General features: G+C 66.2%; 53 protein-coding genes and 2 tRNA genes (1 of these 55 cut by a window edge). 9 read left to right on the top strand and 46 right to left on the bottom strand.

The window, feature by feature from the left end; all coding sequences use genetic code 11:
• Window positions 1–97 precede the first annotated feature (97 nt).
• Window positions 98–670, top strand: a complete 573-nt coding sequence (gene rsmD, locus ACX3PH_RS05850) for a 16S rRNA (guanine(966)-N(2))-methyltransferase RsmD (RefSeq protein ID WP_459090367.1) — start codon at window positions 98–100, stop codon at window positions 668–670.
• Window positions 671–751: 81 nt separating this feature from the next.
• On the opposite strand, the gene thiL is transcribed toward rsmD, so the two are convergent.
• Window positions 752–1720 carry a thiamine-phosphate kinase gene (gene thiL / locus ACX3PH_RS05845; RefSeq protein ID WP_459090365.1) on the bottom strand — a complete coding sequence of 323 codons (969 nt, stop codon included), beginning with the start codon at window positions 1718–1720 and terminating at the stop codon, window positions 752–754.
• Window positions 1721–1743: 23 nt separating this feature from the next.
• Between thiL and ACX3PH_RS05840 the strand changes: the two genes are divergently transcribed.
• Window positions 1744–2229: a DUF3515 domain-containing protein gene (locus ACX3PH_RS05840; RefSeq protein WP_459090363.1), complete on the top strand. Its 486-nt coding sequence runs from the start codon at window positions 1744–1746 to the stop codon at window positions 2227–2229.
• Here the strand turns inward: ACX3PH_RS05840 and ACX3PH_RS05835 are convergent, their stop codons facing one another.
• The 29 genes from ACX3PH_RS05835 to ACX3PH_RS05695 form a co-directional block, all read right to left on the bottom strand.
• Window positions 2230–3372: a D-alanine--D-alanine ligase family protein gene (locus ACX3PH_RS05835; RefSeq protein WP_459090361.1), complete on the bottom strand. Its 1143-nt coding sequence runs from the start codon at window positions 3370–3372 to the stop codon at window positions 2230–2232.
• Window positions 3373–3453: 81 nt separating this feature from the next.
• Window positions 3454–5022: a Mur ligase family protein gene (locus ACX3PH_RS05830; RefSeq protein WP_459090359.1), complete on the bottom strand. Its 1569-nt coding sequence runs from the start codon at window positions 5020–5022 to the stop codon at window positions 3454–3456.
• A complete protein-coding gene (locus tag ACX3PH_RS05825) occupies window positions 5019–5756 on the bottom strand; it encodes an alpha/beta fold hydrolase (RefSeq protein WP_459090357.1) in 738 nt (245 codons plus the stop codon). Before ACX3PH_RS05825 ends, ACX3PH_RS05830 begins: the two co-directional genes overlap by 4 nt.
• 97 nt (window positions 5757–5853) lie before the next feature.
• Window positions 5854–6891, bottom strand: coding sequence for an NAD(P)H-dependent glycerol-3-phosphate dehydrogenase (locus tag ACX3PH_RS05820; protein ID WP_459091434.1), 1038 nt, complete (start codon window positions 6889–6891; stop codon window positions 5854–5856).
• On the bottom strand, window positions 6891–7670 hold the full coding sequence (locus tag ACX3PH_RS05815) for a lysophospholipid acyltransferase family protein (RefSeq protein ID WP_459090355.1): 780 nt from the start codon (window positions 7668–7670) through the stop codon (window positions 6891–6893). The genes ACX3PH_RS05820 and ACX3PH_RS05815 overlap by 1 nt, the downstream gene beginning before the upstream one ends.
• Window positions 7671–7675: 5 nt before the next feature.
• Entirely contained in the window at window positions 7676–9046 is a 1371-nt protein-coding gene (gene murA / locus ACX3PH_RS05810; protein WP_459090353.1) for a UDP-N-acetylglucosamine 1-carboxyvinyltransferase, read from the bottom strand.
• A gap of 12 nt (window positions 9047–9058) precedes the next feature.
• The gene (leuD, locus tag ACX3PH_RS05805; protein ID WP_459090351.1) at window positions 9059–9655 is read right to left on the bottom strand and encodes a 3-isopropylmalate dehydratase small subunit; all 597 of its coding nucleotides are present in this window, start codon (window positions 9653–9655) and stop codon (window positions 9059–9061) included.
• Window positions 9655–11160: a 3-isopropylmalate dehydratase large subunit gene (gene leuC / locus ACX3PH_RS05800; protein ID WP_459090349.1), complete on the bottom strand. Its 1506-nt coding sequence runs from the start codon at window positions 11158–11160 to the stop codon at window positions 9655–9657. The genes leuD and leuC overlap by 1 nt, the downstream gene beginning before the upstream one ends.
• A gap of 46 nt (window positions 11161–11206) precedes the next feature.
• Entirely contained in the window at window positions 11207–11467 is a 261-nt protein-coding gene (locus tag ACX3PH_RS05795) for a hypothetical protein (RefSeq protein WP_459090347.1), read from the bottom strand.
• A gap of 164 nt (window positions 11468–11631) precedes the next feature.
• Window positions 11632–12291 carry an FHA domain-containing protein gene (locus tag ACX3PH_RS05790; RefSeq protein WP_459090345.1) on the bottom strand — a complete coding sequence of 220 codons (660 nt, stop codon included), beginning with the start codon at window positions 12289–12291 and terminating at the stop codon, window positions 11632–11634.
• Window positions 12278–12952: a hypothetical protein gene (locus ACX3PH_RS05785; RefSeq protein ID WP_459090343.1), complete on the bottom strand. Its 675-nt coding sequence runs from the start codon at window positions 12950–12952 to the stop codon at window positions 12278–12280. Before ACX3PH_RS05785 ends, ACX3PH_RS05790 begins: the two co-directional genes overlap by 14 nt.
• A complete protein-coding gene (locus ACX3PH_RS05780; protein WP_459090342.1) occupies window positions 12942–13436 on the bottom strand; it encodes a hypothetical protein in 495 nt (164 codons plus the stop codon). Before ACX3PH_RS05780 ends, ACX3PH_RS05785 begins: the two co-directional genes overlap by 11 nt.
• A gap of 2 nt (window positions 13437–13438) precedes the next feature.
• The gene (locus tag ACX3PH_RS05775) at window positions 13439–15025 is read right to left on the bottom strand and encodes a hypothetical protein (protein ID WP_459090341.1); all 1587 of its coding nucleotides are present in this window, start codon (window positions 15023–15025) and stop codon (window positions 13439–13441) included.
• Window positions 15015–15317, bottom strand: a complete 303-nt coding sequence (locus ACX3PH_RS05770; protein WP_459090339.1) for a hypothetical protein — start codon at window positions 15315–15317, stop codon at window positions 15015–15017. The genes ACX3PH_RS05775 and ACX3PH_RS05770 overlap by 11 nt, the downstream gene beginning before the upstream one ends.
• Before the next feature lie 72 nt (window positions 15318–15389).
• On the bottom strand, window positions 15390–15686 hold the full coding sequence (locus ACX3PH_RS05765; protein WP_459090337.1) for a WXG100 family type VII secretion target: 297 nt from the start codon (window positions 15684–15686) through the stop codon (window positions 15390–15392).
• A 109-nt stretch (window positions 15687–15795) separates the two neighbouring features.
• Window positions 15796–16368, bottom strand: a complete 573-nt coding sequence (locus ACX3PH_RS05760) for a hypothetical protein (protein WP_459090335.1) — start codon at window positions 16366–16368, stop codon at window positions 15796–15798.
• Complete coding sequence (locus tag ACX3PH_RS05755; protein ID WP_459090333.1) at window positions 16365–16964, bottom strand: hypothetical protein; 600 nt, start codon at window positions 16962–16964, stop codon at window positions 16365–16367. The genes ACX3PH_RS05760 and ACX3PH_RS05755 overlap by 4 nt, the downstream gene beginning before the upstream one ends.
• A gap of 19 nt (window positions 16965–16983) precedes the next feature.
• Window positions 16984–17865 carry a hypothetical protein gene (locus tag ACX3PH_RS05750; RefSeq protein ID WP_459090331.1) on the bottom strand — a complete coding sequence of 294 codons (882 nt, stop codon included), beginning with the start codon at window positions 17863–17865 and terminating at the stop codon, window positions 16984–16986.
• A 101-nt stretch (window positions 17866–17966) separates the two neighbouring features.
• Complete coding sequence (locus ACX3PH_RS05745) at window positions 17967–19217, bottom strand: hypothetical protein (RefSeq protein ID WP_459090329.1); 1251 nt, start codon at window positions 19215–19217, stop codon at window positions 17967–17969.
• Window positions 19217–19507 carry a type VII secretion target gene (locus ACX3PH_RS05740; protein ID WP_459090327.1) on the bottom strand — a complete coding sequence of 97 codons (291 nt, stop codon included), beginning with the start codon at window positions 19505–19507 and terminating at the stop codon, window positions 19217–19219. Before ACX3PH_RS05740 ends, ACX3PH_RS05745 begins: the two co-directional genes overlap by 1 nt.
• Window positions 19508–19594: 87 nt before the next feature.
• On the bottom strand, window positions 19595–24079 hold the full coding sequence (locus ACX3PH_RS05735; protein WP_459090325.1) for an FtsK/SpoIIIE domain-containing protein: 4485 nt from the start codon (window positions 24077–24079) through the stop codon (window positions 19595–19597).
• Window positions 24051–26420 (bottom strand): transglutaminase family protein, encoded by a 2370-nt coding sequence (locus ACX3PH_RS05730; protein WP_459090323.1) that lies wholly within the window; start codon window positions 26418–26420, stop codon window positions 24051–24053. Before ACX3PH_RS05730 ends, ACX3PH_RS05735 begins: the two co-directional genes overlap by 29 nt.
• Window positions 26417–27703 carry a DUF58 domain-containing protein gene (locus ACX3PH_RS05725; RefSeq protein WP_459090321.1) on the bottom strand — a complete coding sequence of 429 codons (1287 nt, stop codon included), beginning with the start codon at window positions 27701–27703 and terminating at the stop codon, window positions 26417–26419. Before ACX3PH_RS05725 ends, ACX3PH_RS05730 begins: the two co-directional genes overlap by 4 nt.
• Before the next feature lie 6 nt (window positions 27704–27709).
• A complete protein-coding gene (locus ACX3PH_RS05720) occupies window positions 27710–28678 on the bottom strand; it encodes an AAA family ATPase (protein ID WP_459090319.1) in 969 nt (322 codons plus the stop codon).
• Between the two features lie 12 nt (window positions 28679–28690).
• The gene (locus tag ACX3PH_RS05715) at window positions 28691–34201 is read right to left on the bottom strand and encodes an Ig-like domain-containing protein (RefSeq protein ID WP_459090316.1); all 5511 of its coding nucleotides are present in this window, start codon (window positions 34199–34201) and stop codon (window positions 28691–28693) included.
• Window positions 34202–34393: 192 nt separating this feature from the next.
• Window positions 34394–35101: a hypothetical protein gene (locus tag ACX3PH_RS05710; RefSeq protein WP_459090314.1), complete on the bottom strand. Its 708-nt coding sequence runs from the start codon at window positions 35099–35101 to the stop codon at window positions 34394–34396.
• Window positions 35098–36693 carry a serine/threonine-protein kinase gene (locus ACX3PH_RS05705; protein ID WP_459090312.1) on the bottom strand — a complete coding sequence of 532 codons (1596 nt, stop codon included), beginning with the start codon at window positions 36691–36693 and terminating at the stop codon, window positions 35098–35100. Before ACX3PH_RS05705 ends, ACX3PH_RS05710 begins: the two co-directional genes overlap by 4 nt.
• Window positions 36693–37901, bottom strand: coding sequence for an FHA domain-containing protein (locus tag ACX3PH_RS05700; protein WP_459090310.1), 1209 nt, complete (start codon window positions 37899–37901; stop codon window positions 36693–36695). The genes ACX3PH_RS05705 and ACX3PH_RS05700 overlap by 1 nt, the downstream gene beginning before the upstream one ends.
• A complete protein-coding gene (locus ACX3PH_RS05695) occupies window positions 37902–38756 on the bottom strand; it encodes a PP2C family protein-serine/threonine phosphatase (protein WP_459090308.1) in 855 nt (284 codons plus the stop codon).
• A gap of 172 nt (window positions 38757–38928) precedes the next feature.
• Here ACX3PH_RS05695 and ACX3PH_RS05690 point away from each other — a divergent pair, with 172 nt between their 5' ends.
• The gene (locus ACX3PH_RS05690; RefSeq protein ID WP_459090306.1) at window positions 38929–40017 is read left to right on the top strand and encodes a Glu/Leu/Phe/Val dehydrogenase family protein; all 1089 of its coding nucleotides are present in this window, start codon (window positions 38929–38931) and stop codon (window positions 40015–40017) included.
• Between the two features lie 5 nt (window positions 40018–40022).
• On the opposite strand, the gene ACX3PH_RS05685 is transcribed toward ACX3PH_RS05690, so the two are convergent.
• On the bottom strand, window positions 40023–41015 hold the full coding sequence (locus tag ACX3PH_RS05685; RefSeq protein WP_459090304.1) for a TerC family protein: 993 nt from the start codon (window positions 41013–41015) through the stop codon (window positions 40023–40025).
• A gap of 206 nt (window positions 41016–41221) precedes the next feature.
• Here ACX3PH_RS05685 and ACX3PH_RS05680 point away from each other — a divergent pair, with 206 nt between their 5' ends.
• A complete protein-coding gene (locus ACX3PH_RS05680) occupies window positions 41222–42277 on the top strand; it encodes an FUSC family protein (RefSeq protein ID WP_459090302.1) in 1056 nt (351 codons plus the stop codon).
• Here the strand turns inward: ACX3PH_RS05680 and ACX3PH_RS05675 are convergent.
• The 5 genes from ACX3PH_RS05675 to ACX3PH_RS05655 all read right to left on the bottom strand — a co-directional run bounded on the left by ACX3PH_RS05675 (window position 42274) and on the right by ACX3PH_RS05655 (window position 44980).
• Window positions 42274–42612, bottom strand: a complete 339-nt coding sequence (locus ACX3PH_RS05675; RefSeq protein WP_459090300.1) for a hypothetical protein — start codon at window positions 42610–42612, stop codon at window positions 42274–42276. The two genes, ACX3PH_RS05680 and ACX3PH_RS05675, sit on opposite strands and share 4 nt — an antisense overlap.
• Window positions 42600–43229 carry a hypothetical protein gene (locus tag ACX3PH_RS05670; RefSeq protein ID WP_459090298.1) on the bottom strand — a complete coding sequence of 210 codons (630 nt, stop codon included), beginning with the start codon at window positions 43227–43229 and terminating at the stop codon, window positions 42600–42602. The genes ACX3PH_RS05675 and ACX3PH_RS05670 overlap by 13 nt, the downstream gene beginning before the upstream one ends.
• An 85-nt stretch (window positions 43230–43314) precedes the next feature.
• Window positions 43315–43387: transfer RNA gene (locus ACX3PH_RS05665), tRNA-Glu, on the bottom strand.
• Between the two features lie 56 nt (window positions 43388–43443).
• On the bottom strand, window positions 43444–44361 hold the full coding sequence (locus tag ACX3PH_RS05660; RefSeq protein ID WP_459090296.1) for a YegS/Rv2252/BmrU family lipid kinase: 918 nt from the start codon (window positions 44359–44361) through the stop codon (window positions 43444–43446).
• A gap of 55 nt (window positions 44362–44416) precedes the next feature.
• Complete coding sequence (locus tag ACX3PH_RS05655) at window positions 44417–44980, bottom strand: dihydrofolate reductase family protein (RefSeq protein ID WP_459090294.1); 564 nt, start codon at window positions 44978–44980, stop codon at window positions 44417–44419.
• A gap of 102 nt (window positions 44981–45082) precedes the next feature.
• Here ACX3PH_RS05655 and ACX3PH_RS05650 point away from each other — a divergent pair, with 102 nt between their 5' ends.
• Complete coding sequence (locus ACX3PH_RS05650; protein WP_459090292.1) at window positions 45083–45721, top strand: TetR/AcrR family transcriptional regulator; 639 nt, start codon at window positions 45083–45085, stop codon at window positions 45719–45721.
• Between the two features lie 128 nt (window positions 45722–45849).
• On the opposite strand, the gene ACX3PH_RS05645 is transcribed toward ACX3PH_RS05650, so the two are convergent.
• Window positions 45850–47973, bottom strand: a complete 2124-nt coding sequence (locus tag ACX3PH_RS05645; RefSeq protein WP_459090290.1) for a copper-translocating P-type ATPase — start codon at window positions 47971–47973, stop codon at window positions 45850–45852.
• A 59-nt stretch (window positions 47974–48032) separates the two neighbouring features.
• Here ACX3PH_RS05645 and ACX3PH_RS05640 point away from each other — a divergent pair, with 59 nt between their 5' ends.
• Entirely contained in the window at window positions 48033–48668 is a 636-nt protein-coding gene (locus ACX3PH_RS05640) for an MBL fold metallo-hydrolase (protein ID WP_459090288.1), read from the top strand.
• A 6-nt stretch (window positions 48669–48674) separates the two neighbouring features.
• Here ACX3PH_RS05640 and ACX3PH_RS05635 read toward each other — a convergent pair whose 3' ends face one another.
• The 3 genes from ACX3PH_RS05635 to ACX3PH_RS05625 are packed head-to-tail and all read right to left on the bottom strand — an operon-like array spanning window position 48675 to window position 51591.
• Window positions 48675–49493 (bottom strand): ABC transporter ATP-binding protein, encoded by an 819-nt coding sequence (locus ACX3PH_RS05635; protein ID WP_459090286.1) that lies wholly within the window; start codon window positions 49491–49493, stop codon window positions 48675–48677.
• Window positions 49490–50572 carry a FecCD family ABC transporter permease gene (locus tag ACX3PH_RS05630; RefSeq protein WP_459090284.1) on the bottom strand — a complete coding sequence of 361 codons (1083 nt, stop codon included), beginning with the start codon at window positions 50570–50572 and terminating at the stop codon, window positions 49490–49492. Before ACX3PH_RS05630 ends, ACX3PH_RS05635 begins: the two co-directional genes overlap by 4 nt.
• Window positions 50569–51591, bottom strand: coding sequence for a FecCD family ABC transporter permease (locus tag ACX3PH_RS05625; RefSeq protein WP_459090282.1), 1023 nt, complete (start codon window positions 51589–51591; stop codon window positions 50569–50571). Before ACX3PH_RS05625 ends, ACX3PH_RS05630 begins: the two co-directional genes overlap by 4 nt.
• A gap of 115 nt (window positions 51592–51706) precedes the next feature.
• Between ACX3PH_RS05625 and ACX3PH_RS05620 the strand changes: the two genes are divergently transcribed.
• On the top strand, window positions 51707–52705 hold the full coding sequence (locus tag ACX3PH_RS05620) for an ABC transporter substrate-binding protein (RefSeq protein WP_459090280.1): 999 nt from the start codon (window positions 51707–51709) through the stop codon (window positions 52703–52705).
• 13 nt (window positions 52706–52718) lie between these two features.
• Here ACX3PH_RS05620 and ACX3PH_RS05615 read toward each other — a convergent pair whose 3' ends face one another.
• The 5 genes from ACX3PH_RS05615 to gltX form a co-directional block, all read right to left on the bottom strand.
• Complete coding sequence (locus ACX3PH_RS05615) at window positions 52719–53363, bottom strand: hypothetical protein (RefSeq protein ID WP_459090278.1); 645 nt, start codon at window positions 53361–53363, stop codon at window positions 52719–52721.
• A complete protein-coding gene (locus tag ACX3PH_RS05610; protein ID WP_459090276.1) occupies window positions 53360–53818 on the bottom strand; it encodes a MarR family winged helix-turn-helix transcriptional regulator in 459 nt (152 codons plus the stop codon). The genes ACX3PH_RS05615 and ACX3PH_RS05610 overlap by 4 nt, the downstream gene beginning before the upstream one ends.
• Before the next feature lie 84 nt (window positions 53819–53902).
• A tRNA-Gln gene (locus ACX3PH_RS05605) sits at window positions 53903–53974 on the bottom strand.
• A 66-nt stretch (window positions 53975–54040) separates the two neighbouring features.
• Entirely contained in the window at window positions 54041–55042 is a 1002-nt protein-coding gene (locus ACX3PH_RS05600; RefSeq protein WP_459090274.1) for an NAD(P)/FAD-dependent oxidoreductase, read from the bottom strand.
• A gap of 9 nt (window positions 55043–55051) precedes the next feature.
• Window positions 55052–56527, bottom strand: a complete 1476-nt coding sequence (gene gltX, locus ACX3PH_RS05595) for a glutamate--tRNA ligase (RefSeq protein ID WP_459090272.1) — start codon at window positions 56525–56527, stop codon at window positions 55052–55054.
• Between the two features lie 57 nt (window positions 56528–56584).
• On the opposite strand from gltX, the gene ACX3PH_RS05590 reads away from it, so the two are divergent.
• Window positions 56585–56833, top strand: coding sequence for a hypothetical protein (locus ACX3PH_RS05590; RefSeq protein ID WP_459090270.1), 249 nt, complete (start codon window positions 56585–56587; stop codon window positions 56831–56833).
• Entirely contained in the window at window positions 56830–57258 is a 429-nt protein-coding gene (locus ACX3PH_RS05585) for a TA system VapC family ribonuclease toxin (RefSeq protein ID WP_459090268.1), read from the top strand. Before ACX3PH_RS05590 ends, ACX3PH_RS05585 begins: the two co-directional genes overlap by 4 nt.
• 159 nt (window positions 57259–57417) lie before the next feature.
• Here ACX3PH_RS05585 and ACX3PH_RS05580 read toward each other — a convergent pair whose 3' ends face one another.
• A protein-coding gene (locus tag ACX3PH_RS05580) for a PadR family transcriptional regulator (protein WP_459090266.1) crosses the window boundary here: on the bottom strand, window positions 57418–57671 show its 3' portion. Its footprint extends 25 nt past the window's final position; 254 of the gene's 279 nt are visible here — the last part of the coding sequence; its start codon lies beyond the right edge, outside the window — the gene reads right to left on this strand; it ends in the stop codon at window positions 57418–57420.

The following is a 57671-nucleotide window of genomic DNA, read 5'->3' as shown; positions in this document are numbered from 1 at the left end:
ATGGGCCTACTCGTCAATAGACGTGTGACGAACCGTCGGATTTTCCTTCATTTGGGACTGAGCGCAGGGGTGCCGACTGGGCGGTAGCGTTGAGGCGATGACACGCATAATCTCCGGGTTCGCGGGATCGCTCGCGCTGGCGGTGCCGCCGAACGGCACCCGACCGACCAGCGACCGGGTGCGCGAAGCGATCTTCTCCGCGCTCGATGCGCGAGGCGTGATCCAGGATGCGCGAGTTCTCGACCTCTACGCCGGCTCTGGGGCGCTCGGACTCGAGGCCGCCAGCCGTGGTGCTCGGCGGGTCACGCTGGTCGAGCGCAATTACGGGGCGGTCCCATTCACCCGTAAGAACGCGGCCCGTATCAAGAAGGCCGCTCCCCGCTCCAGCGACCTGTCGATCGAGGTCAGCTCGTCGCCGGTGCACGCGTTCCTCACCGGCGCGGAGTCGACCTGGCAGATCGTCTTCCTCGACCCCCCATACGACCTCAGCAACACTGAGTTGGTGCACGCCCTCGAGGTACTGGTGCCGCGTCTGGAAACAGAGGCAACCGTCGTACTGGAACGCAGCTCGCGGATGCCGGTGCCCGCCTGGCCAGACGGGCTCACCCTCGACCGGCGCAAGGACTACGGCGACACGACCCTCTACTGGTTGAGCCCCACCGCCGAGTAGCTCACCCGTCAGGTGCGGACACCCGTGTACGCGCGCCGCATACGAGCGTGTCCGCAGGTGACGGGTTGGGCCTGCAGATGCTCAGCCTTGGGCGCCGTTCCAGTTGCGGTACGGATCCCAGCCCGACGTCGGCGCCGGGGCGCCGTCGACGCGGATGCCCTCCCCCGCGAAGACCACGCCAATGCGTCGGAACCCGCCCGGCAGGGCAGCGGATGCCGGGAAGCTCGCCAGCAGAGAATGGTCCTCCCCGCCGCCGAGAGCCAGCGCAACATCTGGCCCCAGGAGTGCAGACTCGAAGTCGACGCCGACACCGCTGGCGCGAGCCAGTCGACCGGCGTCGATAGCCAGGCCGTCGCTGAGGTCGAGCATGGCGGTCGCTCCCCCGACCGCAGCCAGCAGCCCGTCGCCGATGGGAGGGGTAGGGGCGAGTTGAGCAGCGGTGCTCTCACGTAACTCGGCGGCTCGCCGGGCATCCGGTTCGCCTGAATCGTCCACCGCCTCGGTGAACAGCAGCTGCAGCGCAGCAGCCGCCGCGCCGAGGGGGCCGGACACCGCGACCTGATCCCCGGGCTGAGCGCCCGAACGAAGAACCGGTTCGCGGCCGCCGAGGTCGCCGAACGCCGTCACCGCGATGGTCAGCGTTGGTGACACCGAGAGGTCGCCGCCGACGACGCCGCAGCCGGGCGCCATAGCGGCGCATCCGTCACGAAGGCCGTCGGCGATGCCCTCCAGGAGTCCGATCGGCGAGTCGGCCGGCGCGGCGATCGCGACCACCAGGGCGGTCGGCACCGCCCCCATTGCGGCAATGTCGGCAAGGTTGGATGCTGCCGCTTTCCACCCGAGGTCGTGGGGCCTCGACCAGGCCAGGCGAAAATCCGGGCCATGGATCATCATGTCGGTGGTGACGACGAAGCGACCGTCCGGCGCGGCAACCACCGCGGAGTCATCGCCAGGACCGAGCAGCTGCCAGTCGGCCGACGGGAGCCGCGGGAAGATGCGGCCCAGGGTCGCCGATTCGCCGAGCGAGGCGAGGGTGTCACTTTCGGTCATGCCTCAAACGGTAGCCTGTATGGGTGAGATCTCCGTTCCAGCTGGTGGCCATCACCGCTCTTGCGACAGTCGCCGTCAGCCTGCTCGGGGCCTGCTCGCAGATGGTCCCGCTGGAGCCGGCACCGGATGCCACGAATCCCGATTGCGCCGAAATCATCGTGCGGCTACCGGAAGGCATCGATGAGTTCGCCCAGCGGGAGACCAATGCACAGGCAACCGGCGCCTGGGGTGACCCGGCGGCGATCTTCCTCCGCTGCGGCGTCGAGGTGCCCGGCCCGTCGGCGCTCCCCTGCTTCACCGTGAAGGGTGTGGACTGGCTGCGGGACAGCAGCGAGGCGCCCGTCTACAAGTTCATCTCCTACGGGCGCGACCCGGCCGTGGAAGTGGTCATCGACGGTGACCGCGCCAGCAGCAGCGCACTCAGCGCACTCGGGAACGCCGTAGGGAGCCTGCCCGTCACAAAGGAGTGCCTGGCCGCGGAAGACGTCTTCGAGGAGAACGAAGAGTAACTAGGCCCGGGGTCCGTCCAGCCCGACCAGTTTGCCGGCGATACCGCCGGCGGCCTTCAACGCAGCACCTGAGCCGAATCCGGCGGTTGGCAATGCCGGCCGAGCGTCGCGCGCCTCGATGAGGGCGTCCTTCAGCACCTCAGCGGCGGATACCTGCGGCGCCCACAAGTACAGCGACATCGCCCCCGGAATCGAGTTGACCTCGTTCACGAACAGCTCGCCGGTCGCCTCGTCGAGCAGCAGGTCGACGCGAACCACGCCGGTCAGCCCGGTCACCTCGGCAACCCGCGCCGCGAGATCCGTGGCCTGCGCGGCGACCGCCTCCTCAACGTGCGCCGGAAACTGACGCGGCGCACTGGTGAGCCCGGCATCCGCCCCCGCCGAACCGGCGAGGTACTTCTCGGCGTACGAGTACAGGCCACCCTTCGCCTCGTCACGCAGCGGACGCTCGAGCTGGGTGATCTCCAGCGACGGATGCGTGCGGAATGAGATGTTGAGATCGGCCAGCTCCGGCCGGTACGGCTCCAGGACGGCCCCACCACGCAGGTGCACGCTCGACTTGCCGAGGGCACGCGCTGTGTCCACATCTTCGACTATCTCGATACCGATCGACGATCCGCCGTACCGCGGCTTGACGATGTACGGCCCGGCGAACGACGGTTCGCGCAGCGGCGACAACAGCTCGCGCGGCAACGACGGGATGCCTGCGGTGCCCATGAGCCCGCCGAACGCGAGCTTGTCCATGCCGACGGCACCCGCGAACAGGCTCGACCCGGTGGCCGGGATGCCCAGCAGGGTGAACACGGCAGCCGCGCCTCCGCCCTCGCCCAGCCCGCCGTGCAGGCAGACCAGCACGGCGCTCGGCTCCAGAGCGTCCTCGCCGAAACGCTTCTTCACGTAGAGGCCGGCGTTGTCGCCCAGGCGAACCTCGACCGGCTTCGAGTTCTTCGGAACGCCCTCGAGGTAGTCCTTCGCCTCGCTCTTCGACGGAACCAGGTACCAGCCGCCGGATGGCGCCCAGTAGATCGGCAGCACGCTCTCGCCCGCGGCGGTCAGCACCCGCTCAGACTGCAGCCCGGTGAGAATCGAGATCTCGTGCTCCGGGGAGGGTCCTCCGAACAATACGGCCCAGGTGTCGCTCATAACCATCCATCGCACTCGGCCCGCACCACGGCCTGGGTTGCCTGCGTGCCCGGTGCATCCGCATCCCGGTCGGTGACTGGATCAGGGGTAGTGGTCAGGCAGGTCGTTCTCATAGAGGATAACGCCTCGCTCGCCCGCGAGATCGAGAGCGGCCTTGACGGCCACGTCGCGACGGTCATAGACCAGCACCGGATGCTCGGAAAGCTCCGCCCCGGACCGCAGCGCCGCACGGTTGGTTCGCCCGACAGCCAGCAGGCGTCCGCCGTGAGCGGTGACGGATGCCGCGAACTCGGCGTTGCGCTGGCGCTGCATATTTCCCAGCTCCACCATGCCGGGCGTGACGACCACCAGCTGCCCGCCACGCTCTTCGGCGAGGGCGGCTGCGCCCTCGAGTGCCCGCTCGGCACCGACCGGGTTTGAGTTGTAGGTGTCGTCGATGACGATCACGCCTTGCGCAGTCTCCTGGATCTCAGCGCGGTGCTGTGCGCCGGGCAATGAGCCCAGCTTTCCCGCAATGCTCGCGGCCGGCACCTTCAGCGCGAAGGCGATTCCGGCGGCGACGGCGATGTTCACGGCGTGCCCGACGCTCGACACGGTCACCGGAAGCGTCGCCGGTCCGCCCGGCTCGTTCATCGTGAGCTGCCCGGAGGCGGCGTCCAGTACGACGTCCGCCGTGGCTCCCGGAGAGGTCGACACAGTGATCACGGTCTTGCCCTCTGTTCGGCATTTATCGGCGAGGGCGGCCAGCTCCGGCTGGTCGATCGGAAGTACGACGATTCGCGCCTTCTCGGTGATCTCGGCCTTGGCCGCGGCGATGACCTCGCGGCTGCCCATGCGCGCGAGATGCGCCTCGCCGATCGTGGTGATGGCGGCTACGTCCGGCGGGAAGCTCTTGCTCAGCTCGCGGATCTCCCCCGGCCCGTAGACGCCCATCTCCGCGATGAACACCTCGGTGCCAGGGATGACCCGATCGTTGACCGCGCGCGACAGGCCCATCAGGTTGTTGAAGCTGGCCGGTGAGGCGACGACCGAGAACGAACCGTCGAGCAGGTGTGCGACATACCCCTTGGTCGAGGTCTTCCCGTACGAGCCGGTGATGGCGACAACGGTGGGCTTCACCTGGTTCAGCCGCTTGCGTGCGCTCACCAGGTACTTGTTGGACAGCGCCTTCTCGAGGGCGTTCATCGGGATGAGGGCGAGATCCATGAGAAGCGGAGCCGCCAACAACACGAGAGCGACGCCAACAACGCCCACCAGCCACCAGAGGAGAGCGGATGCTGCGAGCAGGAGCACCGCGTAGGCGACGAGCAGCCTCCGGGCACGGGGCGTCCAGTTCATCGGCGAACTGGTGCCGCGGATGTCCAGGCCGAGCGGGAAGAATCCGGCGGCAATGATGGCGGCGGGGATGCCGAAGTAGGTGAGGATCGGGGCGTTCACCCCGGTGTTCGCCCAGACACCGACCGCGATCAGTGCCAGGGCAACCGGAACGAGGATCAGGTTGGCTGGCATCCGGACGAGCCAGAGTGCTGCGATGCGGCCGACCCAGCCGGCAATGTAGTGCTCCCGCTGGGCGACCCGCAGCCACTTGAGCGAGACGGCGACTGCCGCAAGGGCGGCGATCAGCAGGGTGATGGCCAGGATCCAGTTCACGCGTTCGTCTCCTCGATCAGCTTCAGCAGATCTTCGCGGACCGCCACGGGCAGGTCGCCCTCCAGCAGGTGCGCGGCCCCGGGAACAGAGCGGAAGGTCGCGGTGGCAACCAGTTTGCTCGCGGCGAGCCCGGCATCCGTCGGCGCAGCCGTGTCGTGCTCCCCCCAGACCATGCGCACCGGGACGGTGATCTTCGCCAGGTCGTCGCGGTAGTCCTCGCGCATGACTTTCACCAGCACGTCGCGCATCACGCCGCTCGCCGCACGGTAGTCCGGCGAGCCACGGCGCTGCTTCTCGGCCTCGAGTCGCGCCTGGGAGATGAGGCCGATCTTCGCCAGGAACCGCACGGCTCGGTAGCCGAGGGAAGGCTTCGGTGGCGGCGTGAGCCTCAGCAGCGGAACTCCGGTCAACACGATCCCCCGAACCAGGTGCGGATGCTGCGCGGCCAACCGCACGGCAACGCGCCCGCCGAAGGAGTGCCCGAGCAGGATCACCGGAGGCATGCCGCCCAAGGCATGCGCCACCTCTTCCGCGTAGCGGTCGGTCCCCCAGGCCTCTGACGGCTCCGGGGTGATGCCGAAACCCGGGAGGTGGATGGAAAGTGAGTCGAGCCCTTCGACGATGTCTCTGAAGTCGTGTCCGCTGCGACCCCAGCCGTGCATGGCAATCACCGTCGGTGGAATGGACCCGGTTTTCTCGGCCAGAAGCCGCCCATCCGCCAGTGCCGTGATCACCTAGCTAGAGTACCGTGCACTCCGCATAGTGCCCGTTCCGGAGGATAGTGCCCCGCGCAACGGTAACTATCCTCCGGAACGGGCACTTTCGCGAGGGCTACTCGCCCTGGGGGATGTCGGAGTCCGTGGTCAGGTGCGGCGCGATGTCACGCGGGTCCATGGTGCCGGCGAGCACTTCTGCGACCTGCGACACGATCGGCATGACGACACCTTTCTCGAGTGCGAGCTCCAGAATAGGGGTCACGGATGCGAGCCCCTCCGCCGTCTGGTTCATCTGCTTGATGACCTCGGAGAAGCTGTAGCCCTGCCCGAGCAGCCGCCCGGCGGTGTTGTTGCGCGACAGCGAGGACTCACAGGTGGCGATGAGGTCGCCCAGGCCTGCCAGTCCGGACAGTGTTTCCGGTTTCGCCCCGAACGCGACAGCGAAGTCGGTCATCTCGACGAGCCCGCGGGTGATGATCGACGCCTTCGTGTTCTCGCCGTAACCGACACCGTCGACGATGCCGATCGCCACCGCGATGAGGTTCTTGAGCACGCCGCCGAATTCGGTGCCGACGACATCGGTGTTCACGAATGCGCGGAAGTAGGGGTTGGTGGCAGCGATGGCCACTTCGGTCGCCGTGTCCAGGCTGGTGGAGGCCACGACGGCGGCGGTGGGCTGTTCCCGCGCGATCTCGAGTGCCAGGTTGGGGCCGGATGCCACGGCAATCCGGTCGGCGGAGATCTCCAGTTCCTGGCTGATCACCTCGCTCATCCGGAATTTGCTGCCCTTCTCGACACCTTTCATCAGGCTGACGACGGGAGATGCGGCAGGGATCAGCTGGCGAATGGTGCGCAGGTTCTCGCGCAGCGTCTGGCTGGGGACGGCGATGAACACCATCTGGGCGCCATCGAGTACCTCGTCGATCACGTGGCTGGCCCAGAGGCTTCGCGGCAGGTTGACTCCGGGCAGGTAGTCGCTGTTCCGCTTGCTCTCCGAGATCTCTTTGGCCACCTCGGGGCGCCGCGCCCACAGGGCGACGTCGGAGCCACCGTCGGCCAGGATCTTCGCGAACGTGGTTCCCCAGCTCCCGGAACCCAGAACGGCAACCCGGCGGGCGCCGGGGGTGATGACCCTGATCGGTTTGGTGTCAATCAAAAGCGGCCGGTCTCCTTCTGGTTGTTCTTCGCCGGGTCCCAGGGCTCTGCCGGTGGTGTCTCCCCGCGGAGGTCGGCCGTCAGCGCGGTGATGGCCACCATGACCTTGTTGGTGGCGGCAGCCAGCGTGCTGGAGTCGAGCGGGCGCCCGCGGAACTCGGAGAGGTCGACCGGGTCGCCGATCTTCACATGGACGGTCTTGCGTGGGAACAGGCTGATCTTCTTGCCGTAGCGGGGCATCACCTTCTGGGATCCCCAATGCGACAGCGGGATCAACGGGATGTCCGCCTCCAGCGCCATCCGCACGGCACCGGTCTTGCCGCGCATGGGCCACAGGTCGGGGTCACGGGTGAGGGACCCCTCCGGGTAGATCACCACGGCGAGACCCTGATCGGCGATGCGGGTGGCTGCGGCGAGCGGGTCGTTGTTCCTGGCGACTCCCGACCGTTCGACCGGGATCTGGCCGGAGATCTTCGCCAGGTACCCGAGCACCGGGATCTTGAAGATGGAGGCTTTTGCCATGAAGTGCGGCATCCGCCCCAGCTTCCACATGACGACGCCGACCACGAGCGGGTCGATCTCGCTGTAGTGGTTGGGCGACAGGATGAAGGCACCGCTCGTGGGAAGCTTGTCGCCGTCCTGAATGCGATAGCGCGCGACGACCGACATGAATGGGACCACCAGGAACGCCAGCAGCCGGAAGATGGGCGTCTTCTCGCTCTTCGCAGGCCGCTGTGGCGGCGTGCGGGGCGACACTGCCCCGTCGGTTTCCTTCACCCGGTCTACCCCTCGTAGACGAAGTCGGCGCCGAGCGTTGCGAGCTTCTCGATGATGTGCTCGTAACCGCGGCTGATGATCCCGACGTTGCTGATCTTCGACTGGCCTTCGGCGCTGAGCGCCGCGATGAGGTGGCTGAACCCTCCGCGCAGGTCGGGGACGCGGATGTCGGAACCGTGGAGCGCGGTAGGCCCGACGATGACGGCGGCCTGCTCGAAATCGCGTCGGGCGACACGGCGGGGGTGGTCAGGCAGCCCGTTCGGGTGCACCACGATGTTCGCGCCCATCTCGCGCAGCGCCTCGGTGAACCCGAAACGGTTCTCGTAGACGGTTTCGTGGACGATCGAGGTGCCCTGCGCCTGGGTCAACGCCACCATCAGCGGCTGCTGCCAGTCCGTCATGAAGCCGGGGTGGACATCCGTCTCGATGGTCACCGGCTTCAGGTCACCGCCCGGGTGCCAGAAGCGGATGCCGTCCTCCTGCACATCGAACGCCCCACCCACCTTGCGGTAGACGTTGAGGAAGGTCATCAACTCGGCCTGACGCGCGCCTTCGACGAAGATGTCGCCGTGGGTCACCAATGCGGCCGCGGCCCAGCTGGCCACCTCGTTGCGGTCGAACAGCGCGCGGTGCGTATAGCCCTCGAGGCGGTCGACGCCCTCGATCAGGATGACCCGGTTCGGCTCGACCGAGATGATGGCGCCCATCTTCTGGAGGATGGCGATGAGGTCCATGATCTCAGGTTCGATGGCCGCGTTAGTGAGTTCGGTGGTGCCCTTCGCCTTGACGGCGGTCAGCAGCACCTGCTCGGTGGCCCCGACGCTCGGGTATGGCAGCGTGATGGATGCGCCGGTGAGCCCGTTCGGCGCAGTCAGGCGGATGCCCTCATGGCTCTTGTCGACGACGGCACCGAACGCGCGGAGGGCGTCGAGGTGGAAGTCGATCGGGCGGTCGCCGATGCGGCATCCGCCAAGGTCGGGGATGCGTGCCTCGCCGAGCCGGTGAAGCAGGGGGCCGCAGAACAGGATGGGGATGCGGCTGGCGCCGGCGTGGGCGTCGATCTCGGCGAAATGGGCGGTCTCAACCCGGCTGGTGTCGAAGCGCAGTTCGCCGACGCTCGGGCTCATGACGCGAACGCCGTACACCTCGAGCAGTCCGCGCACGACCTTCACGTCGCTGATCTCGGGCACGTCTTTGAGCAGGCTCGGGGTCTCGCCGAGCAGCGCTGCAACCATCGCCTTGGTTGCGAGGTTCTTCGCACCCCTGACGGTGATGCGTCCGTTCAGCGGTGTTCCGCCGTTGATGACGATCTCGTCTGATCTCAGCCCGACGTGGAGTCCGGCCTTCTGTGCATCCTCTGTCAGGGAAAAGTTCATCGTGGCCTGTCGTTAGCGAGCGGGGAGGGTGAGGGGCAGCCAGCTCGCGCGGCCGTTCTCGAATTCTGTGATGTGGGCTTCGTCTCGCAGGGTGAGGGCGATGTCGTCCAGACCTTCGAGGAGCCGCCACCTAGTGTAATCATCGATCTCGAACGGGACTGTGAGGTCGCCCAGTGTCGCCGTCTTGGCCTGAAGGTCGACGGTTGCCTCGATCCCCGGGCTCTCCTCGATGATGGCCCAGAAGGCTTGCGCGTCTTCTTCGGTGATCTGCGCGGCCAGCAGGCCCTGCTTGCCGGAGTTGCCTCGGAAGATGTCGCCGAAGCGGGGGCTGAGCACGGCGGCGAACCCGTAGTCGCGCAGCGCCCAGACAGCGTGCTCGCGGCTGGAGCCGGTACCGAAGTCGGAGCCGGCGATCAGCACGCGCGGGTTCTGGAACTCCGGCTTGTTGAGAACGAACTCCGGGTCCTGGCGCCAGGCGTAGAAGAGGGCGTCGTCGAAGCCGGTCTTGGTGACTCGCTTGAGGAACACGGCCGGGATGATCTGGTCGGTGTCGACGTTCGACCGCTTCAGCGGCACGGCAACACCGGTGATGGTGGTGATCTTGTCCATTACGCGTTCGCTCCCATCTGGGCCGCAGCATCCGCTTCGGCATCTGCGGTGGCCTGGTTCGGCGTGTCACTGTGCCGACCGCCACCACCCAGGTCGTTGTCGGCGGCGATGTCCCACGGGCTGGACAGCGTGCCACGGATGGCGGTCGCTGCAGCGACGAGAGGCGACACCAGGTGGGTTCGCCCGCCCTTGCCCTGCCGGCCTTCGAAGTTGCGGTTGGAGGTGGATGCGCAACGCTCGCCCGGCGCCAGCTGGTCGGGGTTCATGCCCAGGCACATGGAGCATCCGGCGAACCGCCACTCTGCGCCGAAGTCGATGAAGACCTTGTCGAGGCCCTCGGCTTCGGCCTCCAGCCGCACCCGGGCTGAACCGGGAACGACCATCACACGAACGTGGTCGGCCTTCTTCTGGCCCTTCACGATGGAGGCGAATGCGCGCAGGTCTTCGATGCGGGAGTTGGTGCAGGAGCCCATGAACACGGCGTCGACCGGGATCTCCTTCATCGGCGTACCGGGCTTCAGGTCCATGTACTCGAGCGCGCGCTTGGCGGATGCCCGCTCATTGGGGTCTTCGAAACTCTCCGGGTCGGGGATCGAGTCGGACAGCAGCACGCCCTGGCCGGGGTTGGTGCCCCAGGTGACGAATGGCTCGAGCTCACCTGCGTCGAGGTAGACCTCGGCGTCGAACACGGCGTCGTCATCGGTCGGGAGCGTCTTCCAGTACTCGAGAGCGGCATCCCAGTCGGCACCCTGAGGCGCATGCGGACGACCCTCGAGATAGTCGAAGGTGGTCTGGTCCGGGGCGACCATGCCGGCGCGGGCACCGGCCTCGATCGACATGTTGCAGATGGTCATCCGCCCCTCCATCGAGAGGGCGCGGATGGCGCTTCCGCGGTATTCGAGCACGTAACCCTGGCCGCCGCCGGTGCCGATCTTGGCGATGATCGCAAGAATGACGTCCTTGGCCGTCACCCCGGGACGAAGCTCGCCCTCGACGGTGATCGCCATCGTCTTGAACGGCTTGAGCGGCAGCGTCTGCGTGGCCATGACGTGCTCGACCTCGCTGGTGCCGATGCCGAACGCCATCGCCCCGAACGCGCCGTGCGTCGAGGTGTGGCTGTCACCGCAGACAACGGTGATGCCTGGCATGGTCAGCCCGAGCTGGGGCCCAACCACGTGGACGATGCCCTGTTCGACGTCGCCGAGCGGGTGCAGTCGCACGCCGAACTCTGCGCAGTTCTTGCGGAGGGTCTCAATCTGGGTGCGACTGGTGACATCCTCGATCTGCTTGTCGATGTTCAGCGTCGGGGTGTTGTGGTCTTCCGTCGCGATCGTCAGGTCGGGGCGGCGCAGCGGTCGTCCGGCCATCCGCAGCCCGTCGAACGCTTGCGGGCTCGTCACCTCGTGAAGGAGGTGAAGGTCGATGTAGATGAGGTCGGGAGTGCCGTCAGCACCTTTGACGACCAAATGGTCGTCCCAAACTTTCTCAGCCAGTGTCCTGCCCATGGGGCCCGCCTTTCTCCACGAATCAAGCAGCCGAAACGTCGGCGACTCAATCTGAACAGTCTACTTCGGGGCGCGACAGGAACGCTGAGCTGCGCAAAGTGGTGCCGTTCGCCCCAGCGAATTTGCCCCAGGTGTCCGGTTTATCTGTCGGGTTGCCGACGCATTTCGAGAAAACCGATAGTTGCACAATGGTCGTTCCATCGGTGTCATTGCCACGGGACACGGTGAGTCCGTAGCCGTCCGGGCTCTTCAGCATGTGGCCATACGGGCCTTCAGGGTCCTGCTCCTTGCCCTGTTGCTCCTCCACGCCGGGTGCGCGTTGCCAACCTCGATCGACGGGTTCACAGCGCCTCCCAGGCATCCGCTCAGCACCGCCATCACGGCGATGGCGGATGTGGCTGTCGCAGCCGTTCGAATCATCGGCCCTGCCCCACTGTCGCCACAATTTGCCCGGTGATGATCTGCCTTCCGTCAGCTGCGTTCGACCGACACGGTGAACTCGCCGAAGCTCAACTCGGCGCCGTGTTCGACCAGTGCGGGCGTTCCAGGCTCAACGACGGCTCCGTTGCCACCCGCGTATTCGAGGAACACGCCATTCGTCGAGTTGAGGTCGTGCACGACGAGTTGCCCACTGGCAGTCAACTCGAGCGCCGCATGCGTTTTCGAGACGGTTTTGCCCGTGTCAGCGATGGGCAGCAGGAGCGCTTGGTGCCACTGTGGGCTGTGCGCTGGGTCACGACCGACGAGCGTCGTCTTCTCCACCAGCGCCTGCTGGCCGTCTGGGAGGGTGAGTCGCCACGCCGGTGCGCTCCGGCGACCGACGGATGCGCGAGTCGCGTCATCGACCGTCGGCACCTCTGGGGCCGGTGCCACCTGCTCGGCCAGGGTGGGCACCGGAAGCCCGGGCGCCCCTACCGGGAAGAACGCCGGCGCGTCATCGAGGGTGCTCGGCTTCGGGGCCCGTGTCGACGGCATCCGGTAGGTTCCGGAATCGACGATCCCCGGCGGAAGCGTGATCAGGCTGGCGGGGTCGACCGGATCCGGCTCCTGCGCCCCGGCAGCTCGCTGCACCGGCGCAATTCCGGGAGGCGGGGGTGGGATCAGAAACGGGTTGTCGTCACTCGTGCTCACTCGCGTATCCTCCCCCGGGCCATAGGGGTGCCATGCTATCGCAGTGATCGCGGTTGCTCGACTCAGCGGGAAGCCACTGCAGTGTGCTGACGATGGCCGTGAACAGGGGGACCAACGGCTCGGCCAGTTGCTCGAACGGGGTCGCGAACGTCAGCGGAAGCACGGTTTTCGTCGACGGTACCGTCACCCAGAATCGCACCGCCAGCGACTGGCCCTGCTTGGTCTCCACCGTCTCAGTCGTGCGGAGAACCTGACTCTCGCCGACCGCGAAACGCTCGGCCACTGAAGGCTCGTTCCCGGAGCGCCGCAGGCCATCCACAAACGCATCCATGACAGCGGATGCGTTGGTTCCGACCGCGACACTCAGTCGCGGCGTCGCGCTGTGCACGGACAGCATCGCCGACACCGGGATGCCGTCGGCCACCTGCTCGGCCAGGTACACCTCGGTTGCCCCCAACCGCCTCGCCTCTCCGACAGAATCGAGCAGCTCACGCCTAAGGCGCTCCCGCTCCGTGGCCCGCGAATCGTCGGAACCCACCAGGTCCCGCACCAAAGCCCGCACCGCTTTCGCGGTGGCAGCGTCGTCGGTCACCGGGATACGAGACCAAATACCGCTGAACGTGAACGCCGGCCGTGGCGCGTGTGACGCGTCAGCGGTCATCTGACCACTCGCCGTACCGGATCTCCAATGCGTGGCGTGAAACTGACGCGCTCAATCCGGCGGTTCCCTCCCCCACATACCCCTCGCCCCAGGAGAGCCCTGTCACGGCGTCACCGATCTCAACGCTGTTATTCAAGGTCTGAAGTCGTTCCGGTTCGGCTGGCCGCTCCCCCTCCGACACCTCGATCGAGATGCCGTTCGTCGGCTTGAACGCCGCATACTCCCAGGTCGCGCGCAGCGCATCATCGACCAGCCCGGTCAAGTCATCCCCCGGCTCCTGCGCCACATACAACCGGATCGCATACCCCCGGTTCGTCGGGAGCCCACTGGTGGTCGTCCACACGAACGCACCAGACACCCCGGGCAACTCAGACAACCGCGCCTCAATGTCAGTTTCACCCGCACTACACCCGACCAAAGCCGGCACCAACACGGCCAGCACCACCCCAGCCGCAAGCGCCCGCCTCACCGAACGATCAACCACACTCATCCCCTTCGAGCCTCGAATCGTTCCACAGTCTCAGTTCCGTAGAAGAACTGCTGCTGACGCTCACGGAACGCAACCACCTGCGGGTCGGTGGACCTGTCTATCTCGCGGACAGCTGATGCCGCGTAGTCCACGGTGTTGTGTCCATGAGCATCAGGATTCGGGTCAGCCGGTGTAGTCGAGATGGTCATCCAGTTGTCACGCGTCGGGTTGTCGGCGAAGAAATCGAGGTGTGGCACGACATCCGCCGTGTGCTCGATGGCCATGACTGAGACACTATCGGGGATCGGGACATCGCCGATCGGCGAACCGACCGTGAACACCGTGGTCACGTCGAACCGGCTGGTGAATGCGGGGTCGGCAGCAAGGTTCGCTGCTGCGATTCCTCCCTGGCTGAACCCGGACAGCATCACGTCGCTACCCGAGCCGGGAATGTAGCCGGCCTCGAGAAGCGCCAACTCCACTGCCTTCTCCAGCTCCGACCGCTGGTCGGGATAGAACTTGGCCCACAGGTTGCCGTCCAGGTCGTTCGGAGCACTTCCGCCGGCCGAGAACCACTGCTGCGTGCTCGGAATCTGCACGCGGTACCTGGTGATGCCGTCCTCGCCGACAACCGTGGTCACCTGGATCACTGCGCTATCCGCGCCCAGGACACCCGGGTCGCCTGCACTGTCGATGGCACGCTGATCTTCGACTGCGGAACCGAAAAGGTCGTCGCGACCCCCGCCTGGCACACGGATTCCTGCAGCGAGCCGGTCTTTCAACTCCACCGTCGGTGTCTCCCGCCCAGTCAGCCAGGCCGACAACAGCATCGGGGAGAGCGCGGCAACCAACAGCCCTATCGCCTCGTTCTTGAATCCCTCATCACCCGTCATCAGGTATGCGAGAGCGTCGAGGCCGACCACGAGCACCACAGCCAGCAGCAGCACAACGGCAACGACCAGCGCAAGCACCTGAACCACCCTGGCAAGCACCTCGAGCAGTACGTCGATCATCGGTCCGAAGATGTCAGCGAACCACTGGCCGATCTGGTCGCCTGCACCCACGATGTTGACCCAGAGGGAGTCGTTCAGGTCGCTCTGGTCCACGACGACACGGATGCGTTCGGCGGCAGCGTCCGAAGCATTCCGCAGGTCGGCCACCGCCGCGTAATACTCCTCGCGAGTGGTCGCCACCCGGTTCTCCGCCAGTTGCCACTGCCGCCGCGCTGTCTCGCGCCCAGCCTCCTCGCCGGCGTAGTAAAGGAAGTCGTCGTACGTCTCTCGTGCAGCGTTTGCCTGCGGGTAGTAGGCGTCGTAGGCGGTGTTCGCTCGCTGCTGGGCGCTTGCGAGCGCCGGGGCGAAATCGCTCAACACCAGCGCGGCCGTCTGGTAGCGGGAATGCGCGAGCAGAATCTCGTCGTGGACCTGCTCGGCAAGGCTGCGCACCTCGTCGACGGCGACACTGATGGTCTCCTGGCTGTTCGTTACTGCCAGCAGCTCAGAGGCCGCGGAGAGGATTGCCGCAGCAGTAGCAAGGAACTCCTCCGACCTGGCCGTGACCACACCCGAATCACCCTCGACCCGGATGAGGACCTCACCGTACATTCGGAGCCAATGCCTCGGCATGTGTGGCGAGTTGGGCGTCCAGGTCTTCGAAGGTCTGGCTGATCATCTCCAGGGATTCCGAGAGGGACGTCAGGTTCGCCTGGATGCCGCGTCGGGTGTCGTCCCAATTGCCGGCGAATGAGTACACCTGGGACTGCAGCGAACCGATTGAACCGACGGCGATCGCGACGTCATCCCCGACCCTGCCTGCGTTGCCGAATTGGGCAGCGATCAGGTCAAGATTGCCGCTCACCTCACGCAATAGGCCCAGGTCGAGACGCAGATCGGCCACGGCCCCCTCCTTGCTGAAAAGGCCGTGGCGGGGTTACCCGCCACGGCTCGGGCCTGTGGCCCACAGTTGTCCTTAGCCGCGAATGGCGTTGCCGAGCTCGGTGTCGACGTTGGAGAGGGCGTCTGCCGCCGCGGTGAGGAACTGGCTCATGCCGTCCAGTCCGGTGACCGCCTGGGTGGTTCCCTGAGTGAAGGCGTCGTAGGAGACCTGGAACGCGCCCGATGCGGAATCGGTGACGAAGCCGCTTTCTACGAGACCGTTCACGAGCGTCTGCAGCTCGGTCAGCTTCGTGATCAGGTCGTCTTTGCCCGAGATCAGGCGGCCGGCGGCATCCGTCATCTCCGAATAGGTCACGTTCATGTTGGCCATGGTTGCTCCTCAGTATCAGGTGGTCGGTGGGTCCGGTCGACCCGAGCCCCACAAAGACAGTATCGGTTCGCGGGGATGTCTCACATGGGTACCACTACCCATGCGCCACTCAGTCCTGGGAAACGGATGCCGCCAGCTCGGCGAAGCGCGGTCGGAACCGTTCGAAACCGGCCAGGTCGGTGGTGGCTGTGCTCAGCAGGAAGAAGCCACCGTCCACCTCGAAGGCGTAGGAGCCGCGCAGCGTCATCACCTGGCGCGCATCGTCGTCGAACGGAGCGTGGCGAACGCACAGCACGCCGGCCAGGCCGGAATCGGTGACCACCTCGGTGACGGTCGGCTCGCGCACGAGATCTGGCTCACGGATGCCGGCCACCTCTTCGACCGGCGCGTCGCCCACTTCGCCGCGGGCGATCATCCGCCCATCGACGATGTGGATCGGTCCGCGAAGGGATTCCAGGTAGACGTAACAACTCTGGGCGCCGCGCGTCTCGACCTCCCCGCCTACCAGCGCCAGCGACCCGGCGAGCGCGGCGGTCTCGTCATCGGTGAGGCGCATTGCCGTGACGTCCGCGAGTTCGGCAACCAGCGCATCCGCCCATTCGGGAGCCGTCTGGAACACCTCACCCTCACCAAACGGGGGCACGCCGATCCAGTCGTCCGGGTAGCGCACGAAAACGCTCATTCTGGGGCCTCCTCGCCGGGGAACGACACGCTCGCCATGAGGGCATCGAACAGGAACTCGAGCGCCTCGACGATCTGGGCGGAATCTTCGGTGTCTGGCACGAACAGGCTTGCCGTGAAGGTGATCCACTGCCGGCGCCCGGTCGTAGGGCTGACGATGTAGTTCACGATCCGCGCGGCGGGCGCGGTCACCTCGCCGGCGTCATCACGCTGCAGCGGCCGGTCGGCCACCGTGCGAACCGCCAGCGCCCCACCCACCGTCGTGGCGCGGGCGCCCGTCGTCGCCGCCGACATCGACAACAAGGTGTCTTGCACCGACAGCGCTCCGGACAGCTGGCGCGGGAGCGGCGCCACAGCGATCGACGCAGGGATGTGGATACCCGCGGTTGCCGCGATGGGCACCCAGACCTCCCACACGCCCGCCTCGCGAGACTGGTCGACCAGGTTCTGCAGCATCGAACGCAGCCGTGGCCGTGCCAGGTCTCGCTTGTCGGCGGCGACGGATGCCATCACCTGGGTGACAATGCGCCTCACCTCGTCCGTGGCGCGGTCATCGAGATGCAGCGCCACCCACCCCTGGGGAAGCAGTACAGACATGCGTGTCTGCGCCGTGTGCTCAGGCGTCATCGGCATCCCGCTTCGTGTTTTTCTTGGCCGGGCGCGGGTGCAGTTGGCGCTGCAGGGTCCCCCATCGCCGGTCGCCAACGCCGGAAAGTGCGCTGGCCGTCAGCATCAGCGACAGCTTGACGTCGAGCGGTGTTCTCATGCCGTACTTGCGCTTGCAGACCGAGGCCGCTGCTCCCACGGTGAGCGCTGCCAGGATCGCCCAAATGTAGTCGAGGGAGTACACGTCGTTACCGCGCTTGAAGATGCCGAACAGGCAGCCCACGGAAATCAGCGCAGCAACCAGCGAATGCCTCACGATCCAATCCGGCGAGGTATACGTTCGAACCTTGACGTGCCGGCGAGCCTCCGCATCCGGCAGCCACCACCGAGACGGCTTCCAGCAGATCACCAGAGCGGCGGCGATGATCGCGATCCAGATGAGCGCAATCCACGCCGGCAGCGCGTTCCCCGGGATCGTCGAAATGACGCACATCGGGTCGGCGGAGCATGCGTCACGCCGCTCTTTCGACCACGTCGCCGACGCGACAACGCCGGCCCCGATCGGGACCAGGGCGAGCACCAGTATGAATCCGAATAAAGACGCCACCAATACCCACCCGACGGCGCGGCCGATCCGCTGGCCCTCCCGGGTCCTCTGTGCGGCAAGTTTCCTGGCGACGCTCTTCGGAGTGCCGGGCACCTGCGGCAGGCGCACGCCGAACACCAGTACAGTCACGATCGCCACCAGCCACAGGAACCCGAGCCACACTGGGGCACCCTCAGTGAGAATCGCCGACAGCGCGCATCCAATGTCGGACGAGCACGCCGCAATCTGTTCCGCCGGCCAGGCACCCGCGCGCACAATGCCTTGCCACAATGACAAAATCAACATGACAATCCCGTAACCAGCTGCGGGCACAACCAGCGCGCTCAGAGCAATCGCAAGGACCAGCCAAGTTCGCCCGCGCCGATCGAACGTTCGCCACAATTTCCTCACCAGTTGCTGCCCAGCCTCCAGGTGGAGTCCCCCGTCAACGACCCGACCCTGTCGCCCACTTGCCCGAGCTCGATCGCGATTCCTCCGGCCGTTGAACTGGCGTTATAGGCGGACAGCCGGTTCAGGGCGGTGGCCGCGCCGGTGGCGTGGCTGCCGGAGAGAAGTTGCACATTCGCCATGGAATCGAGTTGTGCGATCACCCGGTAATCGGTACCGATGTTCTGCAGCTGCCTCATGAGTGACAGGTTGCGCACATCACCGAACGCCCCTGCCGTGTCCACGAGACCCAGGGCACGCTGCTGAGTCATCCCGGCGATGCCACTTCCGGCATAGCTGGTACGCACCGATGTCGCGACCGTGGTGCGGGTCGCGTTGGCAGCCATCGTCGTGGCCACCTTCCCGCCGACAAACGTCAGGGCGGCCAGCGCGACAGTGAAGATGGCCTCGGACGGCGACATCGTGCCTGCCAGGCCCTGCACGATCGCGTTGGCCACCTGGATGATGGTGGCGACGAGGAGGATCACTCCCACGATCGCGTTCAGGCCGGGAATGAACAGGGCGATCACCATTGCGGCCGTCGCGATCCAGCCGACGATTTCGACGATCCTGTCGATGATGTCCTTGTGCTCGTTGATGAACTGGACTGTGTTGTCCCACCAGCTGTCGTTCAGGTCACCGCTGTTCTCCACGTCCGAAATGGCCCCGATGGCCGTGGTCGCGGCAGTGTCACGGTGGGTGATGGCTGACTGAAGCAGCGCGACCGCCTGCTCAAGCGAGCCACCGTTGGTGCGCACGCTGGCCGACGCCGTTTCAAACTTCTGCTGGTAGTACGCCTCGAGCGTCGGCGACAGGTCGTCTTCCCGGAGCTTGGCCTGGTACAGGTCCGCCGTGTCCTGTGCTGTTGCGACAGCCGAATTCGCCGCGATCGCCGCGTCGAGGGCGTCGACGGACCATCGCTGGGCCTCAGCGAACGGCACTGCATAGGCGCTCAAGGCCTCCGCCACGCCGAAGTAGCGTTCGTGTGCCCTCTCGATGCGACCGGCGACTTCATCCGCCTGCTCCATGATGGCCGCCACCGCCTCACTCACCGACTCGTCGAGGCAGGCGAGCGCACGAAGGTTGCTCGCCGCCTCCTCAATCGCGGTGGCGACATTCGCATAGTCGGTGGCGGCAGAACTGACGACGGAAGCGTTGCCCGGCACTGGGTCGTGATCGTGGCCGATCGGTGCCCAATCATCCGGCCGCATTACTGGTCTCCCTCAATCGCCACAGCCAGCTCCGTGTCCGTGGCCTCAAAGCCGTCTGCCGCGTTCACCAGGTTGTCGTGCACGGTGGTGAGCTGCTCGACCAGCTCGCTGCGCCGGTGGTCCCAATTGCTCGCGAACCCACGCACCCGCTCGGCGAGCCCGGCGTGCCCGACCGCGGTCGCCACATCCTCGCTGTTGCCGTTCGCATTCTCGAACTCCGACTTCACCGTCGCAATGTGAGCCGCCGTATCGCGCAGGAACTCAGTGTCGACAATCAGCTGCTCAGCCACGATCGTGTGCCCCTCTCAACAGTGCCAGTACGACAGTAGTAGACAGCGCGCCGGCACCCCCATGGGGAGCACTACCCATGCACGCGATCACAGCAGCGGGAGTTGCACGCGCGACACCTTGCCGCGGGCGATGTACATGCCGCGACCTGGCGGGAACTCGCTGCGGCTGCCCCGAGGCAGCGGCGTCTTCAGCAGGATGTCACCTTCGATCGAATCCGGTTGCAGCAGCAGCCCACGCCTGGCGTTCTTGATCTCGGCGAACAACGGCCACGACGCGTTCCACGACGTTGTCTCCGCCTCGGCGACCAGCAGGTGCTCGCTGCGCTTCACCGCCTTCACCAGTTCGACGATGGCGGCATCCGCCGGGGTCTGCAGGAAATCGGGGATGTTCTCGACGAACACGGCGATCCTGCCCTCCGTCTCAGGATCGGCGACGGCAGCGGACAGGTCCTTGGCGAGCGCGGCCACCTGTTCGATCGTCGTGGCGGCGCCCGTCCATTCGAGCGCCCCGGCGAGCCCCGAACGCGCGTTGCCGAGATAGTAGCGGCGAGCCGGCGCGTCGGCGCGTGCAACCGACCTGGCGAGCCACTCCAATGCGTTGCTGCGACCGCTTGCCGGCGGACCAGACAGGAGGAAAGTGCCGCGCGGATCGAACCCGACCGCGGCCAGTTCCTCGTCACCGACACCCAACACCGGGAAGTCCGCCACCCCGTCGGGCAGGGTCGAGTGCGCGTACTCCTTCGGCAGCGCATCGATCGGGTCGACCGGCCTTGTCCCGGCCCGCAGCATCGACTCCGCCAGCTTCTGCACGGCCGCTGATTGCTCGGTCATCGACGGGGAACCACCGAGCACAGCGACCTGGGTCTCCAGGCCGTCGACGATCGCGCGTCCGGCCGGAGACGACGGGCTGAGAACATCGTTCGGGGCATCCAGCATGCTGTATCCGGTGTCGTCGGCCAGGCGGAGGATCACGCGACGCTGGATGCTGGAACTCACGGACGACGGAACGGCACCCGGCCGGTCAGCCGTGAACGCCGCGTGCATTCCGAGCTGGCGACCATCACTCAGGATGTCCTTGAACACGTCGTACCAGACCGCCCGGCCACTGGCCACCTCCCAGTCCTCACGGAACGATGGGAAGCCGTCGATCAGCAACAGGATGCGCCGTTCCAGCGGAGAGCCGGTCAGTGTGCGGTAGTCGGTGATGCTCGACGCATTGGCCGCGGCGAAGCGAGGACCCCGCGACTCGAGTTGGGTCTTCAGGTAGCGGAACAGCCGAACAACCCGCTCGGAGTCATCGCCACCGATGATGGAGCCCACGTGGGGGAACGCCTCGAGCATTCGCAGGCTGCCGGTGCCGAAGTCGAGACCGTACACCTCGACCGGGCCCCCGCGTGGGGTGATCGCCGCCGCGCTGGCGAGGGTGCGCAGCGCGGTGCTCTTACCCGAACCACCCGTGCCGTAAATCGCGATGTGACCGTCGACATCGGGCAGGAAATAGACCGGATGCTGCTGCTGCCTGGTGGGAACATCCGACACTCCGATCACCAACTCGCTGTCGGTGCGTTGGCGCAGGAGCGACAGGTCGTACACCGCGGCGATCTCGTCAAGCCACGGGCGGCGGGGAGCCGGAATCCGGGCAGCGGATGCCGCGGCCACGATCGAGGAGACCAACCGCTGCTGGTCGGTCGGGCCGAGATCCCTCGACTCCAGGGCAACCTCCGTGCGCGGCTCCTCCCAGGGTGCCTCGCCGCCGAAGCGCAGTTCGGCGATATCGATGCTCGGGCGTTCCAGCTCGCGCGAGGTCCAACCGCCCGCGTAGGCCGACTGGAACTGCTGCAGGCGCCCTGGGCCGGTCTTCGCGATTCCACGGCCGGGGATTGACGGGTCGAAGTGGGCGGCGTCTTTCGTGCCGATCACGTCGCTGCTGTCAGACTCGTCGGCCATCCGCAACGCAACGCGCAGGTTGGTGTTTGCGCGCAGGTTGTCCTTGATCACGCCAGCCGGCCGCTGAGTCGCCATGATCAGGTGGATGCCGAGCGACCGACCGCGCTGTGCGATGTCGACGACACCGTCGACGAACTCCGGAACCTCCCCCACCAGGGCAGCGAACTCGTCGATCACCAGCACCAGTGCCGCCGGGCTCTCCGGGTCGCCTCGCTTCTCCAGCTCCAGCAGGTCCTTCGCTTTCTTACGCACAAGCAGGTGCTCCCGGAAGTGCAGCTCGGCCCGCAGGCTGGTCAGGGCACGACGAACCAAGTGAGGGCTCAGGTCGGTGACCAGTCCGACGCAATGCGGCAGGCTCACGCAGTCCGCAAAGGCCGAGCCGCCCTTGTAGTCGACGAAGAGGAAGGTCACCCGATCCGGGCTGTACTCCGCGGCCATTCCGAGCACCCAGGCCTGCAGGAACTCGCTCTTGCCGGAGCCGGTCGTTCCGCCGACCAGGGCGTGTGGGCCCTGGGTGCGAAGGTCCAGGTGCATGGAGTCGATACCGGCGCTGCCGACCGCCGCGCGGAGCTTGCCCGGGCGGCGCTTGGCGGGTGTTGCCCCGGGAGTGCGATCGTGGATCGACTCGTTCTGCCGCCACCGGTCCACCACCGCATCGCTGGCCTCCACCAGTTCATGGCCAAGCACTGTCACCAACGAAATGGAGCGCGGCAGGTCACTGTCGTCGGCGACGACCGCCCCAGCATCGACCACCGGTGCCATCCGGCGCGCGAACGCCAGTGCAGAATCGGGATCGATCAGCTCCACCTCCACATCGGTGATCACCTCGCCGAGGCGCACCAGTCCCACCGTTGCCTGAGGCGCATCCGCCGTGATGTGCAGATAGGTGCGGCAGACCGCAGGGAGTTGCTCGACTTCCGACGCCATCCAGATCGGGTAGACACCCGCATCGGCACCGCGCTCGGCCAGTTGCACCAGCCGTGCCCGGTCGACGGCCACATCGTCCGAGATGAGCACCACGATCGCCGGAATTGGTGACTGGGTGCCGTCCGCAGTCTCCCGCTCACCGGCATCCGCACCCCGCTCGAGCGCCGAGCGGCGCTGCTCCATCGCGCCGCGGCGACGCGCCTCCGCCTCCTTCGTGCGCTTCAACACCACTTCTTCGAGGGCCGACAGCAGTACGGATGCACTCGACGAGCTGTCCGCGAGATGGCTCCCGCCCAGCGGGCTCTGCGGGGAGGAGGTGTGCGGCATCCACTTCAGCCAGCCCAGTTCGCGCGACCACTGGGGGGTGACCAACGATGCGACAACCAGCTCGGCCGGTGAATGCAGGGCAGTCAGCTGCACCAGGATCGCATTGACGGCACCGACCGTATCGGCTGCCTGACCCGCGACACCGATCGCACCCGAGTCGTACAGGTTGTCGACAATGGGAACACCGGAAACCTTCTCGTGCTCGGTGATCACCACGTCCAGGCGCTCCTGGAACTCGGGCAGCAGGTCACCGCGGGATGCCGAGTCGATCACGTTCCGGGACTTCATCGTTCCGATACCCAACTGCACGTTGAGGAACGACCAGTGCTCTGCTCGCCGGGTCCAGGTGAGCGGGCCGCGGCGCATCGCCTGGTCGAGGGCATCCGCTGTCGATGGAGACTCCGCCAGCCGGGCTTCGCGCTCCACCACCACCTCAGACGCCAGCTGCTTCGACAGGGACGCCAGGTGCAGGTCGAACTTGGAAATCGCCTTCTTCAGATTGCGCTTGTTCTTGGACTTGTTCATGAAGAAGTTGCCGATGAGCATCAGCGGTGACATCAGCACGAACAGGAGGGCGGCTGGACGGTTGAAGATCATCCACATGCTCACTCCGAGCAGCACGGGTGCGACCATGGCGAGCCACGGGAACGGATCGTCGTCCTTCTCCGACGGTACTTCCGGCGCCGAGAACGTTCGGCCAGGATAGCGCGACTCCACCCGCGGCGACCGGTTGAACATGACCGGGCCCGCGCGCTGCACCAGCCCGTTCGACGCCACCGTCTCAGCGACGGTGATCTCGAGCTCAGAGTCCCCGACGAGTACGGTTTCCGTCTCGGTGACCACGAGCCGCGGAACCAGGCCGCCATCGACGACCAGCCCGTTTGCCGACCCCAGGTCGACAACCTCGACGACGTCGGAGACTTCCAGGCGCACGTGGCGCTTGGACACCAGGGGGTCGGACAGCACAACGTCACAACCGGCGTCGCGCCCCAGGATGGTGGAGCCAACCTGCAAGGGGAACTCCCTGCCCGCATCCGGCCCGGCAACAACACGCACGGTGGCAACAGTCGGCCCCTGGCCGGTTCCGCGCGGCGAGTAGAAGATCCCGGCATCCGCCAGCTCGACCCGGGCGCCCGACCCCACCCAGGCCTCGCCGATCGCCGCGTCGGGGGGCAGGATCAGCCACTCGTCGTGCCCGGGAAGCGAAGCACGAAGCGTCAGCGCCTCCTCATCGATCGCTTGAGCGGCCGGCCGGGGGTCGACCCTGGCAATGGTCGACGCGATGTCAGAGATGCTGGCCGCAGCATCCGTCGTCACGACTATGTCATCGACGCTGCCCGAACTACGTGCGAGAGTGACTTTGAGACGCATGCCCCACCCTTTCGTCTGACTCCTGTGACAGCTTCGCCGCCCAGTCCCTGGCCGAGCGGATGCGGTACCGGCTGAGAATGCGGCGCACCCTGCTGAGCTCGGCACGACCTGCTTGGGTAGCGGCGAGCGCTTCGCTCCACACCTGTTCGCTCTGCTCTGGCGGGACCTCCTGACCGGAGAACACCGCCTCATCCGCAACGATCGCGATCGAATGCAACGGGACGTGGTTCTCTGTTGACAGCTGGCCCTCCAGGTGGTCGGCGACCCTCACCCGCGTGGACTTCCCCGGAACGTCGAATCCGAGCTCAGAGTAACGGTCGACCAGTTCCTCCCACGCCCCGGCCACCTGGTCGTGGGCGGCTGCGGCGGTGCGGCGGCGCCTCAGCCGTCGAGCCTTGACGATCCCGACTGCGAGCATCGGCAGGAAGATGATGGCTGCCGGGATCAGGATGCTGAGGCCCAGCGCGTAGACCCAGCCGGGTATGACGAGTGAGAAGCCGTCATCCTCTTCTTCTGTCTCCTCCAGCTCGACGGGGCTCAGCAGGTCTTCGTCATCTGCATCTACGCGCGGGGGCTGCCTGACCTGGGGTTGCGGTTCACTCTGCGGCTTGGGCGTCTGGTCTTGAGGGATGTCGGTCTCGTCCGGCGTGGGGTTGAAGGCGACCCAGCCGACGTCATCGAATGCGACCTCGACCCACGCGGTCACATCGTCTCCGGTGACCTCGACCGACTGGCCTTCGACCACTTCCGGCGCAAAGCCCATGACGACCCGTGCCGGGTAGCCGAAGCTGCGCGCCATCAACGCGAACGCGGAGGCGTACTGCTCCTGGTCGCCGACCATCTGGTTGCGCTCCAGCAGTTCAGAGATGCGGTCGGCGCCGTGGCCCGCCCGCGATGCGACCGAATCGGATGCCCGGCCATGGCTCAGGAACCCGGTGCTGGCCAGCGCGATCCGGATGGCCTCCAGCTGTGCCGCCGGTGCCGTCGCGCTGGCGGCGTACTCCTGCGCCTTCGACGTCACGATGTCTGGCGCGGCGTTGACCGGCGGGAGTTCAACTGCGGCGACTGAAACGCCGGCCAGGTCTGCGGCGGACACGACCTGCTGAACGGTCGCGTCGATGGTGTAGCTGTCGCCCTCGCTGAGGCCGGAGGTGAGCACCGCCGTCCCGGTGGCGTCGTTGTACCGGAGGTTGTCTGAGGCCGTGGCCGACTCCCCTGCCGTGAACTCAAGGTTGGTGGGGTATCCGACGCTCGGAAGCCACACGTCGGCGTAGGTCTCGATGGTGAAGGTCACGTTCTCGCGGGCATCCGGCGTGATGAATCGCTGCTGCGGCATGGTGCGCCCGACCAGGTTGAAGGTGCCCGATCCGTTCGTGCTGGTCTGCGGACCGGTGACGTTCCACAGCTTGCCGTTGAACGAATCGAGCGTTGCCAGGCGGATGGTGTCTCCGTTCTGCAGCCCGCTGACAATGAACAGGACCTCGTCGGTGACCTGTTTCGTGTAGTGGCGGAAGCCGCTCAACGGACTGGGGTATTGCAGCGGGTCGAACGGCGGCTCGATCTCGTCGCGCAGTACGAAGCGCTCGTCCTTGGGCGGTGCCAGCCAGAAGCCGGCTCCCCCACCGAGCAGTACGGCGGCGGCCACGATGGCGGCGGTTCCGGCCAGCTTCCGGTTGCGCAGGCGGCTCGCCCCGGCCTTGGCGACGCTGGCCCCGGCCGGCCTCCGCCAGCCAAGCCAGACCAGCGCGAGCACCGCGAAGGTTACCCCCCGGATGCCGGCGAGGTACGGGTCATCCGTTCCGATCAGGATGCTCACCAGGTAGATGGCGATCGGTCCGATGAGGGCAACGCCGAACCGCCACGCCGTGCGTGGACGAGACGTCAGCCAGCGGATGGCAAGCGTTGTCGAAACCAGTGCGACCAGCCAGGTGGCGACGTATGGCACCACGGTGATGTATTCGGGTGCTCCGATCGGCGTGCGCAACGTCACGATATCGGTCCAGCCGAACACCGCGCCGATGGCCAGGCTCGACACCGACTGCAGGCTCGGAAGCACTCCGAACAGGGCCTGTTCCGGCACGGCGAGCGCACTTCCGAAGAGGAAGTACCCGACGATGGCCGCCAGGGTCGTCGGCACCAGGCTCAGACGGAACAGCGACGCCAGGATGCCGGTGGCAGCGCCCAGCGCCAGCCCGCCGAGCGCCGGCACCAGGAAGCTGTACCCGCCGAAGGATGGCTGGAATCCGATCAGGCCGATGACCGCCAGCACCAGCAGCACGGTCACGTCTGTCCAGGCGCGGCCGCTGATGCGCCTGAGGCCCTGCCCGGTGTCGTTGCTCATGAGCTCAGTCCTCTCACCAGCGCCGAGAGGTCTTTCAGGTCACCGATCGTAATCACCGTCAGGCCGGCGACCGCGGAGATCTTCGGTTCCGAGCCGAGAACCACCTGGAAGGCGACCTGGCTGGTGTCTTGCCCGAACAACGACTGGATGCTGCGGAAGTCTGCTGTGCTCATCGCGGAGCCGGCGATGAGCATCACCACACTGGGTGCGGGCAGCCTGCGGGTTCGCTCCCGGGCGAAGTGCCGCATCGTCTGGAACAGGCGGCCGACCGGTTCGATCCGGCAGGAGGAGTCAAGCATCGAGGTCACCGTCTGCGTGCGCCACAGTCCGCTCTCGCTGACCACGTTCATCTGGGTGCCGTCGCGGATGACCTGGGCGGCGATCGAAGCCGTCACCGAGATGGCCAGCTCGAACTCGTCGTCCGAGGCGTAGAGGTCGCCGCGGGACGCGTGGATCATGGTCAGTTGGGAGCGCCGGGTCTCCTGGAATTGGCGCACCATGAGCTGGCCGATCCTGGCCGAGGTGCGCCAGTGCACATAACGCCGGTCGTCACCGGGAACATAGGGGCGCAAGGCGTGGAAAGCGATGTCATTGTTGGTGATCGTCTTCGAGACCTGGCCTTCGAGGTCCCGCACCAGCCCGGCGGCGGATGGCACCAGGCGCACGGTCTTCGGATGCACGAACAGGTCGACCGCGTCGGCCCACTTCAGCGCCCTTCGCAGCAGGCCGAGCTCGTCACCGCGCACGGATTCGGCCGGGCCGGCGACGATGACCGCCCGCCGGCTGGTGGGCACGGCAAACAGTTCTTCATGCTCGTCCCTGGGCTTCATCGAGGGAAGCTGGAACTCGGCCAGGCCCCTGCCGACCGGTAGTTCCATGCGGGTCGGGGGGAGACCACGGGCACCGGTGTTGGTCACCAGCATTCGCCCCATCGCGCGGTCACCGACCACGACTCGGCGCGGGTTCAGCTCGACCACCACGCCGTAGCTGGCCCGGCCGAAGAGGAACGCGCAACTCACCAGCAGCGCCGCCAGGGTTACCGTGCCGAGGTAGGTGAATTCCTGCCAGCCGAACACCACGCTGAGGATGAGCGCGGCCACGCCGATTCCGAGCACCAGCCAGCCGAGTGGAGTGACGACCCGCACAACGGGACCCACAACCCTCCGCGCCCATTGCCCGACGGGCACGACGATGGCAGCCACGGCGGTGGCGAATCGTCGTGCCGAACCGGCAATTCTCTGCAGGCGCGCAGAGATGCCGGCTGGCAGGCTCGTGGTGGTCACTGACTTCTAGGCGGCGCGGTACGCGGGCGGCTCGATGTTCACCAGGATGCGGCTCACCACGTCTTCGGCCTTCACCCCGGCGAATTCCGACTCGGGGTCCAGGATGACGCGGTGAGCGAGCACCGGGACGGCCAGGTCGCGCACATCATCCGGCGTCGCGTAGGTGCGTCCCTGGGTGATGGCCCAGGTTTTGATCGCCCGTGCGAGGGCCATCGCACCACGCATACTGACGCCGAGCACCACGTCGCGATCCTTCCGTGTCTCATCCACGATGTCGCTGAGGTACTGCATGACGGACTCGTCGACGAACACTTCAGCAGCCAGCGCTGCCATCGCGACGATCGACTCAGGCTTGATGATGGGCGAGACCAGCGATGCGCGCGCACGGGTACCGGAATCCATCAGCAGGGCGACCGAGGTCTTCTTGTCGGGATAGCCCAGCGTTGTCTTGATCAGGAAGCGGTCGAGCTGGGCTTCCGGCAGCTTGTAGGTTCCGGCCTGCTCGACAGGGTTCTGAGTGGCGATCACCAGGAACGGTGCACCGACCGAGTGACCCTCACCGTCGATCGTGACGACACCCTCCTCCATGACCTCGAGAAGAGCGCTCTGCGTCTTCGGGCTGGCGCGGTTGATCTCGTCGGCGAGCACGATGGAGGCGAAGATCGGGCCCTTGTGGAACTCGAACCGGCCCTTCGACTGGTCGAAGATCTGCACACCGGTCACATCCGACGGCAGCAGGTCGGGAGTGAACTGGATGCGCGAGGTGCTGCCGTCCAGTGTGTTGGCCAGTGCCTTCGCCAGCACCGTCTTGCCGGTACCGGGGTAGTCCTCGAGCAGCACGTGCCCGTCAGAGATCAGCGCAGTCAGCACCAGGCGGATGACGTGGTCTTTACCCACGATCGCCTTGTCGACGTTCGCGATCAACTTCTGGAAGGCATCCGCGAACCACGTCGCCTGCTCCTGTGTTACTGGCATGGTTCCCTTTCGTCAAACATTGAAATTCACGTGGTTGCTCTCGACACCGTCCACAATCACGTAAGTGTCGTTGTACCCGCAGTGCGTCGAGGGGTAGTGGCTGTTTCCGTAGAAGGTGTGGGTTGCTATGCGGCTCAGGCAATAGAGGTGAACGGTGTGTTCGCCACCGCCGAAGTTCTCCAGGGTGATGTTGTACCGGTAACAGCCTGACGTTCCACTGCTCTGGCAGGTGACCGCCTGCCCCCGCGCGAGGTTCACCTTCGGGTCGGCCGGCTTCGGATTGACTGACACGGAGGCACTGCCGATGGCGCTCTCCCCGGCATTGTTTCGCGCCTGAACGTCGATGGTGAAGGTTCCGCCGCCGTTCCCCACAGAGGTGCTGGCGGTGCGACCAGTGCCCCAGCCAGACCAGCCTCCGCTGTTCACCCGGTGGCGGTACTGCAGGTTGTCGGTGACCGCCGCACCCTGTCCCGCGTTTGCCGGTTGTCCCCACGCCCAAGAGATCGTGGTGGGCGCGGTGCCACTGCCTGCATTACCGCGCACGTTGGTCGGCGCCTGCGGCACCGTCTGGTTCTGGATGCGCACTGGCGCGGAGGTGGCGCGAGCACTCTCCTTGCCTCCGGTATTCACCGCCCACACGGTGACCGTGTAGTTGCCGGCACCCAACCCGTTGTCGGCGACCGGCCGTCCCGTGCCGCTCTTGCCGCTGCTGGTGGTCCAGTGGTACGTCACGTTACCGCCGTTGGCACCGACATCCGGCCAGGTCCAGGTGATGTTGGCGGTTGCCCACGGCGAGTCCGCCGAGCCGGTCGGCGCCGGCGTCCCCGGTGTGCCGTACGGGACCACGGGGTCACTCGAGATCGACCATGGCCCTGGTCCGTGCTGATTGATGGCGCGGACGGTTATCGTGTATGCGGTCCCGTTGGTGAGACCGCGAATCGTGCAGTCAGCACCAGGCTGACAGTCGGTCGGGACGGTGACGCCGCTCGACGGGTTCGCCGCGACCTCGTAGGCGCTGATCGGCTTGCCATTGGTGGCCGGGGCGGTGAACCGGAAGGTCGCCTCCCGGTCACCACCGATATCTGAGGTCCTGGTCGGCTTCGCAACCTGGTCCGGCACATCGCTGACCACCAGGACAATGGTGCCGTTGACCAGGCGGTCGGCGTCCTCCGTGGCGTCCTCAACCGTGTAGACCACCTCGATGACGCCACTCTTGAGAGCCGCGTTCGGCGTGATTCTCACTTTGTCAGCGGTGAATGAGACGTTCGCCGGCTCTCCCGTGTTCTGCACCTGGGCGTCGACGATCTTCAGCGCCTCCCCCGTCGTCTGGTACGGGTTCGAGTCGTTGGTCAACGGATGCGCCGTGATGGAGCCGCCCCCATCACCACCACCGCGCTTCATCTCGAGCGAATCGGTGACCGCCACGGCCAGCGGGCGGGTCGAGCCGACGACGGTGACATTGATCGTTCCGGGAACCTCGAACTTATCCCAGCGCAGCGTCACGCCGAGGGCCACGGTTGTGCCCTTCGGGGTGTTCCGGGGAACCGTCATGGTGAGCTCGGACCCGTTCAGGCTCGGCTGCAGCCCATTGCTCGCGCCGGTGATATTCGAGTAGGTCACATCCTGCAGGATCTGCGGGTTGGGGTGCCCGGTCGACTTGCGCAGGTCGATCACGGTCTCCTCGCCGACCTCGATCTGCGCGTTTGGTGTCGTGAACTCCGGAGGCGTGTCGCGGAACTCTGGGTCCCCCACGACGATGTCCAGGCGCAGGTTCGCCTTGATGCCCTTCGGGTCGTTCTTCGATGACCCGTCTGTGACCGTGAAGTTGATAGCGGCCGGCCCGCGGTAGTCCTGGACCGGGGTGAAGCGAAGGGTGTCCTTGTCGACGAGGATCTTGTCCCCGTTGCTCTGGACTCCGCTGACGGTCGCCGCGTCGGGGATCCACACCTCGCGTCCGGACGGGGCGATGACGAGGTCGGAGAGGTCCCATTCCCTGGTTTCGTTCATGCTCACGTACTGGGTGGGCAAAGCCGGGTCGATGTGCGGAGGGTCGTCGAAGTTCTCGTCGACGGCTGCGGGAACGAGGATGAACGCCATCGCGCTCAATTGGTCCAACTCGTTGGTCACCCGGTATGCGATCGCCTGCCGCTTCTGCCCGGGGGTGACGTCGATCTCCCCCGGATTCTCGAGCAGCTGTGCGGAGTCCGCGTTCGGGCCCTCCACCGTGACGACGAGGTCTTCGTTGGGTCCGGCCGGGTTGAAGGCGAAACCGTCGAACACGTCGACGGTGATCGACTTCTCCCCGGCGATGTCCTTGGTGAGGATCGGGACGTCAGTCGCCGATGGTGGCAACAGCGGTGCATCCGGTGTCACCTGCACGAGCACGTAACTCATGGCGGCGCCACCGCGGTCGTTGGTCAGCTCATAGCGCAGCGAGAACGACTGCTCGGTCTCCGGCGCCTCGATGACCAGGTACTGGCGGCCGACCACCTTCGCCTCGATGCCCTCCGGCACGTCCACGAGCTCCTCGGACACCTTGATCGGTGCGCCTTGCGGGTCCGAGTCGTTCAGCATCAGGTCCACCTGGGCCATGCGTCCCGGGCGGATGGAGACGCTGTCGGGCAGCGCGGAAGGCTCCTGCAGTTCGTCGGGCTCCGGGATGACGGCGATCTTGATCTCGCCCACTCCGGTGGCGCCGAAGGCGTCGTAGACCTCGTAGCTGAACGTGTCGGTGCCGGATGCCGCACTCGACGCCTCGTAGTAGAAGTAGTCCGGCCCACTCTCGACGACCGACCCGAGCGACGGGTTGGTCGGGAAGTTCAGCAGTTGGGTGGAGTCACCGTCGGGGTCGATACCGTTCAGCGGGACGTTCACCCGGATGGTTCCGCCGGCGAGCACCCGCGCCACGAGTGGCACCGGCTCAGGGTCTCGGTTGTTAGCCTCATCCAGCCCGGTGACGGTGAACACCGCGGTCGCCGCGGCGGTCTCACCGAACGGGTCCAGCACCCGGTAGTCGACGCGGTACTCCCCGGGTTTGTTGGGTGCCTGGAAGCGCAACCGGTCCTGGCTGACGAAAGCAAGGCCGTCGGAGGGCGGCGTCACCAACTCGGTGTCCAGGAACATGGACGAGTCGTCCGGGTGGAAGTCGTTGTCCAGCACGTCCAGGGTGATGATGTCGCCGACGCGCACCTTTGCTGCATCGTTCTGTGCCACCGGCGGTTGATGCTTCGTCAGCGCGGGAACCGGCACAACGCTCACACCCGCGGAGGCCGTGCTGACCCCGTCGGAGATCGTGTAGGTGAAGTGTGCCTGGTCGACCAGTGCGGCCGGCGACGTGACCCGCACCAATGTGCTCTCCAGCAACTCGACCACCAGGCCCTTGCTGGTGAACTCCACCGGCACATCCACTGACTGGATGGCAAGGATGCGACCGGTGGGACTGACGTCGTTGGACAGTACCGACACCGTGGTCGGTTCGTCCCCTCTCAGGTAGGCGGTATCCTTCACCGCCACTGGAGGGATTTCGGCATCCGCCGGCTTCTCTCGGACATCGAAACGCACGATGCCCGAGCTCGTGTTCGCACCGCCGGTGAGAGTGTAGACGACGTAGTGGATGCCCGGATCGGATGAGCTGAACGTGATGGTTCCGCGGTCGGTGTTGGCACTGACGACGGCGCTTCCGCCCGGCTCCTCGATCGCAGCAAGCAACAGCTGGGCCCCAGACGGCGAGACATCGTTGAGCAGCGGCTCCACGACGACCGCCTCGTCCACGAAAGTGGTGGCGAAGTCAGGGGTTCCCACCGGGTTCAGCGACCCGGCCGGCTCCACGTTGACCACCAGCGTGCCCTGCACCGGTGTGCCACGACCGTCGGTCACAGTGAAGACGACCTCCTTCTCACCCAGCTCCGACGTGCGGTGCGAGAAGGTGACGAACCCGTCCGGGGTGAACCTGACCAGATCGCCCGATTTCGGTGACGCTGCGATCAGGAAGATGTCGTCCCCGTCCGGATCCTTCCAGTCGGTGAGAACGTTGTAGCTGATGGTCTGGTTCGCCTCGACACTGACACCGGCCTCGCGCAATGCCACGGGCGATTCGTTGCTGCCTTCTGCCACCACGCGGGCGGTGACTCGCGCCTGGTCAGTTCCCTGTCTGCCGTCATCGACCGTGTAGGCGAACGAGATGCTGCCTACGAAACCGGGAGCCGGCGTGAACTGCAGGGCCCGGCCGCCATCGATGGGGTCCAGGGTTCCGGTGGACTCGGCAATGCTGTCGTAGGCCGAGATGACAAGCACGTCCCCGTCAGGGTCTGAGTCGTTCTCCAGTACCGGCAGGATCGTGGTGCGACCGGGCCGGATGCCGTAGTCGTCGTCGTTGGCGGTCGGCGCGCGGTTGGTATCGGTGCGCTCGGCGAGGGTGTCTTCGAAGGACTGGATGGCCGACTTCTCGTCGCCTTCCTCCTCCGTCTCCTGCTCCTCTGGAGGGGTCACGTCCTCCCAGTTCTCCACCAGCCGCATGTTCTCATCGACCAGCCAGACATTGCCGTTGTCCAGGTTGTTGAGCGCAATCACCGTTCGGTTGACCCGGAACTCCAGCACGCTGCCCTGGGTGGGCTGCTCGATGTCGACCACCGACGGCTCCTGCCCATCGCAGCTGAGCAGGTACTTCTGTGCGCCGCCCCAGGCCCCGTGGGCGCAGCCCTCGAGGAACACCGGTGCCGAGACCCCGGAGGCATCCGCCACTGGCTGGGAAATCTCCGCGGGCACGGCCTCAACAAATCCGGAACCCAGGTTTACTTTCAGCAGCGAATCGCCCGTTGCTATGACCGCGTAGTCGGACGCCGGACCGGTCTGCTGAAGTCGCAGCCCCTCCTCGTCGAGCACGAACCTGGAGCCGCCCTCGTTGAGCAGCTCGTTGGTGGATTGGTCGAGCACGACCGCCTGATCGCCAACCGCGGCAAGCTGGAACTCGCCCACCGCAGGGAAGTCCTTCTTCTCCGGGACGGCAGCCAGCGAGTCGACCTTGTACAGCGCCTTGTCATCCGGTGAAACGGCGATGATCACGCCGTCCTGGGTGACCGTGACATGGGAGCCGGAGCCCAGCTCGAGCAACGGCTCAGTGGAAACGTGGTTGAACTGCAGGTCGCCGACCGCGGGGATGGCCCACAATTCACCCGCTGTCGACAGGATGGCAAGGGTGGTGCCGCCGTACGCTATCTCTGCGCCTTGCGGAACCTCGATGGCCGAGGTCACTTCCGTTGACGCCGGGTTCACTGATTCGACGCGTCCGCTGGCCGGGTCGTGCATGAACAGGGTGTCACCGTCCTGCAGCACGTCGAAGTTCGGGCTGGATGCGACCACAGACCCGTTCAACTCATCGATCTGCCGGTTGAGGCGGCCACCGAGCAGCTGTTCGCCGTTGGTGACCCACACGTCGCGAGCCGTCAAGTCGACGTCGGTGACGGGGAATCCCGGATGCAGTGCGGCAATGGTGAGAGGGACACCCGCAATGACGGCGAAAACCAACGCCGAGGCGAGAGTCTTCCGACTCTTCAGCCGAAACGCAGGCGCCGTCACTTTGTCATGTCCCCCAGAAACTTGCCCGGCGATGAGCGGAATCTTCAGCACAGTGCCGCGGTTACCTCAAATAACCTAACAGCAACTCACTAAAAGCCGGCAGCCCGCCCATAGGTAATTCTCCCCATCGTTATACGACGTTCACTCCGAGCGATGATCCTGGTCGTTGCGATCGATCAGGTAGAGGTCGTCCCGGCTGACAAGGCGCGTGGCGACCGCGTACTCCACCAGTCTCAGACGCCGGTGCGTCGCCAGGTTGCCCCGTCCACCGCGCAGCCCGGCAACCCCGATCTTGTCCAGCTTCTCGCAGACGTTGTCGAGCTTGCGGTTGAACGTGGTCATCGACCAGTGCAGGCGTTCGGCAGCCTCCGCCGACGCCGGGATCTGCCCGCGACCGGGGGACGTCTGCCGCAGCACGTCCTCGGCGAGTGCCACGATCAGCAGGCGTTGCGATGAGGTGAGCGGGATCGGCTCGATGGTGGTCGAGCCGCCGGCACCCCCGGCAGCAGCCGCGGTGTTGAAATATTCCTGCGGGCCGTGGATGGTGAACTCATAGGTTGTCGACCCGGCACTGAACAGGACCTGCAATTGGGGGAACACGATCGGCAACCGTGCACCAGGGGCGAGCCAGGCCTGCACAGCGCCCGTGGCATCCGTCACCGTCGCCGACAACAGCTTGCCCACGTTGCCGAGCCACCACATGCCGAAGTCCTCGTAGATGCGCAGGAAGCGACGGTGCAGGTAGGGGTTGTCATCGATGACCAAGTCCGACTCGCGGCCGATATGGAAGTCGTTCGGGTGCTCGACGTCGTACCACTCGCCGCAGAACTCGATCTTGAGCGGATTCATGCCGGGTAACAGGTCTCAAGCGGGTTGGCCGACTCGCGACCGGAACGGATGATGTGGACCTCGACGCAGGCGGTCGCGCCGTCTGCGGTGAAGACGCCATCCGAGACCTGGTGGGGTGGCTCGCTGGCCCCGCGGTCGGTGCGACGCCAGATCATCGAGTCGCCGTCGTTGGCGTCGGGGTTGGACACCGTGAACGTCACGGTGGCGCCATCCGACGTCGCGGACACCAGCACCGGCGTCGGGATCTGCTCCACCACGGCGGCTCCCCCACCACCGGGAACCGTCGGCTCCGTCTCGGCCGGCCCCGGCAGCCCGGTGACCAACAGGCTCACTGCCACCCCGGCGGCGATCATCACGGCGACCGTGCCAGCCAGCCACAGCACCAGGCGATTGGCCTTAGATGGTCGCGGCTCAGGCGCGTCCTCCGGCATGACGTCGACGACGGGCTCCGCGACCATCCGCTTGCGCACAATGGTTTCGCTCGACAACTCCGCGGACGGCTGGGCCTCGACTCGCTGGGCACCACGCACCTGCGTCGCATCCGCCACCGCGGTCGGCGGCGGAGGCGACACCAGCGGTGCCTCCGGCTGGGCCTCGATGGTCGACACACCGCGCGCCCGGGTGGCGTCATCATCGTCCGGTGCGCCGTCGCGAACCGAGTCGTCGACGATCAGGTTCGGCACGTCGATCGTGGTCGGCGCGTAATTCAGCTCGAGCTCGACCCGCTGCATTGCTCGCGCGAACTCGACCGCCGTCGCGAAACGGTCCTCGCGGTTCGACGCCATTCCCTTCGCGAGCACCGCCACCAGGGACCGCGGAACGTCCTCGCGTTCCAATGGGGTCACCAGCCCGCGCTCGATGCGCCCGATCAGGTCGAGCGTGCCGTTGGAGCGACCACGGATCTCGAACGGTGTGTGACCAGCCAGCAATGTGTAGAGGGTCGCTGCCAGCGAGAACACGTCGGCACGAACATCCGGATTCGGGTCGTCCTCGAACATCTCGGGCGGCGACCACGGCACCGACATTCCCACCGACGCGCTGCCGGTGGTGCCCGTGTCATCGGCCAGCGAGTCGAGGGTACCGGTGTGCACCGGCAACTCGTCGTCCAGCGCCGAGGAAATGCCGAAGTCGGTGAGGGCGGGCCACCCATAGTCGTTGGTGAGCACATTGGCCGGCTTGATGTCACGGTGCAGGATGCCCGCGGCGTGAGCCGTCGCGACGGCACCGGCCACGCGGACACCGGTGCGCAGCACATCCGCCACCGCCATCGGCTCGCGCTTGTACCGCTCGGCCAGGCTGGGCCCGGAGCAGTACTCCATGACGAAGTATGGCCGATCGTCGCTGGCGACATCGGCGTGGAAGATCGAGACGATATACGGATGCGCGGAAAGCTGCGCCATCAGGTTCGCCTCGGCGACGAAAGCGGCACGATTCGCGGCGGTCAGTTCCTCGGTGAGGAGCACCTTCACCGCAACCCTCCGCTTGGGCAGGTGCTGGTCGTAGAGGAAGACATCGCTGAAGCCGCCAGAACCGAGCAACTTGACGAAGGTGTAGCCGGGAAGGTCGGGCGGAACGGAGGTTGGCCGGCGCACTAGCCCTCCTCGCACACGGTCAGCGTGACGCCGCCACCCAGGTCCACCACCGTGCCGACGATCACGGCGGTCGGTTCACCCTGCCGAAGCTGCTGCGGCGCCTTGCCCGGCATGACGACCTGCGTGCCGTTGCGAGAGTGGAGGTCGGTCACCACGACGGTGCCGCCCTCGACCGCGAACTGCGCATGGTTGCGGGAAATGTCCTTGTCGCCCGGGATGGTGACCAGTCTCGGCAGCGCTCCGCCGGACACCTTGCTGGCCGTCGGGGCCCGCCCGACCAGCACCGGCTGGCTGAGCGGCTCGCGTGAACCGGTCGACAACTCGAGAAAGAGCGCCGGCGACGGTGGGGCAACGGCCGGCGCATCCACTGCAGTCCTCGCCTTGCGGCTCCCCCGGAGCTTCTTCAGCTCGCCGGTCATGATGGTCATGCCGTCGTGATCGCCTGCGGACGCTTCAGCCGCCGGAGCCTGCTCGACGTCCAGGTCTGGCTCCCGGACAGCGGCATCCGACACGTTGCGGTACATCGTCTCGCCGAAAAGGTAGTCGTAACCGGCGTCGGCGGGCCGAACATCCGAATGCAGCTCGGCGGGAACGCCCGCCAGCTCGGCCGGGAGGTCGGCCATCGTCGTCTCGGACACCGAATCGGTCACCGGGTGGCTGCCAGCCCCTGAGCTCGGCGCGGGCACCGGCGTGGACGTCGACGCAGCCGGTGCATCAGCGGTGACCGCACCACCGGGGACGGACGAGATGCGCGAAACCAGCGCCGTGCCGCGCTCGATCGGGAGCCAGCGTGCGTCGGCTGCCTCAGCCGGTTCCGGAGCCACGACCACCTCGATATCGGCGACCTGCTGAAAGTTCTGTTCTGTCCAGGTCGAGACCCCAGTGCCGTCCATCGTGTATGTCGACCCACCCGCGGTCACCACCGCCTGCACCCCACCGCGAACGATCACCCGCACCGCCCGCTCGCTGCCGCCACCGGACCACTCCAGCAAGGCGAACGGCGGAGTCGCCGAGAGTCCGCCCTTGGTGAGCTCGTCGAGCGCAACCTGGAAACCCTGCGCGGAGTCGGCACCCTGGCTTCCTGCAAACACCGCGATCCCGGTATCGACAGCCTGCGGATGCACCACGAGCAGCTGTGAACCCCACGCCACTGCCAACCAGCCGGAAGCACCGGCTGGACGATAACGGAACTGACTCACGGCATCCATCTACTTCCTGGGTCTGGTCTCTTCGAGGTGGTGCGGGATTCCCCGGTCGTTGGTGTCTTCATCCGCTGAATGCGCCGTACCCACCAGCTCGGAGTCCACGACCACCACGGTCACGTTGTCGGCACCTCCCGCGGCGAGCGCCGCCTCGACCAGGCGTTCCGCGATGGTGCGGCCATCGTTTCGCTGGAAGCGGTCGGCAAGGATGCTCGCGATCTGGTCATCATCGAGCTCCTTGGTGAGTCCGTCGGAGCAGGCCAGGAAGACCTGTCGGCCGGCCACCGGCAGCAACCAGATGTCAGGGTCGACGATGTCACCGACCCCGATCGCCCTGGTGACCACGTTTCGGTGCGGATGCTCGCTGGCTTCGATCGCCGTGATCTGCCCGCGGTCGAGCAGTTCCTGAACGGCTGAATGGTCGACGGTGACCTGCTCGAGCTTGCGGCCGTCCCAGCTGTACACCCGCGAGTCGCCGACGTTGAAGGCCATCCAGTGGAGAGCCGTGTGCGACTGCACCAGTGCCAGGCCGGCCAGCGTGGTACCGGAAACTGCGTCATCGTCATCATCCGTCATCGCCACCAGCGCCTGGTTGGACGAATGGATCGTCTGCACTACGCGGTCCGGGGTCAGTTGGCCACCTTCAGCGACCACGGCCGCAAAGGTGCTGACCACCGACTGGCTGGCGCGGTCACCGAAGGAGTGCCCGCCCATGCCATCCGCGACCAGGAACAAGCCGTCCCCTGCCAGGAAGCTGTCTTCGTTAACCTTGCGAACCTTGCCGAGGTCGGACGCCGCCGAGAACGAGAGTCGCAGGGTTCCGTCCGGGAGAACCAGCTCGTGCTCTGTTTCAGCGTTCATCGATTCCCCCATACACCGTCATCCCCAAGAGAAGGGCGCTTCATAACCTAGCAACGGATGCCTCGGTGTGCATACGCATCCGGCTAGGCTGTGGCCAGCGGCGCACCACCTCTGCGCCCTAGAATTCTGCCACTGTGCTGCCCACGAAGCGGCACCCATCAAGGAGAAATGCATGACCCCGCAACCATCGACGACGCTGGACGCCCACACCCTGGACCTGTCCACCGTTCCGTTCACCCACGAGCGCGTTCTCATCACGACCGGCGTTCGCTCAGGACTGACCATGAGCGTCGCGGTTCACTCCACCAAGCTGGGCCAGGCCCTCGGTGGTGCCCGCGTCTGGCAGTACGACAACTGGACGGATGCCGTCGCAGACTCCCTGCGCCTGTCCGCCGCGATGACGTTGAAGAATGCGGCCGCCGGGCTCAACCGGGGCGGCGGGAAGTCCGTCATCCACCTGCCGGTCGGCACCGTGCTCAGCGATGAGCAGAAGCGCGACGCCATGCTCGACCTCGGCGACGCCATCGAAAGCCTCGGCGGCGCGTACATGACCGCTGAGGATGTCGGAACGAGTGCCGAGCTGATGGCCGTCGTTTCCGAGCGCACCGCCCACGTCTGCGGCCTCCCAGCCGACCGCGGCGGTGTCGGCGAGCCGGCGGATGCGACCGCTGCCGGCGTGTACGCGAGCATCCTCGCCACCCTCGACGCCATCTACGGCAGCCGCGACCTCACCGGTCGCCACCTCGTCATCTCCGGTCTCGGCCAGGTCGGCGGGCGCCTCGCGACCGCCCTCGCCAAGGCCGGCGCACGCCTCAGCGTCACCGACGTGAACCTGGCCAAGAAGGAGTTCGCCGCCTCCCTCGGCGCCACCTGGGTCGACGTCGCCGACGCACACCACGTCGAAGCCGACATCTTCGTCCCCTGCGGCCTGGGCGGCGTGCTCACATCGGAGGTCATCAGCGAGCTGCGCGTGGCCGGCGTATGCGGGGCTGCCAACAATCAGCTCGCCCAGCATGATGGTGCAGCGGAACTCAATCGCCGTGGCATCCTCTGGGCACCAGACTTCGTGGTCAACGCCGGCGGTGTGATCTACCTGGCCCTGGCCAGCGAGGCGAACGCCGACCTGTCCGCGATCAACGCGAGGGTCGAGGCGATCGGGGACACGGTTGCGACAATCTTTGCGGATGCGCGCAAGCAGAAGATCACCACCCTGGAGGCGGCGGAGCGCCTGGCCGCGGCACGCCTCAACGCGGCTGGCTAATTCACCTACTCCTCTATTGAGGACTTGCGGGCATCCGCCTTCGTCTTGATCATGCTCGCGATAACCGCAACCGCCATGGCTGCCACGATCACGCCGAGCGACACCCACGTGCTGATCTCCGGCGCCCACTCGACCGCGTTGCCGCCGTTGATGAACGGCACCTCGTTCTCGTGCAGCGCGTGCAGGAACAGCTTCACGCCGATGAAGGCGAGGATGAAGGCGATGCCGAACTTGAGGTACACGAGGCGGTCGACGAGGTCCCCCAGGAGGAAGTAGAGCTGCCGCAGGCCCATCAGGGCGAAGATGTTGGCGGTGAACACGATGAACGGGTCCTGAGTGATACCGAAGATCGCCGGAATCGAATCGAGTGCGAACACGACGTCGGTGGTGCCCAGGGCGATGAAGACGATGAGCACCGGGGTGAACACCTTCTTGCCATCGATCGTCGTGCGGACCTTCGCCTCGTCGTACTCGTCGGTGATGCGGATGTGCCGGCGGAGGTAGCCGATGATCTTGTTCTCAGTCTCCTCCTCATCGTCGTGACTGGTGAACGCCTGGTTCCACGCGGTGTAGAGCAGCCAGAGGCCGAAGATGTAGAACACCCAGCTGTAGTTCTCGATGATCGCTGCACCGAGCAGGATGAAGATGCCGCGGAACAGCAGCGCCAGGATGATGCCGACCATCAACACCTCCTGCTGGTATTTCTTCGGCACCGAGAACCTGGCCATGATGATGATGAACACGAACAGGTTGTCGATGCTGAGGCTGTACTCGGTCAGCCAGCCGGCGATGAACTGGCCACCCTGCTCGACGTCACCCAGCACGAACATCAGCAGCGCGAAGACCAGCGCCAGGCCGACGTAGAAACCGATCCACAGGCTCGACTCCTTCACCGAAGGGATGTGCGGGCGCTTGTACGCAATGATCAGGTCGAACACGATGATCAGCGACAGCACGATCAGCGACGTGATCTCGAACCAGACGGGAAGGGTAGTCACAGAGCGGAATCCATTTCGTGGGGACGGGTACGGTGAGGCCCGAAAGTCTCTCCCGCACCGTCCGCGGACTGGTGCCACCGCATCCGGGGCATCGATGATGGTGCCCGTACTGACGATTGCGGCATAAGGCCCGGAACCACCGGCACCTCTAGGGATACTCCCCTTCGCTGTTCTCATGGTAGCGGATGCCTTTTAGGCTTTTGAGCATGACGCCCCCATCCGCAGCTCCGCCGAAAGGCTCCGAGAGGACCCTCGATGTGGAGGCTGCCGGGCGCGCGGCGGTCGCGCTTGCCGTCCCCCTGCTCGTGCTGCTGGCGCTCAACCGCATCGACCTGGCCGTCTACGCGTCGTTCGGAGCGTTCACCGGCCTCTACGGCCGCCACGAACCGTACCGGGTGCGGCTGGTCTCTGTGACGGCTGCCGCAGTCGCGCTGGTCAGCTGCATCGCGGCCGGCGTTGCGCTGGCCAGCCTGGGTCAGCCGCTCTGGCTGACCGCCGTGGCGCTTGCGGTCGTCATCGCTGGCGGCGTGTTCGCGACAGCGGTGATCGGTTGGATCCCGGGCCAGCCCGTGTTCCTGGTCTTCGCCCTGCTGGTGTGCGCCGCCGTTCCAACCACCTGGAGCGAAGCGCCCACGGCGATCGTGACCGCCGTGCTTTCCGCAGCTTTCGCCTGGATCGTGTGCATGTCGGGCTGGGTGCTGCGGCGTCTGGCCGGGGACCGTCACGCCCACCACTTCCGGGGGCTGCCTCGTAGCCCGCAGCGCTCCTTCACCGCACTGAAGGATGAGGTCGTCATCCGCGCGGCCATCGTCGCCGTCGTCGGAGGGCTGGTCACCGGCGCCATTGCGCTGGCGTCAGGGATCGGGCGTCCGTACTGGGCGGTCGTCGCCGTCGTAGCCGTGCTGCCCCTCGCCTATGCGCCGTTCTCCCTCACGCGGGCATGGCACCGCGCGGCCGGGACGACCGTTGGCGTGTTCATCGCGGCCGGAATCCTGTGGCTGAACCTGCCGCCGATCGCCATCATCGCGATTGCCGTGGTCTGCCAGTTCATCACCGAGATCGTCATCGCCCATCACTACGGTGTGGCGTTGCTGTTCATCACCCCGCTCGCTATCACGGTCAGCAACCTGTCGCTTCCGAGCGAGGTGTTGCCGCTGCTGGCCGACCGGGTGCTGGAGACGGCGATCGGATGCGCGGTCGCAGCCGTGCTGGTACTCACCAGGCGCTGGTGGGCGAGCCGGGCATCCGTTCGTGCATCTTAATGAACCTGCAGCTGCTCGCGCACTTCCGCCTCGGTCATTGGCCGCAGCGACTCCCAGGCGTCAAGCACCTCGTCGGCGTTAGCGGGGCGTTCACCGCTGGCCGCCTCGACATTCTGGCTGATCGCAGACCTCACAGCGACAAGGCTGCCGTTCTCCATGCGCGCGTACCCGGTGCCATCCGTCAGCCGCCACAGGTCCTGACCCTTGACGCACCAACTCGCGTAATCCTGGAGCGTGTCCGTCTCGTCGAGGCCCATGTCGGCGGCACCGAGGTACCAGCACGGGGTAATTTCGGCATTGCTCGTGATCGGATTCCGGTCGATCACAACCTCCACCACACCACCGTCGACGGTGACCGAAAGAGTGCGAAACGGCCCGCCATCTCTGCAACGACGCCGACGATCGCCCCGCCCCGCAAGTCAGCGACCATGGGGAAGGCACCGCTCTCAATGAAGGCTTCGAAGTTCGCAGCTTCCTGCTTCTTCGCCTGCTGCTCTGCCTGCGAAGGTCCCGTTGCCTGAGGGTCGGGGATGCTGACCCAAACGAGGCCGGCGATCAGCAGCGCAGTGCCGACACCTCCGGCAATCCGCAGCGGCCATGGCCCGATGAATATGCCCAAGGCCAGCGCCGAAGTGGCCGCGATCAGCAGGTGCACGAGTTCGAAACCGGGCTGGACCCAGATCATGGGCACCGTACCGAAACCGAAGAACGCGATCCCGAGCGCGACAAAGGCCATCACCGCCACGATGATGGCCGATCGGATGTTGCGCCGACCGGTGCACCGGGACACGGTGATCGATATCAGGACGACTGCGATGACCAGGGTCACGGCCAGCACCAGCAGTCCATACGGCTGGCCGAACATGGCGGCAACCACGCCGCTCATGCTGATGTTCAGAGCCACCGCCAGAATTACCGCGGTGAGCCCCATGGCGATTCCGGACCCCCGCATGAGATGAGTCAAGTTCATCCCCGGCGGATCGTCAAGCCGTGCGGAAAACGAAAAAACCCGCTCAACTGAGCGGGTTTCTCGATTGTGACCCCAACCGGATTCGAACCGGTGTTACCGCCGTGAGAGGGCGGCGTACTAGGCCACTATACGATGGGGCCGTTAGTGCAACTCAAAGAGTATGCCACACCCCAGCGGGCGTCACCAAAACGACCGGTCAGCGCAGCGGTGCGAGCACGCGGAGGGCACCCGGCACCACCTCGATGTCGACCGGTAGACCACCAACACGCTCTCCGTCGGCATATGCGATGACCCGATCTGCCTCGACGCGGATGTTTCGCCCGCGATAGATGGTGACGCGCGGGTCGGTCACGTGCGTGCCCTTGAACACCCGGGGGAAGATGCGCAGGAACGCGAGTCGCTTCAACGGCTGCACCACCAGCACATCGAACTCGCCGTCGTCGAGCAGGGCGTCCGGGGTGACCATCATGCCGCCACCGAACGAGGTGTTGTTGGCGACGGAGATGAGCACGGCATCCGTCTCGATCTTCGTTCCGTCGATGGTCAGCCGGTACCGGATGGGGCGCAGCATCGCCAGTTCGCGGAGCAGCGCCAGGTTGTAGCGGCTCCTGCCCTTCGGCCAGCGCATCAGGTTGGCGCGCTCGCTGACGACGGCATCGAACCCGGCCGACAACACGCAGGCGAACAGCGACACCTGGCCCGAACCGTCGGTCACCCGTCCGACGTCGATGAGGCGCGGAGCGCGGGTCAGGGAAACGAGCAGCGCCTCGATCGCCGCCTCGGCATTGCCGATCGGGATACCGAGCCCTCGGGCCATGTCGTTGCCGGTTCCGGACGGGACCAGCCCGAACGGCACTTCCGTTCCGGCCAGCACCTGGGCGGCCAGGTTGACCATGCCGTCACCGCCGACGACGACCAGGGCGTCCGGCTGCTCGGCGACCGCGTTGCGTGCCGACTCGATCAGCTCGAGGAAGGTCGGTTCGACCAGGGTGGTGACCAGGTGGCCCGCGCCGCGCAGCGACTGCACGACGGCGGGACCAACCGCGCGGCCGCGGCCGAACGAGGCGGCCGGGTTAATGGCGACGACGATGCGCAGCGGCTTCGTCGTCGTCATCCCCCGATTATGGCGTGGACCCGGGAGTTAACCGAAAACGATCGATTTGGTTGGGCTAATCTCCGAACGTCGGCGCATCCCGTAGGACTCGGTATCGCAGATGGACCTCGCTGGCGAACGCTGCGGTCTCAAGACGCTCGAGGCGGAGCTGCCGCTCCAGGCCGGCGAAGAGAGGGATCCCTTCGCCGAGCACGACCGGCACGACGTGCAGCTGGATCTCGTCCACGAGATCGAGGGTGAGGCACTGCCTCGCAATGCGGCCGCCCAGGAGGCTCACCCACTTCTCTCCGGCGTCGTGTCGAGCACGCTCCACAGCCTCTTCAACGTCGTCCACCACAAAAGTGAAGGTGGTGCCGTCGCGCTCTACCGGCTCCTGCTCGCTATGCGTCATCAGATACACCGGCACCTTGAGGGACCCGCCGTACGGGATCTCCCCGTCTTCGATCGTCTGGGTCTTGTTCGCACCTCCGACGACGGCTCCGATGTCGGCGCAGATCCGCCCCACGATCTCCGCGTCCTCCGGCGCCACCGGAAACCCGTCCATCCAGTCCATCCCTCCGGCAGGATCCGCCATGAACCCGTCAATCGACACCGTCGCGTGGATCATCACCTGTGACATGTTTGACCTTTCGTTGAGGTGAGTCCGCTGACTCGCCACATCGAAAGATATCCGTCCAGCTGAGGTGAGTCAAGTGGCTCACCTCAGTGGGATACTGGAACGATGACGCGCAAGCTCTCCGCATACCACCGGCAGATCGCTGCGGACAATCGTGCGGCGATTCTCGCTGCGGCCGCCCGCCCGTTCCTGGAGCACGGCTACGACCGCACATCGCTGGCCGAGATCGCCACATACGCCGGCGTATCCAAAGCCACGCTGTTCAAGCAGTTCCCCACGAAGGCAGAGTTGTTCGAAGCGACCGTCCTCGCGGCGGGAAGCGTGCCAGGCGGCGCGCCGAGCGCCCCCGATCCGGAAGACTTCCTCGGAGGACTCGTCAGTTTGGGGAAGGCCTACGTCGAACTGCTCGATCGACCAGGCATGGCCGACCTGATGCGGATCGTGATCGCAGAGTCGCCCCGCTTCCCCGAACTTCGGGAGCGGACCTTCGACTTCGGCACGCTCCCGGTGCTCGCGGCACTCGCAGACTTTCTGCATGCCGCACACGTCGCGGGGACTGCGGACGTGGAAGACGCCGACGTCATCTCAGCCCAGTTCCTCGGAATGATCGCCACGGTGGTGTTCTGGCCAAGACTGGTCCATGGCGGATGGGCACTCACCGACGACGAGAAGAACCAGGTGGTCGAGCAGGCAGCCCGAACGATTACTGCGCGGTGCGCGCTACCCGTTTCCCGCAACGGTTGAGACTTGGGAGCTCCCTCAGCCAGGTGAGTCCTGCAGTCGAAAACGAAGGAGATCCGGCCATTCGTGTCGCGTTCTGACGCTGAACGCGCCGTTCACGGGCGGATCTCCTTCGTTTTCGACGGGTCGGCTCAGTCGCGGGCGAAGCGGATGAGGCGCAGCAGTTGGGCGTTCAGCGCCACCACAATCGTCGACACGGCCATCAGGGCGGCGCCGACCGCCGGTGGCATCAGGAAGCCGACCCCGGCGAGAACGCCGGCCGCGAGCGGGAGGCCCACAATGTTGTAACCGGCGGCCCACCACAGGTTCTGCAGCTCCTTGCGATAGGTGGCTTTCGACAGCCGGATGGCGTCGGCGACGCCACGCGGGTCGCTGGAAGCCAGCACGACCCCGGCCGACTCGATCGCGACATCCGTTCCGGCACCGATGGCGATCCCCACGTCGGCACGCGCCAGTGCTGGGGCGTCGTTCACGCCGTCGCCGACCATGGCAACCCGGGTGCCGCCGTCCTTAAGCCTGGCGACAACATCCGCCTTCTGGCCTGGAAGCACTTCGGCGAAGACCTCGTCGATGCCCAGCTGCGCGGCCACCCAGTTGCCGACCTCGTGCGAGTCCCCGGTCAGCATGGCAACGCGGATGCCGCGGCTCTTCAGCAGCGACACCGCCTCGGCCGATTCGGCGCGGATGACGTCGGCCACCGCGATCATGCCGACAACCGTTTCGCCCTCGACCACGTAGACCACTGTCTTGCCCGCACCGGTGTGCTCCCTGGTGGCGTGTACCAGCGAGGTTCCGATGGTGATGCCGCGCTCGTTCACGAGTCGTGCGCTGGCGACGGTGACCGAGCGTCCGTCTACCACGGCCTCGACCCCGCGACCAGCGAGCGACTGGAACTCCTTCGCCCTGCCGGCACTGACCAGTTGGCGCTCCTGGGCCGCCTCCACGATGGCACGGCCGATCGGATGCTCGGCGTTCGCCTCGGCGGACGCGGCCAGTGCCAATACTTCATCCGCCGACAACCCGCCCGCGGAGACGACATCAGCCACTCCCTGGCGGCCCTCGGTGAGGGTTCCGGTCTTGTCGAAGAGCACCACGTCGATCTCACGTGCGGCTTCCAGCGCGATCCGGTTCCGGATGAGGATGCCGCGCTTCGCCCCCAGCGACGTCGAGATCTGCGATACCAGCGGGATGGCCAGGCCGAGGGCGTGCGGACAGGCGATCACGAGCACGGTGACCACACGCTCGAGAACGAATGTCGGGTCACCCGGCTGCAGGAGCGCCCAGGCGACCCAGGTGATCACCGCGGCGGCCACGGCCACGTAGAAGAGCAGGGCGGCCGCGCGGTCCGCCAACAGCTGGGCACCCGACTTGCTGGCCTGCGCATCCGCCACCAGCTTCATGATGCCGGCGAGCGCCGTGTCGCCGCCCACCTTCGTCACCCGAACGGTTAGCGCGCCGGAGTCGTTGATGCTGCCGGCGATGACCTGATCTCCCACCTTCTTGCGCACAGTCGACGACTCCCCGGTCAGCAGGGATTCGTTCACTTCGGAGTCACCGTCGGCGACCTCCCCGTCGACTGGCACTGCAGCGCCCGGTCGCACCAGCACGTGGTCGCCGACCTTCAGCTCGGACACCGGATGCGTCATGGTGTGCTCGCCGTGGACGACCTCGGCAGTGTCCGGGAGAAGCTTCGCCAACTCGCCGAGGGCATCCTGAGCCCCCATCACGGCGGCCATCTCGATCCAGTGGCCCAGCAGCATGATGGTGATGAGTGTCGCCAGTTCCCACCAGAAGTCCATGCCGGGCAGGCCGAGCGTGACCGCGAAACTGTAGCCGAAGGCGACCAGGATGGCGAGGGAGATGAGGGTCATCATGCCCGGCTGCCTGGCCTTGAGTTCCTGCACCCCGCCCTTCAGGAAGACCATGCCGCCGTAGAAGAACAGTGCGATGCCGAAGACGGCCGGGATGAAGTGGCTGCCAGGGAACCGCGGGCCGTCGAGACCCAGGATGTCCTGCAGGCCGTGCGAGAACACCAGGGTGGGAATGGTGAGGACCAGGCTCAGCCAGAACTTGCGGCGGAACATTCCGGGGTCGTGGTGCTCATGATGGTCGTGGCCCTCAGCATGCCGCGCGTGTTCATGGCCGGCTTGTGTGTGGCTGGCATTGTCGTGGCCGGCGTTGTCGCTCGACGCGACGCCGTGCACCGCCCGCTCGTCGACGGCAGGCCCATGATGCTCGTGTTCGTCGTGGCTCATGGGTAGAATATACCCCTAGGGGGTATCCAGCGCAAGCCCCTGATGCCTAAGCTGGGCGAATGCGAGTCACCAAACAAGAGCACGCCTGCCTGGTTCTGGAGAAGGCCGAACAACGGGTCATCATCGACCCCGGCTCGTTCACCACCCCGCTGAGCGGCATCGACAACGTGGCGGCGATCGTCATCACGCACGAGCATGCCGACCACTGGACACCGGAGCATCTCTCCCGCATCCTCGAGCGAAACCCGGATGCGGTGATCTTCGGGCCGCCGGGCGTTGCCGCCGCCGCTACCGAGTTCGCCATCATCGAAGTCGCCGACGGCGACCACCACGAGGTAGACGGATTCAGCCTCCGGTTCTTCGGCGAGAAGCATGCCGTCATTCACCCGTCGCTTCCGGTGGTCGACAACGTGGGCGTGTTGGTGGACGACCTTCTCTTCTACCCCGGAGACTCGTACACGGTTCCACCGGTGCCGGTCGACACGCTCGCCGCTCCGGCCGGCGCACCCTGGCTGAAGATTTCCGAAGCGATGGATTACGTGAGCGCGGTGGCGCCGAAGCGGTGTTTCCCCACCCACCAGATGGGGCTCTCGAAGATCGGGCAGAAGCAATCCAACGATCGGCTGCGTGCCGTCACCGAGCAGGCCGGGGGCGAGTACTTCGCGCTTGAGCCTGACCAGTCCCTGGACCTGTAACCGGGCTCAGGCAGCACCACCGTAGAGGCCCTCGACACCGAGGGGAATGACGTGCGGCCGGCCGGCGGTCGGCTCGTGGATGATTTGAGCGCGCAGGCCGAAGACCTCCAACAGCAACGACTCGGTGACCACCTCGGCCGGCGTTCCCTCGGCCAGGATTCGACCGCCCCTCATGGCGATGATGCGATCCGAGAACCGGGCGGCGAGCGAGATGTCGTGGAGCACCATCACCACGGTGCAGCCGCGGTCACGATTGAGTCCGCGGATGAGTTCGAGCACCTCCACCTGATGCGCCAGGTCGAGGAAGGTGGTCGGTTCATCCAGCAGCAGGATGTCAGTCTCCTGGGCAAGGATCATCGAAATCCAGGCACGCTGACGTTGCCCGCCGGAAAGGTCGTCGATCGGAGTGTCGGCCAGATCGGTCATCCCGGTAGCCCGGAGCGCGTCCAGCACGATGCGTTCATCCGTTGAGGAGAACTGCTGGTACCACTTCTGCCGGGGGTGACGGCCGCGGGAGACCAGGTCTGCGACGGTGAGCCCGGACGGCGCGTTCGGGCTCTGCGGCAGGGCGCTCAATTGGGTGGCGATGTGCCGTGTCGACAGTCGCTGGAGCGGCACTCCGTCAAGCAGGACTTCCCCGGCCTCCGGGGGCAACAGCCGGCCCAAGCCCTTCAAAAGGGTCGACTTTCCACTGCCATTGGGGCCGATCACCGCAGTGACCTGGCCGGGCGCGACCTGCAGTGACAGGTTCTCCACCACCCGCCGCCCTTCGTAGCCGAGCGACAGTCCCCGGGCGGTCAGCCGCGCTTCGATCCCAGCGTTCATGAGCCCTTCCTTGATGCGACGATCAGCAGATAGATGAGGTACGGCGCGCCAAGGACCGCGGTTCCCACTCCGACGGGAAGCGCGACCGGCAATGTACGCGCAGCGAGGATGTCGGAAACAAGCACGAAGATCGCCCCGACGACCATGGCGACGTTCACCGGTGGCACGACTCCGCGGGTGAGCAATCGGGCGATCTGGGGGCTGGCCAGGGCCACGAACGCCAGCGGTCCGGCGACCACCGTGGCGAGCGATGCCAGCAGCACCGCGATGGTCAGGGCGACGACCCGCACCAGGCCGAGCCGCACGCCCAGGCTGATCGCCGTGTCATCACCGAGGGTGGTGACGAACAGCCGCTGGGAAGCGAACGCGGCGGCCAGCAGCAGGGTGATCGCCGCGGCACCCATCGGCTGGATCAGGGTCCAGTCCTTGCCGTTGAGCGAACCCATCATCCAGGTGAGCGCCTGGGCGGTGCTGGAGACATCACCGAGGGTCAGCAGCCAGGTGGTGAGGCTCGTCGCCAGCCCGGACACCCCGAGCCCGACCAGGATCAGACGAAAGCTGTCGATCCCGCGCCGGTAGGCGAGCAGGTACACGGCAACTCCGCTCACCATCCCCGCGGTGAAGGCTGCGGTCGGCATGCCCACGCTGGCGGCCGCGCCGCTCAGCCCGGCCGCTCCCCCGCCGGCCGCGATGAGGACCGCGACCGCGCCGAGCGCCGCGCCGGAGGTGACACCGAGGATGTCCGGGCTCGCGAGCGGGTTGCGGGCGACGGTTTGCGTGATCGCGCCCGACGCTGCCAGGCATGCACCGACGATGACAGCCGCAACGGTTCGGGGTGCGCGGAACTCGGTTACCGCCAGGTAGTTGCTGGCATCGCTGGTGTCGCCGAGCAGCGCTGCCACCACGGCGGAAGGTTCAATGACTGAACCGCCGAGCGCCAGGTGCACGACTGCGGCAGCGATGAGCAGCACAATCGTTCCGACCCAGATGGTGGCTGCCCGCGGGTCCATCCGCAGCGATGCGTCGCCGATGCGCCAGACGCGGATCGATCGGATCGGCGCGGATGCCGGCGCGGTCACAGGGTGACCAGCTTCCGGCGACGGGCGAGGAGCACGAAGAACGGCGCTCCGATGACCGCGAGGATCACCGCGGCCGGGAGTTCGCCCGGGCGGGCGACGATACGCCCTATCGTGTCTGCCACCAGCAGCAGCGCGGCGCCCGCGACTGCGGAGGTGGGGATCAGCCACCGGTAGTCGCCGCCGACCACGGCGCGGGCGAGGTGGGGAACAATCAGTCCCGCGAAGGCGATCGGGCCGGCCATCATGACAGCGCTACCGGCAAGCAGCGTGATCGCCGCGATGCCGACGGTGCGCGACCGGCGCAACGACACCCCGAGCGACTGCGCGGTCTCCTCACCCAGGGCGAGAACGTTCAGCGACGAGGTGTTGGCGATGGCGAGCACGCCTCCGGCGAGCGCGAACGGCCAGACCAGGTCGATCGCGCCGCTGCGGCCGCTCAGTGAGCCCACCTGCCAGAACCGCAGGGTGTCCAGCGCGGCCTCGTTGAAGAGCACGATAGCGGTGACCAGGGCAGCGCACAAAGCGGCGACGGCTGCGCCGGCCAGCACCAGAGTGATCGCGGTCGCTCCCCGGCCGGCCAGGTGCGCAATGGTGAAGACCAGCATGCTGGCCACGAGTGCACCGATGAAGGCCATGATCGCCAGGACGATCCAGGGCACCGTGCCGGCCAGGGCAGTCGTCGCCACGACCGCGAGGGCGGCGCCCTGGAAGATGCCGAGCAGCCCGGGGTCGGCGATCGGGTTCCGGGTGTGACCCTGCACCATGGCGCCTGCCAGTCCGAGGCAGGCGCCGACGACGATTCCCAGCACCGTGCGCGGCCAGCGGAGTTCACGGATGGTCACATCCATGGTGGTGGCCGTGGGGCTGAAGACCGCATGCCAGAGTTCGGCCGGCGATGATGGCGCACTCCCGACAGCGACGCTCGCGATGATCGCGACACCCAGAGCGAGCACCACCAAGGCGAGTAACACCAGCCGCCGGGGCGCAGTGATGGCGCGGCGAGGCGATTGGTTTTCCACGGGTTCCCTGTGACGGAGCTGTTCTGGACGAGGCGGCAAGTGCTGCTACAGTCTAGCTCGCAATGTAGCTTAGGCTTACCTAAGTTCACCCTCGTTCGACACCGAAAGCATCCACGTGAAATCACAACGCCTTCTGAAGTCCCTTACCGCTGTCGCCGCGCTCGCCACCCTCCTCGGAGTTTCTGCGTGCAGCACGGCCAGTGCGCCAGTCGCCGAGGTGGCCGCCGCCGACGGCTTCCCCATTGTCATCGAGCACGCCATGGGATCGACCGAAATCCCCGAGAAGCCGATCCGCGTGGTCGCTCTCGACCCGAGCTATGTGGATGCCACGCTGCTGCTGGGTGCGGAATTGGTCGGCTACGCGCAGTACCGTCAGGACCCGACGAACCCGTTCGCGCCCTACCTCGGCGACGTCGCATCCGAAACCAAGGATGCTGTCAACGTGGGCACCATGGCCGAGCCGGACCTCGAGAAGATCCTCGAACTCGAGCCCGACCTGATCATCTCCGCCAAGGTGCGCCAGGAGGCCCTCTACCCGCAGCTGTCGAAGATCGCACCCACCGTTTTCTCGGAGAGCACTGGCCCGACCTGGAAGGAGAACGTCGTTCTCCTCGGTGAGGCGCTCGGCAAAAAGGACAAGGCAGAAGAGCTGGTTGCCGCCTACCAGAAGCGGGCGGCGGATGTCGGCGCCGCCATCCTGGCCGCGGATCCGGAGCTCACCTACTCGCTGATCCGGTTCGTCGGCGAAGACACGGCCCGCCTGTACTCATCCGATTCCTTCATCGGCGAGATCATGGCCGACATGGGCATTCCCCGCCCAGCCGACGGTCCGGATACCACGGAGTCGATCTTCGTTCCGTTGTCGGCCGAGCAGATCCTCGAGGGGGACGCCGGGCTGGTCATGGTCAGCGCGTTCACGCCGGATGGCGCAGAAGGGGATGCGTCACGGGCGCAGCAGGAGCTTTTCGAGTCCAATCCGTTGTGGGACCGGCTTCAGGGAGACCTGCTGAACGTCGATGACGGCACTTTCCTGGCATCCGTGAGCATCCAGGGAGCCCAGTCGGTGATCACCCAGCTGGCTGAGCACTTCGGAGTGGACCCGCAGCTGCCATAGTCGGCAATACGACTCAGCCGATGTGCCGGCGCACCTCATCCATGAATTGCTTCGGCTCATCAGCGAACAGCCTGATCTCCCACACGGTCTCCGGACCGTGCGGGAGGCGGATGGCGGTCGGACGCTCGAGCGTGATCAGGATGTTGGTCTCATTCTGAATCCGCAGGTGCAGGGTGTCGCCCCCCTCGCCCGACGTCACCTTCGGCTCCTTGGCCGACTCGACCACCTGCTTGTCCGGCTCCACCGAATAGACGTCGTCCCAGGAGATCGGGATGTCGACCTCCGCGCCATTGCGCACCCGGATGCCGTCTGGCCCGACAGCGTGCGGTCGGGTGAGGTAGCCGAGGAGGAAACCCACCATGAAGGTGAGCCCCCAGATTCCCAGAATGAGGAACGGGATGCGCACGAACAGCCATTGGTGCACGATCAGGTCGATGATCGGGATCTCGACGGCCGACAGGACGATGAAGATGATCATGATCGACATGAGCGGGCGGTGGTAGGTGAACCCCTTCGCACCGGCCGGCACGTTCGGTCGGCGGAAGATGAACCGGTAAAGGCTCAGCCAGACGCCGATCTCCATGCTGATCGCACGACGGCCGACATAGACGACCTTCTGCCACGGCGTTCGGCGCTGCCTGGCGGTCGTCACGGTCATGACGCCCCCAGTTCCGAGTTCGCCTGATCGGTCGCCATCAGCTCCTTGAGACGACCGATAACCACGTCGAGGCTGCGTTCCAACTGATCGACGTCACCGTGATTGAGGCCGACGACCAGGTCGTGCGAGAGTATCCGGTGGTCTTCGGCCATCTTCGCCATGGTGCGCTCGCCCAATTCCGTGAGCGACACGACGGTCGCCCGGCGGTCGGTCGGATGGTCACCCCTGACCACGTAGGCGGATGCTTCGAGCGCGTCAACGAGGCCGGTGATGTTGCGGGGGCTCACCTGAAGGGCCACCGCCAGCGACTGTTGGGTGGACGGGCCCAAGCGCTGGAGTTCCCACAGCAGGTGGGTGCGGGCGGTCGTCAGCGGTGTTCCCTCGAAAAACCGGGTGAGGTCCTCCTGAAGGAGAGCTGTCACCGCCAGCAACTGATCGAGCACGCGAGGTTCCATCTAATGATGGTAGTACATCATTACCTATATTCACGAGTTTGATGCGGGCGAGAAAAAAGACCCGATCTCTCGGGCCTTCACTTGCTGGGGTACCTGGACTCGAACCAAGAACAAGAGAATCAGAATCTCCCGTGTTGCCAATTACACCATACCCCAATGGTCCGAACCGGAATCCGAACCGATTGACCACTTTACCGTACCGGACGAGGCGGGGCGAACACGTCAGCGACTGTGGGCGGTCGGGATGCCGATCAGGTCTCGGTTGATGGTGGCCGCGACCCGACCACCGGATCCAGCCGCGACGATGAGCTGCTGCGGGCCGGGCGAGGTGATGTCCCCCGCGGCATACACGCCGGCATGACTGGTGCGGCCATCACGGTCGACGGTCAGCAGCCCCCAGCCATCGGTGTGGAGCCCGAGCGAGCCGGCGAACTCCAGCTGGGCGTGCCACTTGGGGCGCACGAAACCGCCCGACATCGCGATAACGTCGCCGTCGACCAGTCGGACGCCCGTGACCCCGTGGCGGTCCCCCTCGACATCATCGATCGCACGGCGCTCAACGGTCACCCCACGCTCGGCGAGGAGCGCCTCCTGGCCTGGAGTGATCGCATCCGCCCCGTTAGTGAATACGGTCAGGTAGTGGCTCCACTGCGAGATCAGCAGGGCGCGCCAGGCGACATCCGACGTCTCACCGATGAGCGCGATCGGGCGGTCGCTGTACTCGTAGCCATCGCACGCCACACAACTGAACAGCCCGAGACCATAGAACGAGCGGATGCTCGGAAGGGCAGGGAGCTCCTCGTGCAGCCCCGTCGCCACCAGCACGGTTCGGGCGGTGACCAGCCGGTCGGGCTTGCCGTTGATGCCCTTCGCGTTCACTTCGAACAGGCCGGTCGACCCGGTCGTATGAGTATCCGTCTCGTACACGTGCTCGCCGGGCGTGCCCAGCGCGGTCACCGTTTGCACCCTGGCCAGCTGGTATTCGGCCCCGGGGTATGCGGTCAGGTCCTCGCGGGCGAGGCGCCGCAACTCGTGCGGGGCCACACCATCACGCGTGATGAAACCGTGGGAGACGAGCGTCGCGGCGTTGCGCGGGCGGTTGGCGTCGAGCACCAGCACGCGACGCCGGGCGCGCGCCAGGTTGAGTGCGGCGCTGAGTCCGGCCGGTCCGGCACCGACGATGACGACGTCGTAGTCGGCCTGCACCGGCCCCGATGTCACCACGGTGGCTCCCTACAAGTGGTCCGCGAGCCGCTGCACGCGCGCGATGGTCGAATCCCTGCCGAGCAGTTCCATCGACTCGAACAGCGGCGGGCTGATGCGGCGACCAGACAGGGCGGTGCGCAGCGGGCCGAACGCGATGCGCGGCTTCAGCGCGAGCCCGTCGATGAGGGCTTCCCGAAGGGCAGCCTCGATCGCCTCGTGCGTCCAATCGGCGACCTCCATCAGGGCGGCAACGGATGCGTCGAGCACCTGCCTGCCCTCGGCGCCCGGCATGGCATCCGCGTCGTACTCGATGCGGTCGTCGTCGGTGAACAGGAAGGACAGGAGCGCGGGGGCCTCCCCCAGCAACTGCATGCGCTCCTGGACGAGCGGCGCCGCCTTCGCGAGCAGCACCCGGTCTTCGCCGCTGTCGACGACACCGGTCAAGTAGGGCAGCAGGCGTTCCGCGAAATCGTGCGGTTCGAGCATCCGGATGTGGTCGCCGTTGATCGATTCCGCCTTCTTCTGGTCGAAGCGGGCGGGGTTCGGGTTGACGTCCTCCACGTCGAACGCGGCCACCATCTCGTCGATGGTGAACACGTCGCGGTCGTGGGTCAGCGACCACCCGAGCAGGGCGAGGTAGTTGACCAGGCCCTCCGGGATGAAGCCGCGGTCGCGGTGGTGGAACAGGTTCGACGCCGGATCGCGCTTGGACAGCTTCTTGTTGCCTTCGCCCATGACGTAGGGGAGGTGCCCGAAACGGGGAATGAACTCTGTCAGGCCGATCTCGATGAGGGCGGCGTAGAGGGCGATCTGGCGCGGGGTGCTCGACAGCAGGTCCTCGCCACGCAGCACGTGGGTGACCCCCATCAGCGCGTCGTCGACCGGGTTGACGAAGGTGTAGAGCGGGATTCCGTTCGGGCGCACCACCACGAAGTCGGTGAAGCTGCCGGCGGGGAAGGTGATGTCGCCGCGAACCAGGTCGGTGAAGCTGAGGTCGGTGTCCGGAACGCGGAGACGCAGCGCCGGTTCGCGGCCCTCCGCGCGATACGCGGCCTTCTGGGCATCCGTCAGATCCCGCTCGAAATTGTCGTAACCCTGTTTGGGGTCGCGGCCGTTCGCCACGTTGCGCGCCTCGATCTCCTCGCCCGTGGCGAAGGACTCGTACAGTCGGCCGGTGGCCTTCAGCTTCTCGATGACACCCTCATAGATGTCGCTGCGCTGGGACTGCCGGTACGGGCCGTGCGGGCCGCCGACGTCGATCCCCTCGTCCCAGTCGATCTTCAGCCAGCGAAGCGCCTCCAGCAATTGCAGGTAGCTCTCCTCGCTGTCTCGCGCGGCATCCGTGTCCTCGATGCGGAAGATCAGCTTGCCGCCGGTGTGCCGGGCGTAGGCCCAGTTGAAGAGCACCGTGCGGATCAGCCCGACGTGCGGTGTGCCGGTCGGAGACGGGGCGAAACGAACGCGCACATCGGCGCCGGATGCGGTGGAGAACTGAGCAGACATTGCTGCAATTCTAGGCTCACTCTGCCGTGATGCAGGTGATGCGCTAAAATTGTCATCATGCGCACCACACTCTCGATCGACGAAGCGCTGCTTGAGCGCGCGAAGAAGCGTGCGGCTGAACGAGGGCAAACCCTCGGCCAGTACGTGGAAGACGCCGTTCGCCGGGACCTGGTGGCGCCGCCTCAGGAGAAGGCCGCGCCGGCGCTTCCCACATTCACCCGAGGAACGGGCATGAGGCCAGGCCTTGACCCCTCATCGAATCGAGCCCTCTTCGATGCGCTCGACTCGAGCGGCGACCTGGCGTGATCGTTCTCGACGTCAACGTCGTGCTGGCCGCCTTCCGGCAGGACCATGCGCACCATTCGGCTGCCCGCCCCTGGTTGGAGCGCACGCTCGCTGACGGGACGGGCATCCTGGTCTCCGACGCCGTCTGGATCGGCTTCGTCCGCCTGGTCACCAACTCCCACATTTTCGAAGTGCCATCCACTCCAAGCGAGGCTTTCGGGTTTGTCGACGCGGTCTGTGCAGCGCCGTCGTATGTGCAGGTGCCCGGCCTCCACGACGGCTTGACCCCGTTCAAGAAACTGGTGCTGTCATCTGACTCATGGGCCAATCTCATCCCGGATGCCTACCTCGCCTCGATCGCGCTGTCTCACGCCTGCCCCATCGCCAGCTTCGACCGCGACTTTCGCCGGTTCGACGGGCTCGAGATCGTGGTGCCGAGAGCCTGAAACGCCAACCAGACCGAAACCACCCGCGCTCAACAGGATGGATTCGGCGAAGCGGGCATGTCGCTACGCCCGCTACCGCGTGTCGCCGAATCCATCCTGTTGACGGCGGCGCTACTACGGCATTGCGGCCTTGCTCCGCACGACCTCGGGGTCGCCGATTTAGCCATGGGAATCGTCCTTTCCGACGAGGTCGTGAACAGTGCGGGTAAAAGGCCCCCACTGCTCGCGGAAGGTGTTCAGCTGCTCGGTGCCGGCATCCGTCAATCGGTAGTACTTGCGAATCGGGCCCGCGTCCGAAGCCTGTTCGTAGGTGCTGACCAGCCCCTGGGCGCGCAGTCTGCTCAGCATCGGGTAGAGCGTGCCGATGCTCGCGATCATGCCGTGGGCGATGAGCGTCTCAGACAGCTGCCTGC

The sequence above is a fragment of the Homoserinimonas sp. A520 genome, assembly GCF_054489245.1.
This window is presented reverse-complemented; position numbering and strand designations above follow the sequence as displayed.

Coding starts and splice junctions, on each gene's coding strand:
- rsmD (WP_459090367.1), top strand. CDS start 98: ATGACACGCATAATCTCCGGGTTCGCGGGATCGCTCGCGCTGGCGGTG.
- thiL (WP_459090365.1), bottom strand. CDS start 1,720: ATGACCGAAAGTGACACCCTCGCCTCGCTCGGCGAATCGGCGACCCTG.
- ACX3PH_RS05835 (WP_459090361.1), bottom strand. CDS start 3,372: ATGAGCGACACCTGGGCCGTATTGTTCGGAGGACCCTCCCCGGAGCAC.
- murA (WP_459090353.1), bottom strand. CDS start 9,046: ATGAACTTTTCCCTGACAGAGGATGCACAGAAGGCCGGACTCCACGTC.
- leuD (WP_459090351.1), bottom strand. CDS start 9,655: ATGGACAAGATCACCACCATCACCGGTGTTGCCGTGCCGCTGAAGCGG.
- leuC (WP_459090349.1), bottom strand. CDS start 11,160: ATGGGCAGGACACTGGCTGAGAAAGTTTGGGACGACCATTTGGTCGTC.
- ACX3PH_RS05785 (WP_459090343.1), bottom strand. CDS start 12,952: ATGACCGCTGACGCGTCACACGCGCCACGGCCGGCGTTCACGTTCAGC.
- ACX3PH_RS05775 (WP_459090341.1), bottom strand. CDS start 15,025: ATGTACGGTGAGGTCCTCATCCGGGTCGAGGGTGATTCGGGTGTGGTC.
- ACX3PH_RS05765 (WP_459090337.1), bottom strand. CDS start 15,686: ATGGCCAACATGAACGTGACCTATTCGGAGATGACGGATGCCGCCGGC.
- ACX3PH_RS05760 (WP_459090335.1), bottom strand. CDS start 16,368: ATGAGCGTTTTCGTGCGCTACCCGGACGACTGGATCGGCGTGCCCCCG.
- ACX3PH_RS05755 (WP_459090333.1), bottom strand. CDS start 16,964: ATGTCTGTACTGCTTCCCCAGGGGTGGGTGGCGCTGCATCTCGATGAC.
- ACX3PH_RS05750 (WP_459090331.1), bottom strand. CDS start 17,865: ATGTTGATTTTGTCATTGTGGCAAGGCATTGTGCGCGCGGGTGCCTGG.
- ACX3PH_RS05745 (WP_459090329.1), bottom strand. CDS start 19,217: ATGCGGCCGGATGATTGGGCACCGATCGGCCACGATCACGACCCAGTG.
- ACX3PH_RS05735 (WP_459090325.1), bottom strand. CDS start 24,079: ATGCGTCTCAAAGTCACTCTCGCACGTAGTTCGGGCAGCGTCGATGAC.
- ACX3PH_RS05730 (WP_459090323.1), bottom strand. CDS start 26,420: ATGAGCAACGACACCGGGCAGGGCCTCAGGCGCATCAGCGGCCGCGCC.
- ACX3PH_RS05720 (WP_459090319.1), bottom strand. CDS start 28,678: ATGCCAGTAACACAGGAGCAGGCGACGTGGTTCGCGGATGCCTTCCAG.
- ACX3PH_RS05710 (WP_459090314.1), bottom strand. CDS start 35,101: ATGAATCCGCTCAAGATCGAGTTCTGCGGCGAGTGGTACGACGTCGAG.
- ACX3PH_RS05700 (WP_459090310.1), bottom strand. CDS start 37,901: ATGGATGCCGTGAGTCAGTTCCGTTATCGTCCAGCCGGTGCTTCCGGC.
- ACX3PH_RS05695 (WP_459090308.1), bottom strand. CDS start 38,756: ATGAACGCTGAAACAGAGCACGAGCTGGTTCTCCCGGACGGAACCCTG.
- ACX3PH_RS05690 (WP_459090306.1), top strand. CDS start 38,929: ATGACCCCGCAACCATCGACGACGCTGGACGCCCACACCCTGGACCTG.
- ACX3PH_RS05680 (WP_459090302.1), top strand. CDS start 41,222: ATGACGCCCCCATCCGCAGCTCCGCCGAAAGGCTCCGAGAGGACCCTC.
- ACX3PH_RS05670 (WP_459090298.1), bottom strand. CDS start 43,229: ATGCGGGGGTCCGGAATCGCCATGGGGCTCACCGCGGTAATTCTGGCG.
- ACX3PH_RS05660 (WP_459090296.1), bottom strand. CDS start 44,361: ATGACGACGACGAAGCCGCTGCGCATCGTCGTCGCCATTAACCCGGCC.
- ACX3PH_RS05655 (WP_459090294.1), bottom strand. CDS start 44,980: ATGTCACAGGTGATGATCCACGCGACGGTGTCGATTGACGGGTTCATG.
- ACX3PH_RS05650 (WP_459090292.1), top strand. CDS start 45,083: ATGACGCGCAAGCTCTCCGCATACCACCGGCAGATCGCTGCGGACAAT.
- ACX3PH_RS05645 (WP_459090290.1), bottom strand. CDS start 47,973: ATGAGCCACGACGAACACGAGCATCATGGGCCTGCCGTCGACGAGCGG.
- ACX3PH_RS05640 (WP_459090288.1), top strand. CDS start 48,033: ATGCGAGTCACCAAACAAGAGCACGCCTGCCTGGTTCTGGAGAAGGCC.
- ACX3PH_RS05635 (WP_459090286.1), bottom strand. CDS start 49,493: ATGAACGCTGGGATCGAAGCGCGGCTGACCGCCCGGGGACTGTCGCTC.
- ACX3PH_RS05615 (WP_459090278.1), bottom strand. CDS start 53,363: ATGACCGTGACGACCGCCAGGCAGCGCCGAACGCCGTGGCAGAAGGTC.
- ACX3PH_RS05610 (WP_459090276.1), bottom strand. CDS start 53,818: ATGGAACCTCGCGTGCTCGATCAGTTGCTGGCGGTGACAGCTCTCCTT.
- gltX (WP_459090272.1), bottom strand. CDS start 56,527: ATGTCTGCTCAGTTCTCCACCGCATCCGGCGCCGATGTGCGCGTTCGT.
- ACX3PH_RS05590 (WP_459090270.1), top strand. CDS start 56,585: ATGCGCACCACACTCTCGATCGACGAAGCGCTGCTTGAGCGCGCGAAG.